Below are 57,671 nucleotides of genomic sequence, written 5' to 3' on the forward strand. Positions count from 1 at the left end.
GCGCTTACAATCGGGAACGCAGCAGGCGTTTATCAGAACCTCCAGCTTTTCTTTGTGCTGAACCTTCTCCAATAAATCCCATTTATTATTCAGGTTGTAATCAAGAACCACATATTTGTAGTCCTTTTCCATCTCTTTATTCAGTTCTTCAACATCACGGATTTCCTTACATGTGGTACTGTTGAAATGATATGAAGGATATTTTTCCCTGAGATATTTTTCCAGAACTTCAGAAAAAACAAGAACTTCATTCATTCCGTTATCAGCAACCTCCATACAGAAGTTGCAAAAAGGATCGTCCAGATCCTCTTCTGTTAACAGCGGATTGGTAAATGTGTATCTTATCGGTATTCCTTTTGCATTTATGCTTTTAACGACATTTTTAACAAAGCCTGCATCACATTGATCATTTCCTAAGAATCTTCCTCCATTCCACAGTGCAAGTGGGAATGCTCCGAAAAATGATGCGATTTCCACGCCTTCTCGAAAATATTCAGGGTGCTGCTCCATCAGACTTATCCAAAACATATTTAAAGGATAGTTGTAGCGAAGTCCCGGCAGATGAAATTTAACTTTGTTACTCATGGTACTTTACTCCTATTTATAAAAAAGATTCCTTAATTTGTGACTCCATGAACGTCTGAATGGACGCTCTGAAATGAGTGGCACATGATTTAGCTTTAAAAAACTGATTAAGCTTATAAAAGGGCGGCCTAAGGATAAGCCGCCCCTCAGATTCTCCACTTATCGAGTTAAGCAGATATTATTTATTTGCTTCGTCAACGTATGACTTCCATGTATCAGCGATAGCTTCTACCTGCTCAGATACAACACAACCAGGTGTGATGTTCCAGATGAAGTCTGCTCCGACATCCATGTTAGGAATCATGCCGTGGTAAGCAACTGTACCGTGCTCAGGCTGAGTCATCATTGTGATTGTCTCGTCTACAGATCTTGAATCGAAGATACCGTTACGTGCTGTAGAAATGTTTCCGTTGTAATCTTCGTAGCCTTCAGGCTGGTTTGTCCAAAGATCCCAAGCGAATGCAAGCTTCCAAGCCTTGTCTGCATCATAGCAAGCAGGAATTGCAACCGGGTTGTTAGACCAAACGTTGATATAATCCTTACCCTTAGGTCCCTTAGGGAACATTACGAAACCAACTTCATCCTTCATATCCTCAAGGAAGTTACCAGGGCATCCTGCGTACTCATCCTCGATCATGAATGCTGCCTGACCGTTAAGGAACTGCTCTTTGTAGTAATCCCACTCAGCACCCTCAGGGTTAGCAACTTCTGCGTCATACTTTGTGAACATATCAACTGTCCAGTTAAGAGCCTCAAGAGTCTCAGGATTCTCAAGGTCATATGTGTACTTACCGCTAGCATCCTTACCAACAAGGTCTCCACCGTTAGAGAAGATAGCCTGTGTTGTCATGTTACCTTCGTTAAGTGTCATACCATATACATCGATAACACCATCATTATCTGTATCTCTCTGAACCTTGGAAAGAAGTTCTTCGAACTTATCCCATGTCCATGAGCCATCTGCCTGCATATCATAAATTGTCTCAGGATCGATACCTGCATCTGTAAGAAGTCTCTTATTGAAGTATACACCTGTTCTGGGCTCTGAATAGCCGGCATACATAGCGTAAATCTTGCCATCCTTAGAGAACTGCTCGTGAAGAAGGTTTCTCTGGAACTTCTCCTTGCTGAAGTCAAGACAATCAAGTGTAGAAAGGTCATACATAAGGCCGTTAGACATAGCAGATGTGATAGCCGGATCAGCACGAAGGACCCAGATGTAGTTCTCGTCACCGCCTGTTGTAGCGTAATCTACGAAATCTGCAGGTGTTGAACCCCAGTCTGAAATAGCCTGCTGCTTGATTGTGAAGTTGTATGTTTCCTGAGCCCAATCTCTGTACTCCTGAAGAGCTTCCTCATAGTCGTTAGCGGGTTCAGTCGGGTCGCCTGACCACCAGTCACGGATAATGATTTCCATACCGCCGAGATCGATAGGGTTACCATCAGCATCTGTCTTTACTTCATAGAGATCTCCACCCTCAGAAGCTTCTTCAGCATCAGCTTCTTCAGTTTCCTCTGCATCAGCTTCCTCAGCGTCAGCTGTTTCTTCTGCTGCATCAGTTGTCTCTTCTGCTGCTGTTTCTTCTGTAGAAGCAGCTGTCTCTGTCTCAGTTGCTGTATTTGCGTCTGTTCCATTGGAAGCAGCGCCACAACCAACTGCGCTCATTGTCATTGCTGCAAGTGTAATAGCAGCTGTAACTTTTTTGGTTAATGCCCTTTTCATCTTTTTCCTCCTTATAATTGAGATTTATTATCTCTTGGATTGTTATATAGAAGCCATCTGCCCCGGCGCATTCCCGGGTGCTGCCAGAGCAAATGGGCATTCCCTGATAAGAAAATATATTTCTATACTCTTCCACAAATTGTTGTGCAAAGAGATTTTTTTACATCTTGATACCTGTATTAGCAATACTCTCTACGAATGCACGCTGTGCGAAGAGATACAGGATAATCAGTGGCATAATAATCATAAGTGTACCTGTAGCAAGGATACAGTTTGAATATGCAACTGAAACTGTTGTCTTAACTCCGTTAATACGCTGGATATAAGCACCGAGACTATCGATAATTCTTGAAAGGCTTGTGCTTACAAGCTTTGTATTACCAAGGAAAAGTCTTGAGTAAAATCCGTCTGTCCACTGCCATACAAATGCAAACAGGAAGCATGATGTAATAGGTGGCTTAGCCTGAGGAAGCATGATTCTTACGAAGGTCTTAAGCATTCCGCATCCATCAACATAAGCAGCTTCTTCAAGATCAACAGGAAGTCCTTTGAAGAACTGTCTGATAATGAAGATGTACAGACCATTCTTAAGTCCCATACAACCGGCACTCATCAGATAGTAAGGAATAGCTGATCCTCTAAGGTTTAATGTGGTACCTGTTGTAAGCTTTATCAATCCCAATATATCGAAGAATCTGAAATGCAAGTGAAGTGAACTTGCAATTGTCTGCGGAGGTATAAGAATTACCAGAATAACTGCCGCAAACCAAAGCTTTTTAAGCGGGAATTCAAATCTTGCAAAGCCATATCCTACAAGTGTACAAACTGTAATCTGCAGTATTGCTATTGTAAGTGCAATGATTATGGAATTAACAAGAGCCTGACTATAGCTCATAAGCTCTGCAGCAAGTTTGTAGTTAGCTGTAGTGAAATGCTCAGGTATTGCAATAACAATGGGATTGTACAGATCCTGCTCTGTCATAAAGCTGACAGATATTTTGTTTAATATAGGCTGCAGGATCATGAAGCACATTCCAAAAAGAAGAATGAATCTTGCTATGCTCACACCAACGTCCATTATACGCTTTCTTAAAAGATATCCACCGGAAAGTCTGTTTCTTTCCCAGAAATCTTTGTCTGCGTGGACATTCGATTTTATTTTGTTTTCTTTGGCACTCATTTTCTGTGCTAATGCCATATCAGTCATAGTAATAAACTCCCTTCGAGATAACAAGAGATGTAATTCCCACAAATGCAAGTACAACTACGAAATAGATCCAGGACATTGCTGAAGCATTACCATACTGCATCTGCTCAACCATGACCTTCTGTATTTTCTCAATAACGCCGTTGTCTGAACGCATACAGAAATCAACTACAGTGTAAAGCCAGTTAACAAGGAAAAGTGAACTGATCATAGGGAAGGTAATCTTCCAAAGACTCTCCCACTTTGTACATCCCTCAATATCGGCTGCTTCATACATACTTGAAGATATGCTCTGAAGACCTGACAAGAAAATGATGATCTGAATACCTGAAGCAATTGCTACATCATAGATGTTATCGATAACTTCAAATACCTTTTCATAAGCTCTGACACCGATACCTGCTGTACGAAGGATACTCTCCAGGGCAGCTGTTACGCTTACGCCCTGTGTTGACTGCTCAATTGTCTGTGCAAGAGATGCCATCAACTGGTTGTTTGACTCAAGTCCTACGATTACACCTGATGAAAGGATAACCGGCAGGAAGAATATTGCTCTTACCAGTGCACGTCCTTTGAACTTCTGATTCAATATCAAAGCTACAAAGAAACTGAATACGATGATTGCAAGTGAGTAAACTACCATTCTTGAGAGCTCTTCAACCAATAATCTGTTGAACTCTGGGTCTACTCTGAATGCATAAATGTAATTGGTAATTCCAACCCATGTCTCCTTAAAGTCTCCGGCTCCAAGTTCGACGCTGGAAAAACTCATATGCAGTGACTGCCACAGAGGCTTTATCATGAATACCAGAAATCCTATTATGAATGGTGCTATAAAAGCATATCCAGCTTTCGCTTTTCTCTTTTGCAGTCCTACTATTTTCTTCTTTTGCTTCTGCTTTTCCATAAAACCATTTCCTCTCATCTGACAACCAGATAATCTCTGGCAGGAACTGTCTTTCCGTCCGGTGTCTGCGCATCACTATATCCATAGTTAACGTAGACATTTGTTCCATCCGCATACTCTGTACGGGACAAATCTTCTGTTATGTTTTCGTGATCAACCATCTCCTGATTGAAGGTATGTCCGAGTTCTTTGTTATATCTTGTATAGATCTCGATCATCTTATCTTTCCAGGAATCATAGTTTGCACCGTAATATTCGGTGTAAAGTGTCTTCTGTGTTGCAAATGGTGTCTCATTCATGAAGGTGAAGTGTAAACCTGCACCATATTCAGCACTGTAGAGAACTTCATTTGCCTGATTGCCACCTATATTGATTGATTTTCCGGTATAGTCAACTCTACCGTGTACAGCTATCTGATAGAAAGGTACACACTGGTCAAGTATTGTATACTCACTTCCTCTAAGATCCATGTCTGTAACCATGCTTGCAAAAGGAACCGCATAGTCATTACCCATGTTGATCATTATCGGTGTGCCTTCACCCTGAACCTTTTTAAGCTCTTCCTCCTGAAGGCCCTTTACACTCTGTCTGCTCTGGATATTCTTTCTGTAAAAATCTGATGAAAGATCTTTTCCGATATCCTGATAAGATACGCCTGCTCCATAGGATGCAGCTGTACCTGCAAACTTATCTGCTATATCCATTGCCAGCTTTGTATGTAAGAGATAATACAGATGGTCTGAATTTTCTCGCTGAGCATAAGTAACGTGGCTGTATTCGTAGAGCTTAGCCTGATCCTTACTTATGAACTTAGCTGCATCTCTGTATGAGAAGAATCCATCAAGCAGATTAGAATCGTTAGCATACTGTGTTATTCCATCAAGGTATACCTTTGATCCTGTCTCTTCTCCGGTTTTTACCAGATCCTTCAAGTCTTTCTTACTTCCCAGGGCTCCGATGGGCTTTGCTGATTTGAGCAGTCTTTGGTCAACACCGCCGTTGCACCATCCGGTAAGCTTTACTGACATGTTCTCAACGCCATTAGCATTAAGATCTTTTACAATATCACTTGCTTCTTTATAGCTTGTAAGCTTAAGCGGTCTCTTTACAGGTAATCCAAGAATCTGCTTAACCTTATCGATAGCACCTACAACCTCAATTGCTACAGGAGCACTTGTATCCTGGTTCATTGCAAGTGAATCGCCGTATTTATTCTGAAGATATGAGCCGTACTCCTTAGCCATGTCTACATAGCTTCCTGAGTTGATGAAGCTGTATCTTCTTGTAAGAGTTTCATCCGGAAGTGAAGGTACATACTCATATACTTCACTGTTTGCAATATCACCTACATCATACTTTTCTCTCTGACATATGCTGTATACTGCATTTACATAATTATAGCTGTTATTTTTTCCACTTATGTCAGCCTGAATTGATGCATAAGGGCTTCCATCTTCAAGAACACAGATGAAGGAATCATTTCCTTCAGATACACCAAATACTCCGTAGTAAGCTCTGGTGTTATGTACTACCGCATCTCTGCTAAGGCACATATCCCAACCATATACATTGGTGTAGTAGCTGCTCTGTGATACTTTACCGTTGTTGAAGTTAATGGTAGCTCCGCCGCCCTCAGGAACGAACATGTAACCGTCCTGATCCTTATCTCCTGCTCCGAAGTACGGAAGTGGTGTGATTGTGTAGATCGGTGTATCCTTTTTGTATTTAAGATCCTGCATAGGTATCTCAACCACAAGATCATTGCCATCAAGCTTGTAAACAACACTCACATTGAATATAGGCTTGTCAGAATTGGAAACTGAAAGATCCTGAGCCTTATCTGCAAGATAGTTATCATAAGTATATCCTGCATCAGCAAAAGCTGTTTCCATCTTCTTTCTGACATTCTCTTTTGTCTTATCTCTAAGAACATAGATTACGTTATCTGCCAGAATAGGGTAGCTGGCAAGAAGCTCATCTTTGTTGTCTTTTTTGCCAAGCTTGTTGATGTCATACTTTTTGTAATACTGCTGGACAAAGTTAACTGAATCCTTATCCATCTTCTCAAACCAGGAATCAAGCTCATCTTTTGTAATAACAGGCGGTATTACATATTCCTTGATTACATCACCCAGTGAGTAGTCAACTCTTATGGAATCACCCTCTGTAGTAATGTTGTAAATCTGGTTCGCTGTACTGTATGCATATGTATTGTATGTTGTTTCAAGTCCTGTAACCACTGAATATGACATGATCAGAGGTGACTGAAGATTTGCTTTTTCCTCAGGTAATGCAATAGCATCATTTGCTGCATTATCGGGATTTGACTTCCACACCTTTCCGGTTTCCTTAACTGTTACGGAAAACTGAGTAGTAAGTGGATCCATCTCCAGTTTCAACTTGTCGTTTTCAATTACTACTGTATCTTCTCCGCCATCATAAGAATACGGTGCGATAGCTTCCTCTGTATCACTGGCATTTTTATGATTTATTATGAAAAGCACGGCAACCAGTATCAAAACACATATGATAACAGGTCCTATCAAGCTTTTTATTACCTGCCGTATTTTTTCGTTCTTCATATTTTTCATGTCTGCTCCCATCCGTAATTCCTATAGTCGGAACAATAATTCCTTACCCAGAGATATAAAATAGGAAACTCCCTGAGATATCATACTGAAGAAAATCATCAGTATGAAGATCATAACAAGCATTGCAAAAAGTGTTGCCACTGTGAATAAAAGGTTTTTTCCTGCTGCATATTCATGAATCTGTCCCATTGCTGCTATAACCAGAAGTGCTGCCCATACAAGCGATATGGCACTTACCATTGCATAGAATTCAGCTTCATCTACAGTAACGAAATTACTGAAAATCATCAGCGGGAACTGGATCAGCGGATATGGCGTAAGTGCATAGCAGGTTGCCATATATACTTGTCCAAGCCTTCCCTTTCCATCGAACAGTGTTGTAAGTCCCCAGTTTCCTAATACCCAAAGAGTTAAAGGGAACAGGATACTTGCTACATACAGGAAGATGTTCAGGTCTTCCCAATAAACTGTCATGAAAATAAAACTTGTATATCTTAGTTTAAGTATTCTTATAAGAACAGTTGCGATTAGTATTGTATTGGCTGCCGCATATGTTCCTCTCTTTTCATGGGTTAAATCCCAGAATCCGTCTAGCGGATGAGAGATGCAATATAATGCAAACTTCAGCGAGTCAATATAACGATCATATTTCTCTTTTGTGATAGCTGCCATTATTTTTCTCCGTCCTGTGTATTCATGAAAATATCTGCAGTGTCAATCTCATGTCTGATTTTCTTAACTCTTCCAATTGTCATTGGTATAAGGAATAGTGCAAGAAGAACCAAAACAATCACTACAATATGATCTTCAACCCATATCTTTCGATACTGCTTATAAGCTTTTGAGTAGTTATCCTCATCATACTTAAGCTCAAAATATCTCATTGCTTCCTTATACTGTTTCTGTCTAAGGAGTGCTCTTCCTATTCCAATATAAGCAAGATCATAGTTGCCGTTCTGCTTCATTACGCTTTCCCAGGATGCACCGGATTCTTCATACTGGCCTTCATCAAACTGATCAATAGCGTTAAATACTGTCTGTCCAAACTCTGTAGGAACATATACTGTAATGGAATTATCAAGGGCATCTACTACATAAAGGTCTTTACCAATGTGGTCAATGGCTGTAGGTCTTCTGAAATAACCGTTCATGTTACCGTTTCCACCAAAGCAGAATACGATATTTCCCTGATCGTCGTATCCGAAGCATCTTCCTCTGTTTCTGTCAAGGCAGACATAAATGTCGTTGTCCATGACAGTTACGTCAGTGAAGATTGAAGGACCTTCGTAACCACCGCCGGATCCCCAGTAGAGATCACCCATTACTCCCCATTCTCCGTTGTTGACGAGAATGTCATTACCTAAGAGGTTAAGCTTTCTTACTGCACAATCAGTATCGGATGCCTTATCCTCATTAAGAGCCATTGTTGCATATATGAAACCTTCATAATCCATGTAGATATTTTCATACTCTGTAGGAACGAAGGATTCCATCTTTGCTCTCTGTTCCTGAGAAGCGAACTTTTTCCAGATATAATCTGTCCAGTCGAATTTTACCTTGGTAGCTCCTACAAATCCTGAAAATGTTCCATCACTCTCATACTTTATAAGACCTTTGTTAATTCCTGTAGCTATGCAATACACACGCCCTGCGGTGTCGATTGCAAGCTTTTTAGGCTGAAATACAAGACTGGGATCCAAAGTATTGTCGACGGGCTTGTTAAACTCCATAACGTAATTTAAGTCCTTATCAAGCTTTAATACTCTTGCATTTCCCTGATCTGCAATGTAGAAATCCCCTTCTTCAGAAACTGCTACATCTGTGGGATTTGAAAATGTCTTTACATCTGTATTTCCCTCAAATGAATCAATTATTCTGACAACTTCAAGTTTCTCAGCAGAATCTCTCTTTAACTCCAGAATTCTGTTATTTCCACTGTCACAAAGATATATCAGGTCCCCGTATGTGAATATTCCATCAGGATTATTCAAATTTGTATCCAGTCCTAAATCTGAACCGGTAAACACCTTACAAACATTGTAGAAATCGGGACTTTCCTGAACATCTCCCCAGTAATCGTAATTATAGGTGTATCCATATTCACCTGCGTATGCCGTTAAAGGAGTGGCAGTAACTATCATCATTCCCGCAAATATTGCAGCAGCTCCTTTTACGATTTTTTTCATAGTATGCATAACTAACACCTTTCCAAATGTGGTATTTCATCAATCCTTAAGACCTGAACTAGCCATTGTCTCAAGAATCTGACTCTGAGAGAATACAAAGATGATAATCGGAACGATCATTACTACAACCAGTACGGCTGCACCCTGACCTGTTCTTGCAATACCACCACTCTGAATCTGCTGAAGTGCAAATACAAGTGTCTTTTTCTCTTCTGAATAGATAAAGGTTGCTGCTCTGTCATTCCAGAGTCTTTGTACCGAGAAGATGATAAGTGTCATCCATGCGGGTTTAACGTTCGGCATTACTATTCCCGCAAATACTTTCCATTCGTTTGCACCGTCGATCTTAGCTGCCTCAATAAGTGAAGTCGGAAGACCTTCCATGAACTGTTTCATAAGGAAAAGTCCCATAGGTGCTGCGAATGCCGGGATTATTATTGCCCAGTAGGTATCGATCCATCCCAGTTTATTTAATATGATATAGTTCGGGATTGCTGTAACATATCCCGTGAACATCATTGCCACCGTAACGATTTTGAAGAATGTCTGATTTCCCGGGAACTCATACTTAGCAAGTACGAATGCCGCCATAGAGGAAATGATCAGATGTCCAAAAGTTCCTACGAATGTGATAAATACTGTATTAAACAGATATCTTGAGAATGTTACCCATGATTTACCCATTGTTACAAACAAATCTGAGAAGTTATCCATTGTAGGATGCTTAGGGAAAATCGTAGGTGGGAACTTAAACAGTTCATCCAAAGGCTTCAAGGCACTACTTACTGCATACACAATCGGGAATGCCATGATAACAGCCACCAGGATCAGGAACAGATACAGGAAAAAGTCACCCCATATTGATCTGTTAGGTTTCCTCTTTTTAATCAGCTTCTTACGGTAAACCTGTTCTTTTTCTGCTTTTTCAATTTTTTTCTTGGTATTTTCTTTACTCATGTCAGGTTCCCACTCTCCTCAAGAGACTTTGTATTGCTTTGTTGCATAAAATCATCATCAGGAACAGGATAGTTGCTATTGCGCAAGCGTATCCCATTTCATATCTCATTGAACCGTAGTCAATAAGGTGTGCTACGATTGTTCTTGCTGCGTAATCCGTACTGGGGAATCCGCAAAGCTGCATTGTTACATCAGCTACGTTAAATGCCTGTGTTATTGACATAACAGCACCGAACATAAGCATCGGCTTCATGTTGGGAAGTGTTATGAACCACAGCTCCTGCCAGCGGTTCTTTACGCCATCCATGTATCCGGCTTCGAACTGTGATTTATCAACGCCCTGAAGACCGGCTACGAAGGAAAGGAATCCGGATCCAAGGCTCATCCATAAGATAACCAGCATACAAATAGGAAGCATATACTGAGGATTTATAAGCCAAAGGATAGGTGTATCAATTATTCCCCACTTCATTAAAAGTGCATTTACATGACCATATGCATCACCTCTGAACAGTACAGAGAAGATAACGAAGCAGTTTCCCGCGATTGACGGTGCATAAAACACCATGACCGCAATACTTCTGACCCATCTTGGTAATTCATTTATCAGCCAGGCAAAAAGGAAGGACATTATGTAACCAAGGGGTCCTGTTACTATCGCAATTATCAAAGTGTTTTTAACACCGACCAGGAAGATATCATCCTGCAGAATCAGGCTGATGTAATTCTGCAGTCCGATAAATCGCGGCGCTTCCAATACGTTGTAATACGTAAAACTAAAGTATATGGATGCCAAAACCGGAAAAATGTAAAACATGGTAAACAAAATCGCGTAGGGTGCAAGAAAGAGATAGCACATTTTTCGATTTTTAGCCTTTTTATATGCCACCTTCGCATTGTGTTTGCGCAAGGTGATATATTTCTGAAGATACTCTTTCATTTTTTTCTCCTAAAAAATTTCTCGTGATGCTGTGCCAATGCCTGCTGTTATTCAAGCGGCATTCCAAACTCTTTCCTCTTCTTCGTAATTTCTTCATCTATGAAGATTGAGTAATCGATGATTGCCTCTCGGGAATCAATCTTATCGTTTATAACCTTACGAATTGCGTTTGCAATATGGCGTCCGGTGAAGTATCCGCCGGGAACCTCTCTGATTCCAACTGTCTGATCCCATTGTGCATCAAGTACTTCTATATCATTTGTGCTCCATGACAGATTTCTGAATGCATCTCTGTTTGCTGTAGCATATCTTGCTGATGATCCAAGGAGAGCCTCGATCTCTCGACCGAATCTTACCTGTGTATCAGGTTCTGCCCACCACTTCATGAACTCCCATGCATTGTTTCGAAGTTCATCATTCTTTGTCCTTATCATCATTGTCGCACTACCTGTGATGAAGTCTGATCTGTCTATTGATCCGTCAGATTTCTCGGTTCCGGGTATCAGTGTGAAGTCCCATAATCCTCTGATCTCAGGAGCTGATACCATAAGTGTGTTGTATGTTGAATAAGGAGCAACTGCTATAGGCATCTCACCGGATCTGAATCTGCTTACTACATCGTAAATTGTAGGTAGATTGTAATCGTTAAAGTATCTTACATATTCATCAAATGCTTTAACACCGGCTTCTGTATTAACAGTTGTCTTTGTTCCGTTTTCGTTGTACATGTCACCGCCATTCTGATACAGAAGCGAGAAGTACATTGAAAGATCAGGAGCATTTGACATTATTGATGTTGAAGCTGTTGCAGCTCCGCTACTACCTGCTGCAGTAGGAATACCTACTGAAAGGTTGTGTCCCTGAATTGTAGGAAGCATCTCTATGAGTTCCTGCCATGTCTGCGGAGGCTCAAGTCCAAGTTCTTCAAGTACGTCCTTTCTATAGAACATAACATTAAAAGTCTGTGTCTCAGGTACACCATAGATATGTCCGTCAAGTCCATACTGTTCATAAGAACTCTTGGAGTAATGTGCCATAACATCTTCCCAGCCGGGGAACTGAGTAATATCCTCAGCTGCACCACGAAGTGCATAGTTTACAGGCTGGTCAGCGCCTACTGAAAGAACTACATTCGGTCCTCTTCCTGCAAGTACTGCATTAAGAAGTGCATCAGGTGCAACGATTTCTACGTTAACCTTAACTCCGGACTCAGGTGTGAAAGTATCATCAACCATTGACTTAAGGATTGTACCCTGATCACGACCTGTAAGTATCCAAACCTTTACGACCTGATCTTTACTGTTTGCATCATATACATCACCGACTGAGTTATAGTCTACAAAGAATGATGCTACGAAAGATTTGATCTCATGTGCTGACTTGGTAAAGAAATTAGCTTTATCTTTCTTAGGATTAACTCCTGTTCCGGATACTACCAGATAATCTATATCAAGCTTTGTATCACTCATATTAAGTGAAGCTGTACCAAGTGCTGTTATGTTATCCTTAAAGGATACAAACTCAGTAGTTATTTTCTGAGGTTTTTCTACGAATCTCTCAAGCTGCTGTGCTACTGTCTGTGCTGATGCAATCTGATCAGCTTTCTGACCTGTGTACTCGGTCATCTCATCAACTATCCTGTAAAGACGCTTTGATTCAAGATCCATAGCTTCCATAATTTCAGGATATGTCTTTTCAATATGATAATCTCTGTAAATATCAGGATTAACGCCTGTATAAACAAGGATTCTTCTGTAAATCTGGTTAAGTCTGAAGGTTGAATCCTCAAGTTCTTCAAGAATTCCACCGACACCACCAAGTGTAGCTTCAAGTCTTATTTTATGTGTTCCCTTGGTGAGGTAGATGTTGTAAGGTGTTCCATTATCATCTGCAAGTGTCAGACTGTTCCATTCATTCTCAAAGGGGAAGGATACTACACTCAGTTCCTGAAAAGGCACTTCTCCGTCAATCAGAACTTTTCTGCTTGATACTATTCCTCGTGAATAGTTCTGACGTCCCTTTATCATAATGTTGTAAAATCCATCCTCAGGTACATCGAAGTTCCATTCAATCCACTGTCCTGAGCTTCTCCAGGTATCTCCTCCTACATAGTTGAGAACCGTGTGTGTAACGCTATTTGGAACAGTTGTAGGTGATGATCTGTCATATTTTGCATAAAGTGAAGATTCTGATCTTAATGTTGAATCCTCGCCCTGAACTGTCTCTATAAATGTTTTAGCTGCGTCAGATTCTTCTTTTCCGGCATACTCTGCTGAGTACTCTTCGTAAGTTTTTATGGATTCTATTGCCTTAAGTTCGAGGCTTCCAATTAGCATTGGCTCATTTACTGCTTCTAAAGCAAGATCATTATCACCCTGTTCAAAATAGAAGCGATAAGGCTCTGTGATGAATCCCATATCATCTCTAAAATATGCTGTCTGCCAGTCAAAAACCTCTTTCTGGGTAGGTCTTATTTCATTGCCCTGGTTATCAACCTTTACATCTCCGCCATCTGCCCAGATTCTTGTGAAAGTGATGTTCTTTGCATCTTCAAAAGGTGTTTCTCCATTTATAAGTACTGATCTTTCAGCTGCAACTCCTCTTGATTCAGGAAGATAATAATTTAAATAGAGATTATAAAATCCAGCTTTTGGAACATTGACCTTCCAGGTCACTTTTGATCCTGTTCCGGTATAAAGAGCTTTATCAACATCTCCTTCAGGATTGCTCTCTTCATGAACATCTCCCTCTGCCTGATTATCAAAAACATCAACTTCTATTGACTCAGCCGGTATTTCGGCATCTGCATGGTCATCAAGGTAATTGGTATATGTTCCTGTCCTCTCCATGCCTTCAACGTCTTTTGTCAGGTCAGCACCTTCGTATTTATCATGGAAGGTTTCTATCCCTCTCATCGACAGTAGTACGCTTACCCCAACGATTACTGCCAGAACGACAACTACTAATAAAATTGTTTTGGTATTCTTTTTCATGTTATCCACCAATATCTCTTATTCCGCATTATTTTCTGCAAAAACCCAGAAACACGGTTTAGGCTCATATTTACTATCAAAAAGCAATGGACATTGTGCCTGTCCTGATTTATTACCTCCGCCAACGTTTGAACGGAACTGAAGCCATGAGTACTTATCTATCGTCCCCCAGAACGTCATGCCTGTAACTTTTGCCGCCCCGGAATTCTGCGCTGACTTAAGTGCATAATATAGAAGGTTATATTGCTTTCTTTCCTTTTCATACTCTGCTTCTACTGATTCAGGATCCGAGCTGTCATACTGATCACTTGCTGCCAAATCCCACTCTGTAATCTGTATGTTACCCACAACCTCGCCATAGGCTTTAATAGCATTTTCAAATTCTGTACTTGATGGTCCGGTCACGCTGTAGTGTCCCTGCATACCCATCGCTGTAATTCTTGTTCCCTCTCCTGGAGCACCTTCTTCTGCTTTAACAGCTTTCAGAAGTTCTATGATTCCGCCGCGCTTTTTCGCATCACACTCGTTGTAATCGTTGTAATACAGTTCCAAGCTCTCCGGCGCATACTTATTTGCATATTTAAAAGCATTTATAATGAAGCTTTCATTTTGATATACATGCCACCAGCTTGAGTTTCCTCCGTGAGTATCCTGTGAAAGTTCTTCATCAGGTCTCTCTGTATCCGTTCTGTAGGTTCCTGTGGAATCTGAAATCGCTTCATTAACCACATCCCATCCATAAAACAGATCTTTGTACTTGCTATCCTCTCCCACAAAGTGTTCAAGAACTGATTTTATGTACCACTCCTGTCGCTTATCCATAACTTCTGCGGTAACATATGGCTTTTCTTTGTCATAATCTTCATGAAAAAACCACTCAGGCGTCTGGGAATGCCATAAAAGCACATGTCCTCTGACTTGTAACGCTTGATCCGGATGTGTTTCATTCCATTTCAGGATTTTATCCAGGATTTTTTCAGGATTTTTGAAATTCAGCACCGGAACCGTTATTGTCTCTCCGTTTAATTCGGTTTCTTCGGTGCCGGGACAAACCGCATTGCTATAACCAAATAGTGAATCAGGTTTTAACTCATTTCCCAAGGTCACGCAGTTGAAATGCTTTGTTACTATATCCCACACACCTAAATCCCAAGGCTCCTGACCGGTGATCGCACACCCAAACCTGCAATTCATTGCTTTTTCTACACTGTCCTTTAGTGCAGGCACTTGATTCTCCTCGCTCTCTTCGGCATTTACATCAGATGCATCATCCGCTGTTTCCTCAGAAGCTTCTTCCACTTTTTGTGTTTCTTCTATATTAAGTGTGTCTTCATCCGAAGTATTGTCAGCAGCTTCTGTGTCATTGTCATTTGATTCATCAGATGTTGCGTTTAAATTTTCAATTACATTTGCTTGAGCAGTGCTTTTTGAAGTAGGTTGTCCGCAACCTGTACCTATAAGAGCCACTGTTGCCAGTACAATTGCTGTTCCTACCCCTCGGCGCTTAATAAGCTTATATTTCTTCATGAAATATTCCTCTCTACTACTCAGAATTTGCGAAAACTCTAAAAAGCTTTGCTGTTACTATAGCTTAGACTTTTATGGGCTTTTGTGCTTATCACATTTTGCTTTTCCATACGCGCTTATTGCTATATACTATCCAAATTAAAAAGGGGTATTTTATGCATTTTGCACAACTGTGAAATGTAGAGAAAAACTTTTATTAATAATTAATTAATAAAGGATACATATTTCATTTATAATAGCAAAATTTGAGAAGTTATTCTATAATTTTTTTCTTCCAAAATCTTGCTTTTTAATGCTCAGTTATTGCTATTATTAAGCCAAATTTTCGCGCAAAATATTGTATGCATTTCACAAAGTTAGGTTTTTACTGCATTTCCGTTTGATACATAAAGCAAGATGTGATAAATTCATAAATTATAAGATTGCTTTTAGCAATTATTGCACATTGGATAATAAAATTTGACTATCAGATATTGTTAATTTTATCGGGGGAATTATGAAGAACAAAAAAGAAAATCTAAACCTTGACTTCTATCACCAGAACACGGACTTTCGAAACAGAGTAATGGTTGCAGAGAAGGAAAACAGTATTTTTCCCAAGGATGCATCCGTAAGAATCTGGTATAACGTGCAAACAAGTGATTATCTTCCTCACTGGCATGATGCTATGGAAGTAATTATTCCGATTGAAAACTATTATGATGTAGAAATTGACAACAAACCTCATCATGTATTGCCAGGCGAAATCCTTATGATTTCCCCAAGAAAAATGCATCATCTTCACGCTCCTAAAAGCGGTGCCCGTTTTGTATGTCTTTTTAATGTAGATTTCTTCTCACAGGTAAAGGATTACACCGGTATGCTATTTGTAAAGGACAGCTGCATACATATTACACCTGAGACTTACGCTCCTGTTTACAGTGAGATTTACGATCTGTTTACACAGATATGGAATGAATACTTTCAAAATACAGAATTTTATGAATTCGCTATATATGCAAACCTTTTGCAGGCATTCACTCTTTTGGCAAGATGCCAGCTTAACCAGATACATCTGTTTACCGAGAGCAGTCCTAATAAGCGAAGAGATTATTTTGCCAGATTAAATGGTGTTTTGGAATATATTGACAATCATTACACTGAGGATTTAACACTTGATGAAGTAGCAGATTATAGTGGTTTCTCAAAATTCCATTTTACAAGATTATTCAAGGAATACATGAACAGCACTTTCTATGATTATTTAATTGGCCGTCGCATAAAAGCATCCGAAATACTACTTTCACAGAATGACCTTTCAATAACAGATGTTGCATTACAAGCAGGTTTTTCGAGCATTTCGACCTTTAATCGTACCTTTAAGGCTAAAAAAGGCTGTACTCCCGGAGAATATCGTGCTCTTTTCAGAAAAAACAAATATGGATCCCACGAAAATAACCTGGCTATTGAAGATCAGGTAGCTACAAGAATTATTTAACAGAGCATCAGAATAATCTGCGCATTAGTTTTATCTATATCGAAACGGTCTATAATTCAGGAAATCCAAGAGGTTTTCCTGAATTATAAAAAGAACGAGGTGTACATCAGTACACCTCGTATTTAAATTCGGAAAAAGCTGCTGTTCCGCCTGTTTTCTTTGTACTTAACATAAATAATGCAAATCTGCATCCCACAAAATGTGCCAGTGTAAACTGTAAACTTTTTGAGAACGGTAAAGGTCTGAATTCTTTTTCAGATAATCTTCTCCAAAATACTGTTGTATTTCCTACAGGAGCGAATGTATTAGCATCAATTCTAAATACAAAAGCCTTATCATTCCCAAGTGGTTCTCTTACTTTCACCACTTCTTCCCCATTTTCTTTAGATACAAGAAGTAGTACATTCTTACCATTCTGTTTTTCTATCGCAAGATAGCAATACTCTTCGCATAGCACGCCAAGTCCGGCTCTGTCACCATCTTTCAGTTTTTCAGTATTTACAATAACACTTGCTCTGCTTCTTGGAAGAGTCATTCGCTGTGTCAAAGTGTTTATAGCCTGATCAAATTTATCACAGATCCTGTCAGTGGAAATAAGCAGTTCTCTCTTTTTGGTATCCTGTTTAACCAAAGAAATCTCCGGCTGATGATTCCATTGCCAAAAACTCTTCATTCCAAAGCTGTCAAATTCTTCATCTTCGACGGTTCTGCCATCTTCGGAATTATTAAATGAGCCTTTTTTGCTAAAATCATCGCTTCCTGCAAGAGACATATATTCATGATCAGGTTTCGTATTACAGATTTCTATTTCTGAGGGCAGCTTTCCATTTTCTTCTATATAAGGTGTAGCTCCTCTCCAGCGAAGCGGAAGCAAAAATGGTGTTCTTCCAACTCCTCCTCTATCCTGGAAAAGCATTGTAAACCAATGTCCATCCGGGGTATCTACGATTCCCCCCTGAGCTACTCCCTGTCCAAAATATCCCATATCATCACAGAATAGCTCACCACCATGAAATTCTCCATCCAGCGAAGAAGCCATAAAATAGTTCTGAGTCCTCATCCATCTTGTCGGAAGTGAATGAATCAGGAAAAGATAATATTTTTCATTTATTTTATAAAAATGACATCCTTCATATGATAAAAAGTTATTATCCTCTTCCTTTACCAATGTTCTTTGAAGTCCGCCTTTTTTTGGCCCTTTAAGTTCACTATCGAGCTCTACCAGTTTTATTTCCCGATTGCCATAAGCAATAAAAACTCTGTCTTCATCAAATAAAATACTCGCATCATGATAAAAACCTTCAATATATTGCTTTTTCCACGGTCCATTTATGGATTCAGCCTTATATAAATATGTCTTATGAGTATCATTCGCGCAAAAGCTTAAGAAAAAACAATTGTTATGAAATCTCAAGCATGGAGCCCACATTCCTTTTCCATAAATATTCTGTCCATTTTTTAAGCATTGTCCTTCCGTATCATCCAGACGATCGTACACATAGGCCGCATGCTCCCAATGTAAAAGATCATATGACCTGAGTATCTCGCATCCCGGAAAAAAATGCATAGTAGTTGATGCCAAATAATATGTATCCCCCACCCGTATTACGTCCGGATCAGGATAATCCATAGGTATTACGGGATTTATTGTCCCCAAAGAAATCTTTTCTTTAATCATTTTATAAATCTCCATGCCATAACATCATAATCTGATCCCGCAAATGCAAAATAGATATCATGAACACCTTCCGGCACACTATCAAGTGTTACAAACACGTCTTCCATCTCGTTGTTGGTTTTTTCAACCGGTACATAAGCCAAAACCTGTCCGTCAATTGAGTCAAGGCTTATTCTGATGGCTCCGGTTCCACGACTTCTCAGCTTTACACAAATTTCGAACGGGTTGTCATATCCAAAATCAGCACCACTTATACTGCTCCAGCTTCCATCACTAATTCCGGAAAGGATCATATCACCTGAACCATGTTTAATGGCCTCATCTCCAAACTGAACAGTTGTAAGTCCGGCTGAATTCGACATTGTAACGGCTTTGACATCTTCATAAGGATCAAGATAAGCTACCTGTTTAACTCCTTGTCTTGTTCCTATTGAAACAGAAGGACCTCCATCCTTGATATCAAGAACATCAACATTTGTACTTCTGTATCCTCCATTCATTCCCATTGCTTTTTCAAGAATTCTTGAATGATATGTTATATACCACTGATTCTTGAACTCAAACATGCAATGATGGTTATTACCGCCAAGCCCAAAGAAGTGCTCAGGATTCTTAAGAATCGGTCTGTATGGTTCAAACGGTCCCATCGGGGAATCAGAAACAAGTGTTACTATTTCTCCCTGCTGATATCCGAGCTTTTCCTCCGCTTCAGGAGTCATACTGAAATTTGAGCAATATGAATAGTAATATTTATTTCCTATTTTATTTATTCCTGAATCTTCAAATAAGTAAGCAACATTTTCTATAGGCTGTGGATTGCCATCAAGGCTTATCATGTCTTTACCAAGCTTTACAACTCTTGCTGTGCCGGGGTTTGCCGCTTTATCCGGGCTCGGAACTCCGCCTCCAACATAAAGATATGAGCTTCCGTCATCATCCATAAGCACTGCCGGATCAAAAAGCCATGTTACTTCTGCACAATTAGGTGTTTCTCTTGAAATCAGCGGTCCGTCCAGAGGATCTGTAAATGGACCTACAGGGCTGTCTGCAGTAAGAACAGCTATCCCATTGCCATTATTAGCAAAATATAAGAAGAATTTGTCTTTACCGTCTATTTTCTTATACGCTGCCGCAGGAGCCCATGAATTTGCTCCCCACTTTGCTGCACCTGTACAGGAAGCCGCATAGATTGTGCCGTGATCTGTCCAGTTAACAAGATCACTTGATGAAACTACATTAATAGTATTTATGTTTCCATAAGTGTTTTCTTTTAATTCACCCTGCTCGTTATAAACAGGATCATCTCCTGTCATATATAAATAAACTCTGCCATCATAAACAATTGCATACGGATCTGCTCCAAATCGCTGTGTCATTACAGGATTGTGATCTCCCTGCGCCTTAGCCGCCTCACAGGGCTGAATCTGTTCAAAGATTTCTTCCATTGTCTGTTTCTCGATTACTTGCATTATAACCTCCCGAATCTTGCGAAATGTGCAAACTCCAATATTTATCCCAATCTAATGTAATTCTATTGATATTAATCACTTCTTTCCACAAACTAATTGCCAAGTTTTTTGCACAAATTGCGTAGTACATAGCAATCTTTAAAAACGAAATAGCAAGATTCGCATAGACCATGCAAAACACAAATCGTTAAAATTTAAGAAGAAATAGAGAATTATTAGGTTTTAATCTAACTTATGGAGGATAAAGCAAATGCTAAGAGAGACAAAAGTAGAAAACGGAGCCCTGCGCGGATTACCGGGCTCAGACCCTAGAATAACAGTATACAAGGGAATTCCCTTTGCAGCTCCGCCTGTTGGTCAAAACAGATGGAGAGCACCCCAGCCCTGTAAGGATTGGGATGGAGTATTAAATGCCTTTGAATATGGTCCTATATCAGTCCAGGATACTCCGGGACTTGGAACCGACATATATTGCAAAGAATGGCATGTTGACCCGGAAATACCCATGAATGAAGACTGTTTATACCTTAATGTATGGACACCGGCAAAGAAAACTGATGAAAAGCTCCCAGTTCTTGTGTGGTATTTTGGTGGCGGTTTTCAGTGGGGATATACAGCTGAAATGGAATTTGATGGTGAAAAGCTTGCAAGACGTGGCATAGTTGTTGTAAGCGTAAACTACAGATTAAATTTATTCGGTTTCCTTGCACATCCTGAAATTACCAAAGAAGCTCCTGATGCTCCCGGCAACTTTGGTCTGCTCGACCAAAAAGCAGGTCTTGAGTGGGTATATAAGAATATTGCTGCTTTCGGTGGTAATCCGGAACAGATTACTATAGCCGGACAATCAGCAGGTGGCGGCAGTACAATGCATCAACTTGCATGCGAAGATAATTTCAATAAAATAAAGGGTGCTGTAGTATTCAGCGGAATGATACATAACCCAAAGCAAACAGATGATATTTTTAGACCTCTCGACCTTGCCGGCGCTGAAAAGAAAGGAGAAGAATTCTTTGAATTTCTTGGAGTGAGCTCACTGGAAGAAGCAAGAAAAATTGACTCAGAAACCTTAAAAGCCAAATATGGAGAATATGCTGCTTCACATCCTCGTATGTTCCCTATTCAGGATGGTGTATTTTGTAAAAAAGATCCTGCTGTATTATTTATGGAAGGAAAAAATGCATCGGTGCCAGTAATATCCGGAAACACCTCAGATGAATTCCAGATTGACGGCGAGAGCAGTGTTGAGTTATCCGTCAAAACAGTATTTTTAAATGCTGAGAAAAATGGCAGAAACCAGAATCACTACTATTATAGATTCGATCCTGATATCCCCGGCGATGATACCCCCGGTACTTTCCATTCAGTAGACCTTTGGTTTTTCTTCGAATCACTGGGCAAATGCTGGAGACCTATGCAGGGCCGCCATTTTGCACTTGCAAGACAGATGTGCGATATGTTTGCTAATTTCATAAAAACCGGAGATCCAAACGGAAAAGGATGGGATAACAACGAATTACCTCGCTGGGAACCCTACACTGATAAAAACCGTGCCGAAATGATCTTTGATGGAAGAGGCGCTACCCTTCAGAAAGAAGGTGGAATCAGATTAGGTATCACAGGTAAGAAGCAGGCATTGAATCCGTATCTGCCTTCATGGGAATATATTCCGGATGGCGAACCATATGTATTTAATAACAGAGTATATGTTTATGGATCTCATGACATTTACAATGGAGAAACCTTCTGTCTTGGAGATTATGTTTGCTGGTCAGCTCCTATAGATAATCTCGGTGACTGGCACTATGAGGGAGTAATTTATCCGAAAACTGCTGATCCTCTCAACAAAGATGGTCGTATGTGCCTGTATGCACCTGATGTTACAGTTGGTCCAGACGGCAGATATTACCTGTATTATGTCCTTGATAAAGTATCAGTAGTTTCTGTTGCAGTATGTGATACTCCTGCAGGAAAATATGAATTCCTTGGTTATGTTCATTATCCTGATGGAACCAGACTTGGAGAAAAAGAAGGTGATGAACCACAGTTTGATCCCGGTGTTCTTACAGAAAACGGAAAAACATATCTTTTCACAGGTTTCTGTGGTCAGGGCGATAAGAGCAGATCCGGTGCAATGCTGACTGTCTTGGGTGAAGATATGCTCACAGTAGAAAAAGCTCCCAAAATAGTCGCTCCCGGCAGTTGTTATAGCCAGGGAACAGAATATGAAGGACACGCCTTCTTTGAAGCCCCTTCAATACGTAAAAAGGATGACAAATACTTCTTTATTTATTCATCCGAAGTTATGCATGAGCTTTGCTATGCTACTTCAGACTCACCGGAAGGTCCTTTTAAGTATGGTGGTGTAATAGTCAGTAACTGCGATCTGCACATCGATTCCTACAAAGATGCAGATATAGCCATGGCAGCCGGCGCAAATAATCATGGAAGTATGGTCCAGATTGGCGATTCCTGGTATATTTTCTATCACAGGCACACCAATAACACATGGTATTGCAGACAAGGTTGCGCAGAGAAATTGAACTTCAATGAAGATGGCAGCATTATTCAGGCAGAGATAACATCCTGTGGATTAAACGGAAAACCTTTATCTGATTATGGTGAATATCCATCATATATTGCATGTAATCTCTTTACAGATGAACATGCTGTTTATGTTGGTACAAACGGTCCCAGAATTGTACAGGACGGTGGTGATGGTGATCCTAACATCGGATATATCAGGCAGCTCTCCAATAACTCAACCGCAGGATTTAAGTACTTTGATATGAAAAATGTCAATGGTTTAAGAATACAGACCAGAGGCTATTTTAATGGAAAAGTTCAGGTTAAAACCGCTTGGAATGGAGAAGTTCTTGGTGAAATAGAAATAGAAAACCAAAATATCTGGACAGTGGGAGAATGCTCATTTGCTCCCATAACAGGTGTTAATGCGCTTTATCTGACATTTGTAGGAAACGGAAGCTGCTCTCTTAAGAGCTTCGAATTCTTACACTAAATAAAAGAAAACCTGTAAAATGCTCCGCTAGGGAAAAACACCATAGCGGAGCGCTTTTTATCTTTAGGAAATCAAACGGAATTTTCTAAAAGAAAAAAAGTCACGACATTGGGGAATGCCGTGACTTTTTAAGTAGATCACTTAGTGAGATTTTTTCTCTCCTATTTATTTCTACGCTTATTTTAAAAGAGTAAGTATTTAAAGATTCTTGAACACTTTTTCCTTATTGCGTTCAAGAAGTCATACTTCGTACATCAGCCCTTTACACCACCAAGTGTAACACCGCCAACGATGTATCTTGAAAGAAGAAGATATACTACAATAACCGGGAAGATTGAAAAAGCAATCATTATATAAACCTGTCCCATGTCAAACTTCAGCCAATCTGCAGCACGAAGCTGTGCAATCAAAATGGGAAGTGTCTTTTTTGTATCTGTGTGAAGTACAAGTGCAGGTGTAAAGTAATTATTCCAGCTGCTTACAAATGTGAAAATAGCCTGAACTGCAATAGCAGGTTTCATAAGCGGAAGCACAATACTGTTAAATGTTCTGAACTCACCCGATCCATCAATTCTCGCTGCCTCAATAAGTGAAAGAGGAAGTGTAGACTCCATGTACTGTTTCATATAAAAGAATACAGAAGGAGCTGCAATAGCAGGAATTGTAAGCGGAACAAATGAATCATCGAGCCCCATCTTGCCAATTAATTGCAGGAATCCAAGTGCAGTAACCTGTGCAGGAATCATCATAATCATAAGTATAAATGTGAACATGAAGTTCTTAAACTTGAAGTCATATGCATGTATTGCATATGCTGTCATTGTTGAGAAATATGTTGACAGTACAGATGTAACAACTGCTATGAAAAGTGAATTGAAAATACCATTAAATATCGGTAATGTACCATTTTTCAAATTTGTCCAGTTCTCTAAGATATGTGTGCTGGGTATTGCAGTAAATCCTGCACTTAATTCCTGATGCGATCTGGTTGAATTGATAAAAAGAATATAGAACCAGAATAAGCACAGAAATGATACCAATCCAAGTACAACATATGCAATTATTCTTCTGGCTTGTATAGAAGCTCCATTTTCCTTCTGACCCGCCACTAAGCTTGTATTCATTTCTAAAACGCCCATATTAGCTGACATATATTTTTCCTCTCTAAATCATTAAATAACAACAGTGATTTATGCCTTATTTTTGCTTCTCTTCTTTTCAACCTTATCGGAAGCAGTAAACTTAAATACTATAAGACTGAGAATTCCGGTAATGATGAACATAAATACTGAAAGTGCACCACCAAGTCCATAGTTCTTACTGAACAGATGCTTATTAAGATACATAATAAGTGTCATTGAAGAACGCATAGGATCTCCGGTTCCGTTTGTAAGAATCTGAGGAACATCGAACATCTGAAGTCCGCCAATAAGTGATGTAATCATAACAAAAACAAGAATAGGTCTAAGCAGCGGCAATGTAATTTTATAGAAAATCTGAGTAGCGGTTGCTCCGTCAACCTGAGCTGCTTCAAAGAGCGAGGGATCAATGCCCATCATACCAGCCATCAGCAGAATAGTCGTATTACCGAACCACATAACGCAGTTCATAAATGCTACAAGTGAACGAACCGACCATACATGAGACATAAACTGATATGCTTCCTTTATAACACCAAGCTGCAAGAGCAGGGAGTTTATCGGTCCTGTGTTTGCAAATAATGTAAAGAACAGCATTGAAAATGCAGATGCCATAATAAGGTTAGGCATATATATAACTGTCTTGAAAAATGCCTGTCCTTTAAGTCTAAGGGAAGGATCTGTGAACCATGCGCCAAGAAGCAGAGAAAGAATAATCTGCGGAACAAAGCCCATAACCCACATGATAAGTGTATTAACAAGATAAGTTGGCAGATCGCCATTAGTGATTATAGTAACGTAATTTTTAAGTCCTACAAAATTCGGTCCAATCTGAGTAAGACCTGAACGATAATTTTCGAAAAATGAATTATAAACTGTAGTTACCAAAGGTATCATTTGGAAAACAAGGTAAACAACTACAAAAGGAATCAGGAAAATATATCCCCATTTATTGTAGCTTACTACTTTACTCTTTTTTTTCATAAGCATCCTCTTTTCTATCTACACCTCAATAAATATGAGGGTTTTGGATAATAAATAATAAAATTTTTCATTATACAGGGCGCGTGGAGTTTTGTATTCCATGCGCCCTGCTATGTCCCCTAATAATCTAATCTTTCAGGCTTTTGCCTTATTTAGTTAAATCAGTCAACTGTTACTTCAGGATATTTCTCCATTACAGCCTTCTTAAACATATCAAGTGCTTCTTCAGGAGTTGCATTGCCTTCGAAGTAGTTCTTCTCTGCATTCTGGAACTCTTCATTACATCCCTGATCGTATGCAGAAAGGTTTGAAAGGTCGATCTTCTCTGCACCTTCAGCAAGCTGCTGGTAAGGGTTCTGTCCGCCAAGAAGTTCAAGGTTACCTGAATCGTCAGAAGCAAGCTCTGCAAGAACTGTCTTGCTGTTTACACAATCTGCATCCTTCTGTGCAATGTCCTTAAGTACAGCCTTATCTGTTGTCATTGTAAGAATGATATCCTTAACAAGTGAAGCATTGTCTGTACCTGTTGCTGCGCAGATCCATGTGCCACCCCAGAAGTATGACTGAGGTCCTACACAGTAGCCCCAACCACCCTGGTTAGCGATTGTGCCTTCCTGATCAGCATCAAGGCAGAAATTGAAGAACCAAGCAGGTCCAAAGTAGCAGAAAATCTTTCCATCGGGTGTCTTACCCTTTGCCCAGTCATCACCCCAAAGATCATAGGTGTTCTCAGCCTTAGCTTCAACAAGCTCCATAGAATCATTTACCCAGTTCATAAGGTTGTCATCAATTACAAGCTTGCCATCCTGTACCCACTTACCTGATACATTGTTTGAATACACACGATATGTATCGTTTACAGAGCACATTGTATAGCCGGCTTCTTGAACCTTCTTTGCTGTCTCAACATATTTAGACCAGTCAGATACAGCAGCCTGAACTTCATCAGGATCATCTGTTCCAAGAACTTCTTTAGCAGCCTCACGATTATAGATAAGACCAGCTGAGCAAGCCTGCCATGAAGATCCCTTAAGCTTACCGTTGCTATCTGTAACGATTGACTGTGTATATGGATACTGATCTGCAAGATCTGCATCTGTGATACCAAGATCAGCCATAGGCATTGTATAATCTGTATCTACATATTTAAGAGCGTAGTCTGCTTCAACAAGGAAAAGGTCAATCTTGTCATCTGCAGCTGCATCTGCCTGCTTAAGCAGTGTCTCATCAAGGTTGTTCTGATATGCATTGTCATCACTGGGAGTAATGTTCCAAACTACATCAACATCACCAATCTTACCATGTGTAGCATCTACCTCTTCATATCCGGGATAGTGATCTGTAAGTCTTGATTTAAACTCCTCGTTCCAAGCATATACATTAAGTACTTTACCCTCATCTGCAGCAACTTCTGTTGTCTCTTCTGCAGCAGCATCCTCTGAAGCTGTGTCCTCTGTTGTCTCTTCTGCAGCAGCATCCTCTGAAGCTGTGTCCTCTGTTGTCTCTTCTGCAGCTGTTTCCTCTGAAGCAGCTTCCTCTGTTGCAGGAGCCTCTGCAGCAGGTGCAGCACTGTTACCGCCACAGCCAGCGATCATACCAGCAACCATTGTTGTAGAAAGTAATACGCCAAGTATCTTTCTTTTCATTAAAGTGTACCTCCCTTTTCATTAAAAATGAAATGTTATTATATTCTTAAAACAGCTTATGCTGTCTTAATTCACCCTAAATCAGTTAATCTTCTTAACTGTTTCGCCTTCGTTTAGATGCCCGGGAACAATTACCTGTTCACTAAACGTTGTTCTTGGATTTTCTATGGAATCAATTAACTTTTCAGCCGCTTTCCTACCTAAGAGATCTGTATCCTGGACAATTGTAGTAAGCTGAGGACTGTATTTCATAGCGATATCAATTCCATCGTAACCTGCGATTGAAATATCATCCGGTACTCTTAATCCGCTTTGCTTAATAGCATTTATTCCGCCGAAAGTAGCAAAATCATCCGGATATAATATACATGTAGGTCTGTCACTAAGCTGTAACAACTTTTCTGTTGCTTTTTGTGCTCCTACTGTATCGCGATATTCAACCTCCAAAATATATTCATCAGGAATCTCCAGATTCAAATCCATAGCTGTTTTATAAAAGCTCTTAAGACGACTTTGTGTAACAGCTGAATCAGAACCGTGAATATAGGCTATTTTCCTATGTCCCTGATTATATATATATGTAAGCAGATCCTTTATTCCCATGACGTTATCTGAAATAATTGCAGATCTGTCATTGAACACATGGTCAATAGTAACAACTGGTATGTTTCCTCTTACAAGCTCTTCAACTTCAGGCTTATAAAAATCCACACAGGCTATTGCCACTCCATCGAAGTTTCTATATCTTGCATGTGCCAGATAAGACATATATCCAGCCGAACTTCTATTATTGCTTATAAAAGTCAGGTCATATCCTTTTTCCTCAATTTTCTTCTTAAAGCTCTCGATGACTCTTGCAAAGTAGTTATGTGTCAATCCACTTTGTGCATCATCCATAAATAAAAGACCTATATTATATGTGCGATTTGTTTTTAGTGCTTTTGCAGCAGCATTTGGGAAATATCCCATAGCCTCTGCAGTCTCACGAACAAAATCCTTTGTTTCCTGACCAATATCAGCCTGATCATTCAAAGCCTTCGATACTGTTGCGACAGATACCTTACACGCTGCTGCTATATCTTTTAATGAAACTCTTTTTCGTGTTGACATCTATACCCCTTATGTATTCCTCAAACGTTTTCGTAACTTGACTATACATCACATTTTCTATAAAAGCAATATATGTTTTTTATTTTCTTGTGCAATTTGTATCATTTTGTTGTTTTTTGACAAATTTTAACATGAAAAATTTAACATTTTCTCTAAATCATTATGTTAAGGCAGACTATTTCTTAACCTTTTCGAAAATATTCAAATCATATCATTATGTTATTTATTTTATTTTTACTTGAAATATGGGTATTTAACCTATATAATCGAGAATGACAATAGGCTTAATCGTTTAAGAATTTTTAGGAGGAATATCGATGAAATACGGGTTTTTCGACGATAAAAATCGCGAATACGTGATCACAACACCCAAGACTCCATTACCTTGGATCAACTACCTTGGTAATAAGGATTTCTTTTCTTTAATATCTAATACTTGTGGTGGCTATTCATTTTACAAAGATGCAAAGTTACTCAGACTTACCAGATACCGTTATAATAATGTCCCTTACGATAATAACGGTAAATATTTCTATATAAAGGATAATGATACTGTATGGAATCCCGGCTGGCAGCCTGTTAAGACTGAACTTGATTCCTACGAATGCCGCCATGGCATTGGTTATAGCAAATTCACTTCTGAGAAGAACTCTGTTAAGGCTTCAGTCCTGACATTTGTTCCTATGAATGATACCTGTGAAATTTCTCATGTTGAATTAACCAATAACAGCTCAGCTGAGAAAAACATCCAGTTATTCTCATATGTTGAATGGTGCCTTTGGAATGCTGACGATGATATGAAGAACTTCCAGCGTAACTTAAGCACAGGTGAAGTGGAAATCGTAGATTCTACTATTTTCCATAAGACAGAATATCGTGAGAGAAGAAATCATTACGCTGTTTATTCTGTAAATTCAAAAGTGGATGCAATTGATACCAGTCGTGATGCATTTCTTGGTGCATATAATGGTCCTGATCATCCTGACAGTGTATTTGCCGGACAGCTTACTAATTCTGTAGCAAGCGGATGGTCTCCCATTGCAGCTCATCAGATAAACATAACACTTGCTCCCGGTGAGACAAAGACCTTCAATTTCGTTTTAGGATATGTTGAAAACCCTGAAGATGAAAAATGGGAATCACACGGAATTATAAACAAAAAGCGTGCAAATGATCTCCTTGCAAAATATCAGTCCGATTCAGATGTTGAGAAGGCTCTCGAAGAACTGTGTTCATACTGGGATAACCTTCTTTCCATATATCACATTAAGTCCGGCAATGATAAGGTTGATCGCATGGTCAATATTTGGAACCAGTATCAGTGCATGGTAACCTTTAATATGTCACGTTCCGCTTCTTATTATGAGTCAGGAATCGGTCGTGGAATGGGCTTCCGTGATTCATGTCAGGATCTCCTGGGATTCGTTCATCTTATACCCGACAGAGCAAGAGAGCGTATCATAGATATAGCATCTACTCAGTTCCAGGACGGAAGTGCTTATCATCAGTATCAGCCCCTTACCAAAAAAGGAAACTCTGATATCGGTTCAGGCTTCAACGATGATCCGTTATGGCTGATCGCCGGCACAAGTGCTTACATCAGAGAAACTGGGGATACAACTATTCTTGATGAAATAGTTCCTTTCGACAATGATATGAGTGTTGCAACACCTCTCATGAACCATTTAAAGAGAAGCTTTGATTATATAGTCAATCACAAAGGTCCTCATGATCTTCCGCTTATAGGTCGTGCAGACTGGAATGATTGCCTTAATCTTAACTGTTTCTCTGCTCATCCCGGTGAATCATTCCAGACCTTTGGCCCCAGTGAGGGACCTGTTGCTGAATCTGTATTTATTGCAGGAATGTTCGTAAAATATGGTGAGGAATATGCTCAGCTGTGCGAACTTAAGGGTGATCAGACCGAAGCAGACAGAGCACGTCTCGAAGTTAAAAAAATGTATGATGCAGTTTGCACTGCAGGATGGGACGGAGAATGGTTTGTTCGTGCTTATGATGCATACTCCAATAAGGTAGGCTCACACGAGTGCAAAGAAGGTCAGATCTACATCGAGCCTCAGGGCTTCTGCGTACTTGCAGGAATTGGCGTAAAAGAAGGTCTTGCTGAGAAGGCTCTTAAGAGTGTAAAGGAGCGTCTTGATACAAAGTATGGTGTTATGATTCTTCAGCCTGCATACACAGAATATCATCTTGAACTTGGTGAGGTTAGCTCTTATCCTCCGGGATATAAAGAAAATGCAGGTATTTTCTGTCACAATAACCCATGGGTTTCAATCGCAGAGACTGTTTTAGGTCATGGCGACAGAGCCTTTGAGATTTATAAAAAGACTTGCCCTGCTTATGTTGAAGAGATAAGTGATATCCATTGCACAGAACCGTATGTATACTCTCAGATGGTTGCAGGAAAAGATGCTAAGTTTTTCGGTCAGGGCAAAAATAGCTGGCTGACAGGTACTGCTGCATGGACCTTTGTAAATATTTCACAGTATATTCTCGGAATTTACCCTACACACAAAGGATTATCCGTTGATCCTTGTGTTCCTTCTGATTTTGGTGATTTTGAGCTTACAAGAAAATACAGAGGATCTACTTATAACATTAGTGTTAAGACAAATGGTGCAGAAAAAGGCATTAAAAAGCTGATCGTTAATGGTAAAGAGATTGAGGGTAATGTTATACCTCATGATCCATCAGTAAAAGAGTACAATGTTGAAGCTATAATGGGCTGATACTTTACTTATCACTTCCTAAAAAGCTCCCACAGATTTAAGGTCTGTGGGAGCTTTTTTCATTTGAGCAAAGATCTTAACTGATTTGCAATCTTTCTAATCATGTGTGATACAGTAAATCAGGTTATTCACGAACCTGATGGAGACTGTTGTTTATTATTTGCCTTTAAAATAAACGCTTTAATAGTCTCCATCGTGCTTCTTAGCTGATATTTTATTAAAAACGATGCGTCATTATATTCCGAATACTCATATTTCAATTTCTCAAGTATAGGGTATACATATTCCTGGGTTTCTTCGACATACTCTATCATCTTTTCAGTTGAAAAAGCCAAGGCCATGAGACTAACATTATTACACCTATCCAGTGCTTTCACGATTGATGCAATACTGTTAGAAGCTATACCTTTGTAGTATAGCCTGACTTTATCCTTCGATTTTGCACATCCTACAGGCTTTGTAAGTAACATAACAGCTGTTTTTACTGCGTCAGAAAACGGCAAATCCTCAGGTTTTACATTACAATCCTCACAAACATCATGCAGCAGTATTGTTGCAAGAACCCTATCATCTTTTATCCCCATGGCATGCGCATGACATGCCATCATTAATGGGTGGATTATATACGGAATATGCTCCTGGGTAAATGGACTTTTCTTTCTTGTTTGTCCGGAATGTTTTTCTCTAGCATAATACAGTGCCTGATATGTTTCTGTCAGATTTTCTTCAATAGCATATCCAAGGATTCTGGTAAACATATGATCTTCTGAAAAAATCTTGTCCGTGAGTATCCAAGTTGGTGCTTCTGTATCCATATTGCTCTCCCATAATTGATATAATCAACTATCGCCGTGCATAAAAATCGTAACACAGAAAACCGGATTTGTTTATACGTGAATTCATAAAAGTTTTATTACTTATGACTTCTTGATTGCAAAGATAAAAATACGTTCAAGCATCCTGCCTCTGGCAGGACACGCCTTCACTTCACGAGAACCTGGTCCAATACTAATATCGAATTTCTAAGGAAATTCAATATTAGTATTGGATTCAAAATTGCTGAGAAATTCAATATTATATAGAGTTCAGAATTTCTAAGAAATTATATACTCTATACCTACTCATGCTTTCTTTACGATATTCTTTACCCAGACACCTTTATTTACCAAAATAAAGCCTATCGTACACTTAATAAATTCAAGAGAACATACGCACAAATAAACTGTTTGTACCGGCATCGTGGTATATCCTGCAAGAATTCTTGCCGCAGTAACACTAACAAGCCATGAAAAACAGCTATCAAATAAAAAGGTAATCATGGTTTTACCACCGGAACGCAATATGAAATACGAAACATTAGCAAATGCATTTAACGGCATTACTAAAGCTACAACTCTGATAAATTCAGTTGCCAAAGCTTTTATCTCAGGTTCAGTATTATATACCTGAGGAATAACGGGCGCTACCAAATTAAGCAATGTTCCCATGATAATACAACTTGCAACACTTAAACTAGCCATTCTCCACGCATATTTTCTGGCATCTAAATAGTGTTCTGCCCCCAGCTCCTGACCAACAATAATTGAAGATGAGTTACCAAGAGACAGGAAAACTTCATTAAATATCTGTGCAATGGTATTAGCTATATTCATAGCCGCAATTACTTCTATACCTCTTATAGAATAGCTTTGAAGCAAAGTTGCTTGTGCAAGACTCCATAAAAACTCATTAGCAAGAAGTGGAAGTGATTTTGTCATTATCGGCCATACAAGGCTTACCGGTACATGAAAATTACTATATAAGCCTTCTAAAAAGGAATAATCCACATGATTAATATGACCCTTTATACAAACTATAGCGCACTCAACAAATCTAGAAATAACAGTCGCTATTGCAGCTCCGATTACACCAAGCTTAGGAAAGCCCAAATATCCAAAGATAAGAAGCAAATTAAATATAAAATTGATAACCATTGCTGACATACTGGCTATCATTGGTAATGTTGTTTTTCCTGATTCTCTGATCGTTCCTGCATATACCTGTGTAATTCCAAACGGAATTATTCCGATAAGCATAATAAGCAGATACTCCCTGGCTAGTTTTAATGTCTGTTCAGCATCCGCCAAGGGTGTATCCTTCGCAATGTAGAGATTTATAAGTCCTTCCCCTGCAACTAAAAAGATCATCATAGCTAAAAATGTTATAACCAAAGCTACAATCATCTTAAACCGCATGGTAAACCTTACACCTTCAAAATCCCGCTTACCAAAATACTGCGTTCCAAATATGCCTGCACCTGCTAACGCTCCCCATACACAAAGCATATAAACAAACATCAGCTGATTAACTATAGCTACAGCGGACATGGCAAGTGTGCCAACCTGGCCCACCATAACGTTATCCAGTAATCCGACCACATTAGATAATGTGTTCTGAATAATCATTGGTATAACAACAAGAGCCACTTTTTTGTAAAAATGTGGCTCTCCAATCAGGCATTCTCTAAGTGGAAGCTTAACTTTTATCGCTTCCGATATTGTCACTTCAGCTTTACTCATATATTATTTTGAAACTCCATCTATCTTTTTAAGAGCATCCTCAGAATACTTCTCTAATATTCCTGTAAGCTCAGAATAATCTTCTTCCGTAAGCTTCTCTTTAGCATAATCTTTTAATCCGTTTACATCCTTGTTTGATATATAGGATTCCACATCCGGAATATCTTCAATAGAAATATTATCAATCATTATATCTGTAACTCTATCCTTGTCCTCTTCAGATACAGAGTCAAGTATCTCCTTAACTTCTGAGCTGGCGTTGCCTGCATACTGATCAACTGCCTTATCAACAATGGTTTTTGCAACACTTTTTAATACTTCCTTTTTTGCATCCTGAATAGCACCTGTTACTCCACTTTTGGCTCCATTCTCACTAGAATTAATAGCCTTTTCTGAGCTGTCGCTACCAAACAATGTATCCTTACTATAAAGGAAAATACCACCTATGGCTAATACAACAACAAATGTAATGATAAAAGATTGAAATATTTTTTTCATAATAAACCCTCGTAAAATATATGTTTAACAAACTCCACTAACTAAGTGGACTTGCATGGCTCAGAATAACTCTTTAAGAACCTGCCCAAATGATTCTCTAAATAAAAACCCCCGGAATACATCTGTACTCCGGGGGATAAAGAATATATCTTTAATTATTTCTTGTTAACAAGATCCTTTAAAGCCTTACCTGGCTTAAATTTCGGAGCAATAGAAGCAGGAATCTTGATTGTGTCACCTGTCTGAGGATTCTTACCGGTTCTTGCTGCTCTCTTTGATGTCTCAAATGTACCAAAACCAACAAGCTGAACCTTATCTTTCTTCTTAAGTGTCTTTGAAACAACATCGATAAATGCTTTAACCGCTTTCTCTGAATCCTTCTTAGAAAGGCCTGTTTCCTTTGCAATTGCTTCTACAAGTTCTGTTTTATTCATTTTTAATTCCCCCTTTTGATTTTTTAGAAACTAAAGCAATTCTACCACTACCTATCAGTTAAAGCAACGCATTTATACGTTTTTTCGCATAAAAAAATCTATAGTCTGTATTATTTATCTCATTAGTGATATTATTTTATTAGAGGTAACCGTAATCATTTTAGATTCAATTTTTTATTGGAGTAGTGATATGGCTGCAAAAACAAAAGATCAAAAACAGGAATCCTTGCCTGACATCCCTAATAAATCTGAAGAAACAGTTAAACAAAAAAAACTCAGAGCCGCTCCGGATGAAGTTTTAGCAAAAGCCATCCATGAAATGCTTATGAAAGATCAGGGGCTTGAATAGTGCGTATTATAAACATCAAAACATCATGATGTCATGATGTTTTGATGTATTTTTTCTTATAGTGAATTTTTAATTCTACACTCCTTATAGACTGTTCTGACAGCATTTCTATACTCTGATACATTTTTTGATGTTCTGATTTTGTGAATGTAAGTATCTGCTTCTGTTCCATCCTTTTTTTCCAAAAGATTCCCTACATAAAACCATATTTCTTTCATTTTATGCATGATTGAATCATCAGAAAAAATCTCATCCTTATATCTCACCTGAAGCTCATCCATAAATTCCTTAATTTCTTCTATGTTTATTTCTTTTCCTGTCAATATCTCCCTGGCCAATGCCGGATTTGAAACCAGTCCTCTGCCAATCATTATCTCTTCTAAATCAGGAAATTCTTCCACAATTTTTTTATAATCGTCTACTGTAAAAATATTTCCATTATATCCAACCGGATTTTTGCTGTTTTCATACGCCCATCGAAATACTTCCATATCAGGCGTCCCCTTATACATTTGAGTTCTCACCCTTGGATGTATTATAACTTCATCAAATGGAAACTTATTTAAAACCGGCAATATATTCTCAAATTCATGCGGATCACTTAATCCTAATCGAGTTTTTACTGTAAATTTCACCTGCTCTGTGATCTCATCCTCAAACACTTCAGAGAATATCTCGTATAACCTATCCGGTTCCCTTAGCATACCTGATCCTTTGTCTTTGCTGACAACCGTACCTACAGGACACCCCATATTGAGATTAATCTCATCATATCCAAGAGATTTAAGCTCCCTGAGTGCCCATATTATCTCATCTGCCTTATTCGTCATAATCTGGGGTATAATCTTAACACCTTTTTCCAGATTATTTTCCTTAAGAATTTCACGCATATCACGCTTTTTAATAGCGTGATGCTTATAAACCGATAAAAATGGAGTGTAATAATAATCAATACCTTCACCAAAAATCTTATGATGGGCATTCCTATAGCAATAAATTGTTATCCCCTCCATCGGTGCAAATGTTGTTCTCATGTTTTAATGTCTCCATAAATTCTTTGACATCAGTATCTCATCGTGATACTTGCCATCCATCATTTTAAAAGCTTGCGGAATCTGACCACATTCTATAAATCCCTTCTTTTTATATAATCTGATTGCACGTGAATTATCTGCGAAAACACTAAGTTCAAGTCTCTCATATCCACAATTTCCTGCCATCTCGATAGCCATATCCAAAAGAAAAGATCCAAGACCAAGGTTCCAATAATTTTTCCTGACTACGAGTTCAGCAGAAGCCCTATGTCTTGTCTTAAATGTCAACCCGATCGGACTTACTGATGTTATCGCAACTATATTATCATCGTCAAATATCCCCAGCATCCCCAAATGCTCTGCTCTGGAATAATTGCCTATTATCTCTCGTTCTTTTTCGATAGAATTCTCTATTTCATAAGGGTATCTGGTAAGAAAAATAGTTTCTCCGGCAACCTCTCTCCTGAAAGAAAGCACCTTTTCAGCATCCTCTTTGCCAGGAGTTCGCAGTTTAAGCTCTTTTCCTCCCTTAATTGTCACTTTCCTCTCACCAATTTTCATCTAATTACATCCCCCAAAACTACTAAATTAACCATATCATGTGATATTTAGTAATTGTTAAGTTGACTAATATAGTCAAATAATACAATACCACTCTCTATATATTATGCAATAAAAAATCCACAAAGTCGATAACTTCGTGGATTTTTCAGTAGTTAAATTATATTATAACAATACGACTCTCAAGCTAAATGAACACATACATAGTCATCAACTTCCTGCCTTTCAGCAGTGAGATCAATTCCCTGTAATATATCTGCCATCTTCGCTGCAAATTCCTGATGACCTTGAGCTGAAAGATGTACTCCATCAAAAGACATATCAAGGTCCCACTCACTTGCATCAGCAAAAAAAATACCAAATTCCTGCGCAATTATATCCAGTTCAGATGAAAATCTCTTTCTCTGAGCTTCTGCTTCTTCCAAATTTTCATCCATATGTGGAAGAATTCTTGGAGGAGATATTAGTAAAAATCCGGTTCTATTGTCTATAAATTCTGTTCTATTCAGTTGTCTTTCTATAAAATCTCTCATTTTTGATGAAACAGCTTCAGCGTCAGGAACCGACATATTTATAAGATCATTGGTTCCGAGCATTACTGCAAATAAATCTAAAGGACTATACTCCAGTACAGATTTATCTAAAGAAAGTAATGAATATGGATTGTCCGGTATCACTCTTCCATTCATACCATCTGAAAAAATCCGCCACTCACCATACATTTTACTTGCCAGTATTTCTGTCCACCTCTCTGATTCCGGAAAGCGACCACCCATCATTCCACGAGGATCAAACCCGTAGGTATTGGAATCACCATAAAATAAAACCTTTTTCATTAGCGTCACCTGGCCCTTTCTTAAGTTTCTCTTTTTACATATTCAATATATCATAAGAAGTGTGAATAATCTGTGATTTAATAGTTTTTTTATGGAATTAACCGTTTTTTTCGCAATTATTCGCAATTTACACACATTTTGACGCAATAATGTATGGTCATGTATCGATATATTGTATTTATTTTTTCATTGCATACTACATATAGATATTGAAAATAAAATTTAATTATGCTATCGTTATGACTGTATTTTTTTTACAAATACAAATATTTATAGGGGGATGCGTGATAAGCACGCGATAAAAATTATGACAAAAGATATCAAAATCAATCTCGAAAACGAAAATCAGATCATTAAGTTTGTGCAGATGAATTCAAAATCGTCCTGCCAGGTCGATGTACGTAGTGGTCATAGCTACATCGACGGAAAATCCATTATTGGACTTCTTTCGCTTAACTTACTTAAACCTTTATATGTATCTGTTATTGGAGACTCAAACAAAATAACAGATTTGATTGATGGTTATCAGGAATATAACTTAGTTGCAGGTTGAAAAAACGAGCTCAGATGAGCTCGTTTTTTATTAAAAATTATCCAGCAATACAGACTCCATATCATTATATGAAAAACTACTCTGAACATATTCTCCTTCAACAGCCTTTGAAAATGATCCTGAAGGCTTAGTATAGTTATTCTTAATGGCGGATATCATCCAGCCTACAAAATTATCCACATGACTACTTTGAGATGTGTAAACTTCATAAGCATTTTTAATTCTTTCTATATCATAATCAGCTGCTTTAAGAATCGATCTTATCTCTGATACTTTAACTTTTTCATCAATAATGTCCTGAACCTGATCCATATATTCAAGCTCTTCTACAGGACTTACCTCTTTTTCTTTCGGTGTGTATTGATTACAGATGTTATTGTTACTCTTAACTCTTGGATTAACATCTATTTTAAATCTTATACTTACTACTCTTCCACCACGTCCTGCTTTCACCGGCTCATAATCAAACCAGATACTCGTTGTTTCATTAAGTTCCTTCTGCGCTTTATCTAATGCGAACTTTTTAAAATTACCGAAAGTTTTTAGTTTTCCTGCACCATCCAGTTTATCAGCCTGTCTTTCTATTGCATCATAATCGGGATTACCCTTTTTCAATGCACTTATTATTGCCGGATCAGCCTGAGAATCTATAATTCCTAAGCGTAATTTAAGATCCGTAAGGTGATATTGTATATAGTACGGTCCCTCTTTCTTAGTAATTGCTCTTTGTTTATCCATCTCTGCTTTTAATATTTCATAAAGTCTGAATGAATACACACTATTTAGTTGAACAGCTTCAGCTAAACTAAGCACGGTATAATTATTCTGCAAATTTGCTAAAAACGGAGTAATCTTACTATTATATCTGACATTCAATACTCCATTTTTAAAGGAAGCATCAGTTATAACATTAATTGCTTCAATTTCTTTAGTATCATCATTGGAATAAATAATGCGCCAGTCCAGAATAGACGGCTTTGATTTTGCCGGCTCTATAGCAGCCTTAATATGTTCATAAAAAGACCCGCCTTTAACTCCAAAGATTTTCTTAAGATCTGTTCCATATATATTTGCTTCTAAAGTGTTATCATCATGATTAAGTTCAGCTTTTGCTATACTTACAGCAAATAATTTTTGAACAAGTAGAGTGGATCTTCCTTTAGAATTTATCAATGTATTAGCCTTTTTATAATGCTGATTTGATAAAAAACTTTCGATAGCAGTTGTTTCTTCTTCTATCTGCTTTTTGGATTTTCTCCCCAAAACAACCTCCTTAAACCCAATTGGTCTCTTTTCATACCTTTTTAATACTATCTAATTATAAGGCTATTTTAATCTACTGTAAATATATATACTCAATTTTATTCATCTTTTCCCTAATTACATACAAAATATCCCCCAAAACAACTAAGTATCGTTATATCAATCAAAAGTAATACGTAATTACAATTTTGTATTGACTCTTTAAGTCAATCGTTTTATTGACCGAACCAGTATTTTATAATTTATCTACCTATTTACTACTAACTATGTATAAAACATACCTTTTTTCTACTAAATAATTGATTATATGTTCCTTATTTCTACTAAGTAACCATTTATAATCCCTAAAAACTACTATGTAACTCATAATTAATTCATTTTCAGTCAATGGATAATAGCTTAAAAATGCCTTTTTGTTCGCGGAGTGCATTGATTTGATATTTATGTCCCTTTTTTCTACTATGTTTGATGATCAATATACCTATTTTCTACTAAGTAAGTCATTCATCTCCCTTTTTTCTACTCGAAATACAATTTATAACCCCAAAATCTACTAATAAACACACTTTTTTTATCAGATTTTATATATCCCTTATAACTACCAGAAAAAAATCCCAAAAAACTACCTTATAAAACCCTTTTTCTTACATACTTACCTTAAAACTACTAATAAAATCCGGGAAATATTCCTATTAACTACCACCTTATACTTATTTTCAACATTTTAACGCAATTTTATGAACCTTTATTCTATCAGCTTTATCCTATACTAATTGATTCATTAACCCTTTATATACTACAGTTATACCCTATATCTATAATAAAAAGTCCTGAAAACTGCTTATTTATCAGCTTTTCAGGACTTCTAATTAATAAGAAATTTGTTGTTAATTAATTTATTGTTAACAACAATGTTGTTTTACATATTTAATTGTTCCATAAAAGACTTATATTTAAGATATAAATCTTTATTTTTTTCAAAGTCTTGTTCTATAAGATTACTAATATACTGCTGATAAGACATTTTTGTTGATTGTGTCATAAAATCAACATAAGATCTTAACTCACCTAATCTTATATGAAGTACTCCACTACTTTTTTCGTCAGGAACCAATGGTATAGATTTCTTGCTTCCGGATTTAGTATTAACAGACTTAGTAGTCTGAACTTCTTGTACAGATCTATTTATGGGCTGAGCCGCATAATTTTGATACATAACAGGCGATACCATTTGCTCTGTATTATATAAAGGTAGAGGTTGCTGTGTTGGTAATGGCTGTGATTGAATAGGTGGCTGGTAATACTGAATCTGCGGTACAGGCTCTGGAATAATTGGTTGAGCTGGTTGTACCGGTTGTTGCATTATAGGCTGAGAAACGTTTTGAGTTGGAACCTGATTAACAGGTTGAACAGGTTGAGCTGCAACTTGTTGAGTCGATACCTGTACAGGTTCTTCCGGTTCAGAAGGAACTGGTTTATTGTCTTTTGATTCGGCTTCTTCTTCAGCTACAGAAACCTCATTACTAATTTCTTCTTCTACTTCTGCAATTTCTTCCTGAATCTTCTGCTTTTTCTCAACTTTTTTTTCATCATTAATAGTAGAATTCTTTTCTGAAGTGTCTTGTGTAGGCTGTTCATTTACCATTTTCTGGAAATTCTTTGCCATTGCATTTTGTAAATTCTTTCTCATTTAGACTCTCCCTTCAAAAATTCCTTAACAAATGCTGCATAGTCTTTTGTTGCTCTTGCTGTAGGAGCATATTCAAAAAGAGATTGATTTAATGTCTGAGATTCTTCCACAGCTACATTTTGATGTATTTTTGTGTCATATACTTTAATTTCATACTCTTTTGCAAGCATTTCGATACCTTCGAGCCAAATACTTGCATTATTTGTATTTCTACAATTTGTGACCAAAATACCTGCAACATCAAGATTTGGATTATTTAATCGTTCTGACATTACTGAGATCCATGAAAACAGCATATTAGCACCATTAGTAGCAAATGCTTCTGGTGTCATCGGAACAACGATTTTGTCTGTTATAGCCAGCACATTCTGTGTAATTAAAGCCAATGTAGGGCTGCAATCGATAATACAGAAGTCATATTCCTTATTTAGCTTCGCTAATGCTCTTTTCAGCATAAATTCTCTTGAAGTAACACCAGAATAGTCTAGATCAGCAGAAGTAAACTCAATTCCCCCAATTATAAGATCCAGATTTTTACTAATAGGAATTAAAGTATCATTTATATCTGCACCGGATTCACCTTTTTCTGTTCTAAAGACATCAGATAAGGTTGCCGCAGGTATATTGTATAAGTCAATTCCTGCAGCCTGGCTTAGATTTTCCTGTGGATCTGAATCTATCATAAGTACTTTATAACCTTTTTTCGCAAGTCCTGACGCTAATGCATATGTTGATGTGGTTTTTGCTACACCACCCTTTTGGTTACAAAATGATATAGTTTTCATTTTTTCCTCCCTTATAAAGCAACAATACTATATTAATATATCATTGATGACTAGATGTGTAAAGATTAAAGTACATTGATATATGTATTAATTGATATAGATGGATAGAAATATATATATCAAAATATAATAAATATTCATTATGAAATGATACACATATTTAAAAGTACATATATATAAATATAATAAACTAAAAAAATACATAGATTATAAAATATAAAAATCAATATATATCATATAATAAAAATATAAATATAACATAATAAAATAATATCAAATTACTAATATATAAGTATAATAATATAAATACATAAAAAGATATTTATAATAATAGATATAAATATATATACACATATACATATAAATACAACAATGTAACATCAATAATATGAGACTATGAAGTGATGAAGATATGATGTCATGATATATAGCAATACATCATGATGTATATACATAAGAATATAGTTATATGAAAATACACAGGTGTCAGGACAGCGAAAAATGATAGAATTACATAATGATGTACTGATGTAAATCTACAAAACGCAAAATATAACACTAATTGAATATATAATGATATATGTATTTATAATTATAACTGGAAATAGAATCTATAATTTTGCTATTGTATAAAAAACATATTTTCATGACATCAAAACATCATGATATATACAATATATAGAAAGAATATAAATAACAATACTATATATTGAATTCTATATATAAACTTGATGATGTGATATAAAAACATAATGACATCAAAATAGTATAATTGAACATTCGAAATCCTGAGAAAATGTTCCGGCTAGAACATTGTATTACGAGATTAGAACTTCGAAATATATTAACATCATGATGTATAAGTATCCAAATATAACTTTATAAGTATAGATCTCAGCGTATATATTATTACAAATGTATATAGATTTATTTATATATAAGTACAAAGAATTCATGATACACAAAATTCATATTATAATAATATAAGTACATCAAAACATCATTATGTATGATAATAATATAAATACATCAAGATACAAATGTATTATAATACATATATAATCATATAAATGAGTATAATGGTTAAATGATGAAAAGATATTTGAATACAATAATTATATGATGACATATTACTAAAATATAAATATAATATATGAGTATGATATAAAGTTAATATTATGATATGATATAAAAATGATAATATAAAATTAGAATTTATAATTGAGTTATATTATTATTTGTATAACTTAATATCAAAATGTATTATGATTTATATATCAATATGAATTAATTTAATTATGTGAAATGAACAAAATTTATTGATAATATATAATAATGATGATATAATATATTTATATATATACATAAATATACTAAATTAGTATGATGTAGTTTTTACACAAAATAACGGAAAAAAATCCAGGAATAAATCCTGAAAAAAATCCAGGATTTTATCGTGAAATAAATGGGCAATTTAGCAACGAAAGATAAATAAAATCAATTGAATAAATGCCAGGAAAAAATCCAGGAGTTTTTCCTGGATAATAATAAAAAAGAAACACAAAGCATATGGATTTATACAGAATGAATATGCTATCTGGATTAGAAAATTTTACTCACTAAAACGAGAAAATAGAGGATGAAGTAGATTGTATATATAAGTTAAATTTAAATGTGATATTGGAAATATTTAATAGGTAGAAAAATATAAAAAAATCCTAGAAAAAAGTCCTAGAAAAAATCCTTACAATTTGGCCAGGATCTGGAAAAATAAATGAGCTAATCGTAGGAAAAATAGTGACAAAATAAATATACTGAATATTCTGTATATTTATTTATATACGGAAAAATGACGATCAAAAGAAACAATATAAGCATAAATTAAAATATAGCATATGTTATGCAATAAAAATATATTGTATTTAGTGAAATGATTTAACTTGTGAAATTCAAAAATGATAAAATATATAATCAATGACTGTAATAGTCAATAGTATAAAATAACTATTGATTTCTATTATCATATACAGAATAAATGTGAGATCATAGGATTACATATGCTATCATTATTTAAATTAAACTAAAAATAGATTAGTAAAATGACTATAGAAGTCAATATACAATATAAGATATTGTATATACAGTAAGGGGAGAATTATTTAATTTGCATGAATTAAGTTATATTATAGATATTGTAAATACAGTTCTTGACGAGACGAAAAATAGAAGCATTAAGAAAGTTAAAAAGATAGAAGTTGACGTTGGAGAAATGAGTGGAGTAATACCTTATTATCTTCATAAATATTATCCGGAAGTTGTTGCTGGCACAGAACTGAATGATACAGTATTAGTTACAAATGAAATCGAAGTGAAAATTAAATGCGAAGAATGTGGAAATATATACCATCCTGAAAAAGAGTTCAAGTACAGATGCCCCAAATGTAATAATAGGAGTGGTAATCTGGTAAGTGGTAAAGGCATACAGATCAAAAGTATTGAAATAGAAGAATAGATTTTGATGATATGATGTACTTATGTATATAGACAATGATGGCAAAATATTATTATACATTATTATAATGATGTACGAGTATATTATTATTTTAGAAATTATTTCGAAACGGTACGAAATTTTATCATTTTTTAATTGTTTGAGCGACGATTTAGGGTTTTTTTTATGGATTTTATGATAAAATAGTATATGAATTCGAGAGATATACCGGAGCGCAAATGAAGTCCGGAATAGAAAATATGGAGGTTCATAATGGCTAAGAGAGTACTTATTACAGATGATGCCGCTTTTATGCGCATGATGTTGAAAGACATTCTGACAAAGGGTGGATATGAGATTGCCGGCGAGGCCGAAAATGGTAAGATAGCAATCGACAAGTATAACGAACTTAAGCCTGATCTTGTAACTCTTGATATTACCATGCCGGAGCTTGATGGTATTGGTGCTCTAAAGGGTATAAAGGCTGCAGATCCAAATGCTTGTTGCATTATGTGCTCAGCCATGGGTCAGCAGGCGATGGTTATTGAATCTATACAGGCAGGCGCAAAAGACTTTATTGTTAAACCTTTCCAGGCAGATCGTGTATTAGAGGCAGTAAAAAAAGCAATTGGATAAATAATAAAATAAATCAATAAATTTGCACTAATTTTTTTTTACAGATGCACCGATATATTTATTAGCAACGGAAAGCAACCTGTTTCCATGGAAGGGAAACGACATGGAAACAGGTTTTTTATGCCCTTTTTTGGGCACGTTGCAGTGATCAATGGATGGATCGCAAGCTTGATAACCATATAGAAAACTGCCAGGCTGCCCCCTGGCAGTTTTCATGTGTTATAATACATGAAATGAAAAAAGGAGGAGAGCAAAATGGGAAGTGTAAGAAAGCTATACAATGAAGGAAAACAAGTATTGTCTTGTGAAATATATCCACCTAAAAAGGAAGACGAATTTGTAAATATTTATTCAAAATTAGATAGTTTAGCAAGTCTTAATCTTGATTTTGTCAGTGTAACTTATGGTGCAGGGGGATCAAATGCAGGAAAAGCCGTAGAAATAGCAGATTATGCAAAAAACAAGGCTGGGCTGGAAGTTGTATCTCATATTACAAGCGTAGGATTTACCAAGGAAAAGCTGGAAGAAGGTCTTGATAAGTTCAAAGCAATTGGAATAGATAATATACTAGTACTTAGGGGAGACAGACCTAAGATAATGACCGATGATGAATTTAATTCCAGAGATTTTATTCATGCGAGTGATATGGCGAAATTCATAAAGGATAAAGGTATGGATTTTACTCTTCTTGGAGCATGTTATCCGCATAAACATCCTGAAGCAATTTCTGAAGAAGATGATGTACGTAATACAAAAATAAAAGTAGAGAATGGCTGTGAGGTGCTCATTTCACAATTATTTTTTGATAATGAATATTTTAGACGATTAAGAGAAAAACTTTTAAAAATTGGGGTTACAGTGCCAATTTCAGCAGGAATAATGCCAATTACCAGCGCAAAACAATTGGGTACGACAGTTACATTATCAGGCACAACTGTGCCTGAAGAATTATCAGAGATTATTGCGAAATATGGGGACAAACCGGAAGAAATGAAGAAATATGGGATAGATTACGCAATAAGACAGGCTCTGGAATTAAAGCAGGAAGGTGTAGACGGGCTTCATTTTTACATTATGAATAAACCAGATCTTGCAGAAGCTATGATAAATGCAGTTAGGTAATCATAGCATTTAATTTGAAGGACACAAGCGGCACTAATACTTATATGTAACAGCTGTTATGATGATTTTTAACAGGCGTAATACCAGATTATTATACAATAGTTAAGCGTATATATAATATTTGAATGAAAATCGTGATAATTAATCTTAATTATAGATAACATACGCTATATTTAAATATCAGAATATGCTTGATTCCAGGTTTTAATGTGATACATCTGATTATTTATGCGCTTTATTTTTTATATTAATTGATGCTTAAATAATTATTCAATTTCTCAAATTTAAATCAGAGATTTTATATAACTAGCCTTCCGCTTTGCGAAAGGCTAGTGTCTTGTCTGAATGACAATTTGATAAATTACTTGTCTAATTCTCAATACGCTTCGTCATCTTCAATCGCCGTAGCCACCGCTACGACTCATTCAGATTCCTAGCCTATTGAGAATGATACTTCGTAATTAAATCAAAAGTCACCCAGACAAAACACTAGTGTGTTGTCTCGCTCATAATTAACCAAACTGTTTGTACATGATTTTATCTACTTCATCTGAAAATCTTGATGATGTCATTGTACACATTCGATTTTCTTCCTCACATATAAAACTATATAATACACATTTTGGCTAAAGATGAGCAAGACAGTACACAAGTCTGGTTTTTCAAAGAACATCATTTGGCTTTTCAGTTGGCAAAGAAGCTCGTTTTTGTATGCATAGTTGATCAAAATGAGAATGCTGTCGAAATAATCGAGTTAAATAATTTGAATAAACTAATTGAATTTATAATTGTGTAGAAAAACATGAATATAGTGAAATATGTTGAATATAAATTATTCATGAATATATAAAATATATACTAAAATTGAAATATAATAATTGTTGTCAGTTAATATTTGAAGTAAATACATCAAGTTATATGTATAGACATTTATCACGACATCATGTTATATAAATTTAGGTTATAAAAATTTTATAAACAATTTGATTTTTCTAAAGAAAAAAGTAAAATAAATGATGATATTAACAAGGTTTCGTGCAAAGTTATGTAAGTAACGAAATATTTGTTTTAATAAATACTAGTAGAAAGATGAGGAAATATATATGAAATTTTCTGAAATGCCATATAAACACATCGAGATTGATGATGTAAAAGCTTTTTTTGAAAAGCTTATTGATGATAGTAAAAAGGCAAGCAGTGGAGAAGAGCAATTTGAGTTACATAAGAAATATTATGATTATTTAAGTGAATTGCAGACCATGATACGAATTGCAGGATTCCGTCATGATGTAAATACTACTGAAGAGTTTTATGCCAAAGAAAAGGACTATATCGATGAGATAGATCCAATAATTTCCCAATACAAGAATGAATATCAAAAGGTATTGTATAAATCCCCTTATAGAGCGTATCTGGAAGAAAAAATCGGTAAAGTTGCTTTTAAAAATATGGAGCTTAACTTTGCTTCTATTGACGAAAAAATACTTCCACTGATGCAAGAAGAAAATGCTCTGATCAATAAATATGACAAAATTATCGCTTCAGCAAAGATTCCATTTAATGGAGAGGAATATAATATTTCTTTGCTTAGAAAACACCTGACTGGAAATGACAGGGAAACAAGAAAACAGGCGTGGAAGGCCCTTTCAGACTATTTTATGAGTGTTACTGATGATATAGACAATATTTATGATAAGCTTGTGAAAAATCGTACAGAACAGGCTAAAATGCTAGGGTATGATAATTATATTGAGCTTGGATATAATCGTATGATGCGAAATTCATACAGAAGAGAGCAGGTAGAAAGCTTTAGAAGCCAGGTTAAACAATCATTTGTGCCTCTTGTTACCAAAATACAGGAAAAACGTAAGCAGGAATTAGGGCTGTCAGATCTTAAATATTTCGATAACGAGGTTTATTTTAAAAACGGTAATCCTGAGCCTATCGGGACACCTGAGGAAATCATGAAAGCCGGACAGGAAATGTACAGAGAACTGTCACCTGAAACTGCAGAATTTATTGATGTAATGATTGAGAATGAGCTTTTTGATGTTCTTGGTAGAAAGAACAAGAAGCAGGGTGGATATATGGACTATCTGCCGTTATATAAAGTTCCTTTCATTTTTGCTAATTTTAATGGAACAAGCGGTGATATCGATGTTGTGACACATGAATGCGGACATGCATTTCAGGGTTATATAACAAGGAATGATGAGATAATTGAGCATAATGATATAACAATGGAGACAGCCGAGATTCATTCAATGTCCATGGAATATTTTACATATAAATGGATGGATAAGTTCTTTGGTGACAGAGCAGATGATTATTATAAGATGCATCTGGAGGATTCTATAACATTTATTCCGTATGGATGTATGGTAGATGAATTCCAGCATATAGTATATGAGAAGCCTGAAATGACACCTGCTGAACGTAAAGAGGTGTGGAAAAATCTTGAGAAAACATATAGACCATGGCTTGATTTTGATGGAGATGCTTTCTTTGATGAAGGCGGTTTCTGGCAAAAGCAGGGACACATCTTCTGGAGCCCGTTCTATTATATAGATTATGTTCTTGCCAGTGTAATAGCAATGCAGTTCAAAGTCTGGATGGATAATGATTTTTCTGATGCATGGGAACATTATTTAAAGCTTTGCAAAATATCTGCAAGCGAGTTTTATGAGGAAATGCTTAGTGATGTGGGATTAAAGAGCCCATTTAAGCAAGGAACGATAAAAGAACTGGCTGATAATATGGCAAAAAAAGTTGATATAGAATAATCAATAAAAGCTCCACAAGGTTTGTAACATTCTAATTGCTATTTAAAATAACAAATGCACCAGATCGTTTAAATACGAATCTGGTGCATTATTTACATAATATAAAATCGCGAATTATTTTTTAGAGGCTAATAGTGCATCTAATTTGTCTTTATTGATCTGACCATTTGCAACTGTATTTGCAACCCATATCTTAAGAGATTCCACAGTTTGATCTATCATTGAAAGCTGCTTCTGAATGTTGACAAAATCAGGCAATTCATCATCTGAAATTATACCGTCTGCAGTAATATCGATTAATCTGTTACGCTGCTCGTCAAGAGAATTAAGGGATGAGAGCATAGCAAGAACTATCTCAGATAAAGTTGATTCCTTTGCGACAGGAACTGAATCCTGACCAATTCTACATTCATGTGTGCAGTAGTAATTACATAAATCAGGTCTTTTATAGGCCTCTGCCATAGCAACAACATCTTCAGGTTGAATAGAAGTTTTCTCTGATTCAATTTTTTCAAGTCGACTTTCGCTTATGAAACCGATTTTTTCACTGGCCTGTGCTCGTGTTAAACCGGCAATCTCCCTGCTTTCGAAGTAAATATTCTTGTTTTCTTTAATAGACTTTTTCCCCATTTTTTCCTCCAAATATTTCTCATGACATAGTAACATACATTTTATCAGCTGTTAATGATTATCAGAAGATTCCTTCATTGTTTTTTTTCATTTTATACATTTGTTGGTCAGCTAAAACGATTATCTGATCCAGGTTTAAATCTTTTGTAAGAATGGTAGTATACGTACCAATGCTGACAGATACGTTATATCCCAATTTTCTACTTTCTTCTTTTAAAGTATTTTGAATATTGTGGATGATTTCAGCATTATTGCTTAGTCCGGATATTAAGGCAAGCATTTCATCTCCACCAAATCTGACCAATAATGTGTTTTCCGGACAGGCATCTTTTAATGCTCTGGCAGCTGTAGAAATCGCTTTGTCACCCTCTGTGTGACCATAGGAATCATTTATTATTTTTAGTTTGTCCAAATCCTGCATTATAATCGTAAGTGGCTTTCCTACAGCACCCGGAATGGATTTTAATTCATCAAATGCAGATTGAAACGCAAGCCGGTTAAAAAAGCCTGTTAATGCATCATTTTTATACATTTCCTGGACCTTATTCATTAGGAAATGCTGATACTGTAAGTTTACATATCCACCTATTCCCATGCTTATAGCATCTGTAATGCTGGGTGTTTTGGTGTATTCAACTATGTCATATTTCTCGAATGAATAACAAATAAAACCGATTGGCTTATTCATGTAGTCCATGCAATTAAATATAAGTGGATAGCCTTTATTCAATATTTCATCCAGGTTTGGTATGATTTTAGAATTATCGTAAGGCGTGATTTTATCTTCTTCAGAATAAGAATTATATACAATACTAAAGTTGGTATCGTTTATATCGTCAAGGAAGAAGTTTTTATCATGAGAAAAACATGCATTATTTATTATACAGCACATATTTTGCGTAAGAGAAGTTCTTATTGACGAAACGCATAATTCCTCAGCTTTTGCTGAAAATAATTTTGTTGTAATATCATGTAATACACGAATATCATCCTGATACCTGTAAAAACGATCATTTAATTTGGTTACTATGCTATTCTTATATGTTATGTTTTTGGGACATCCACATGATTCGTTTTGTATGAATTTAGGAGTAACATAGTAGTTTTTGGGGTCGGTATTGTTTTCAAGATATCGTAGGGCTTTGCATACTGTCTCAGACAAATCCACATTGTCACATGATGCCGTAGTGATACCTGGATGAAAAATAAATGCTTCTTCTAAACCATCAAAGCCAGAAACTATCACGTCATCCGGAACACTAAGTCCTGATGATATTAGAACATCACATACATTAATAGCCATTATATCGTTTGCACATATAATAGCATCTGGTATTGTTTCTCTTTTTAGCAATTCGCGTGTTGCCTGACGGCTGGGATCAGCCCAGAAGTCTCCATAGCTTATCATACTGTCATTAAAAGTTCTGCCGTTCTCATGTAGAACCTTTTTAAATACCTCAATTCTTTCATCTGAAAACTTATTATCCTTATATCCGGCCATAAAATGAGGATTTTTAACTTTATGGTGTTCAATAATATGTCGTACGACTTTTTCGAAACCTTCTGAATAAGCAAAGTGAATTTGTGTCGTACCTTCGTAGGAACCATCTATTATTATTGCAGGAACAGAATGCTTTTGGGCATTTGCGATTATTCGCTTAGCTACGTCGGTACTCTTGATTTTCTCATCCATAATTATTACTGCTTCGATTTTGTCATATGGAATAAGATCAAATACATAAGTTTCATTATGAACATCGTTATCAACCCAATATAAATCACTATTGAGAGCGTAGATGAATAATCTGTAATTGATCGATTTTAATGCCTTTCCAAGAGATTCTATAAAACCGAAATTCTGCGTATCATAAATTCTTGAAGTGCATAAAGCTATTATTTTTTTACCATTGATCATATTTTAGTTCCTTCAAATTAAATAAGCAGGCATTACAAAAGGATTTTGCTAGCTTAAATTGATTTATCAGCCTTACATATAATGATAGCACTTAAAGAGATCTTTGTGTTGTCATAATTATTGCCTTAATTGTGGATATATTTAAATTTAAATTTATAAACTCTGGCTACAAAAAAGGACCCCGGAATGAAGTCCGAAGTCCTTACGGGTTAACTGATATTTATGATATTTGGGAAACTGTTAAATCTTAGTATAGTTTGCTTCAGCTAGCCATTCTTTTATGTTAGAAACGCCAGCATAAGCTTGATATTCATTATTATCTGCAACAACCAATGTAGGTGCTTGCATGATACCATATTTTTCAACTAATAAAGCATTTTCATCTGCATCCAGTTGAGTATAAGCTATACCTGCTTTATTGAGTATTGAGCTGGCAATTTTGCAATTCGGACAAGTTTTTGTCTTAAAAAGAAGAACTGTATATCGATTATCCGATTTTGTTTTAATTAGGTTTTTTTGCAGCTCCGAAGCAGTTTTTACTGTTGTTTCCATTGCCGGTGACTGAATAGAGTTGTGTAAAGTATCATTGTGATTTGATTTATCATGCTGCATAGATGAAAGCTTTATGTTGTAAACCTGTCTATCCTTATATTCTTGAGCTTTTCCATCGTTCCAGTTTGCAACCGGACGATAATATCCGGTTATTCTGCTATATACTTCAGTTTTCTTTCCACAATGAGGACATGTAATCTGTTCTCCGGATAAATAACCATGTTCCTTACAAACTGAATAGGTCGGAGACATTGTATAATAAGGTAATTTATAGTTTTCTGCAATTTTACGTACCAAATTAGCGGCAGCTTTCCAATCAGGTAGTTTTTCTCCAAGAAATGCATGGAAAACCGTTCCTGAAGTGTAAAGAGTCTGAAGCTCATCCTGAATATCCAAAGCTGAGAATATGTCATCTGTATAACCAACCGGAAGATGAGAGGAATTGGTATAGTAAGGAGTTCCATTCATATTGGCAGTTATTATATCTGGATAAAGTTCTTTATCATGTTTGGCAAAACGATATGTTGTTGACTCTGCGGGAGTTGCCTCCAGGTTATAAAGATCACCATATTTTTCCTGATAATCAGATAAACGGTCTCTCATGTGAGTTAATACTTCTTTTGTGAAGTTTTGGACTGTAATATCTGTCATATCAGCCCTAAGCCACTTTGCATTCAGACCAACCTCATTCATACCTATAAGACCTATAGTTGAAAAATGATTGTCAAATGAACCAAGATAGCGCTTTGTGTAAGGATATAATCCCTGATCCAAAAGTTTACTTATGACCTGACGCTTGGTATTGAGACTTCTTGCAGCAATATCCATTAAATGATCAAGCTTACTGTAGAAATCTTTTTCATCTTCAGCAAGATATGCAATACGTGGCATATTTATAGTTACAACACCTATAGACCCTGTGGATTCGCCTGAACCAAAGAATCCGCCTGATTTTTTTCTAAGCTCACGGAGATCCAGACGCAATCTGCAGCACATTGATCGTACGTCACTGGGTTCCATATCTGAGTTAATATAATTTGAAAAGTAAGGGGTACCGTACTTTGCTGTCATTTCGAAAAGTAACTTATTATTTTCGGTCTCGTCCCAATTAAAATCGCTGGTTATTGAATATGTTGGAATAGGATATTGGAAACCTCTTCCATTTGCATCACCTTCAATCATGATTTCTATGAATGCTTTGTTTACCATATCCATTTCATGCTGACATTCACCATATGTAAAATCAAGTTCCTTACCGCCTACAATGGCGTTGAGATTCTTGAGATCCGCAGGAACTGTCCAATCAAGGGTAATATTGGAGAAAGGTGCCTGAGTTCCCCATCTGCTTGGCGTATTGACACCATAAACGAATGATTGGATGCACTGTTTTACCTCATCCTGTGAAAGGTTATCTACTTTGACAAATGGAGCAAGGTATGTATCAAAGGATGAAAATGCCTGTGCTCCTGCCCATTCATTTTGCATAATGCCGAGGAAATTAACCATCTGGTTACATAATGTAGAGAGATGATTAGCCGGTGCAGATGTGATTTTTCCGGGTATTCCGCCTAAGCCTTCCTGTATGAGCTGTTTCAGGCTCCAACCTGCGCAATAACCTGAAAGCATAGCAAGATCATGGATATGTATAGCAGCACTTCTGTGAGCCTTGGCAATTTCATCATCATATACCTCTGAAAGCCAGTAATTGGCTGTTATAGCGCCGGAATTTGAAAGAATAAGCCCACCTATAGAATATGTTACGGTTGAGTTTTCTTTAACACGCCAGTCATTGATTTTTAGGTAATCATTTACCAGATCTTTGTAGTTCAGCAAAGCAGAATTTACGTTACGTACCTTTTCACGCTGTTTTCTGTACAGAATATAAGTTTTTGCAACATCAGAATAGCCCGACTCCGATAATACTTTTTCTACGCTATCCTGAATCTGCTCGACTGTTATTTTATTATTTGAGATTTTTGCTTCGAAATCTGAAGCTACTCGAAGAGATACAAGGTCAATTACACTTGTATGATAAGGTTTTTCAAGAGCCTCGAAGGCCTTGATAATTGCAGCAGAGATCTTAGAAATGTCAAATTTCGCAATACTTCCATCACGTTTTACAACTTCATACATAGAAATACCCCCCAAAAAACGTTGTTTCACCCATAACAATAAATTAGCACAGATGAATATTTATTTCAATATATAGACAACAAATGTTTTTTAAATACTATATATTGTATGCCGGCTATCTGTATAAATAACCATAATAGAGCAATATGTAGAGAGAATAAGGAATATTCTTATTATAAAATAAGTTCTAAGTCAGTAGTTTTGGAGGAAAAATGATGAATGAGTTTAGTCTGATAGCAGATAATAGTAATGTAAATATTTTGATAGAAGATAGTAGTTTTGAGGGAGTTAAACTTATTGGAGATACCATTAGCAAGGATATAGTCGAAGTTACGGATATAATGCCTGCTATTATATCTGATCTTGAAAATTGTGAAGGAAAAAGTGTAGTTATAATAGCGACTATCGGCAGAAGCAGAATTCTTTCAGATTTGGAACAATCAGGTAAGCTTTCTCTGAAAGACATTGAAAAAAAGCGTGAAGTATTCATGCTTCAGATTGTAGATAAACCCTTTGATGGAAAATATGCTGCTATTGAAAAAGCCCTGGTTATTGCAGGAAGCGATAAACGAGGAACAATATATGGAATGTTCCATTTTACGGAACTTCTGGGAGTATCCCCGCTAATCTACTTTGGCGACGTTAAGCCAAAAAAGGATACCAATCCTGTTATCAAACTTGATGGAGTTTATATTTCAAAAGAGCCTTCAGTGGAGTATAGAGGCTTTTTTATAAATGATGAGTGGCCTGCGTTTGGAAACTGGGCAACTGAGCAGTTTGGAGGAATTAACTCCCAAGCGTATCGGAAAATATTTGAGCTTCTGCTCAGGCTTAAAGGAAACTATATGTGGCCGGCTATGTGGAATTCATCATTTTCAGAGGATGGTCCGGATCTTTCCAATGCAGTTTTAGCGGATAAACTCGGTGTAATCATGGGTACTTCACATCATGAACCCTTATGCCGGGCCGGCATTGAATGGCAAAATAAATATAGGGAATATGGTAATGATTCTACCTGGAGTTTTATTTCGAATGAAAAAGCAATAACAAAATTTTGGGAAGATGGATTAAACAGGAATAAAGATTTTGAAAATATAATAACGATTGGTATGAGAGGAGAGGCTGATTCTAAGCTTCTTCCAGAAGATTCAACACTTAAGGATAATATAGATGTTCTTAAAAGAGTTATCAAAGTACAGAATCAGATAATTGATAAGTATATGGAAGGTGGTACTGATAATTCTCCCAGGATGCTCGCTATATATAAAGAGGTAGAGGATTATTACTACGGGGATTCTACCTGTGAAGGACTTAAGGATTGGGATGAACTTTCAGATGTTATTTTTTTGTTAAGTGATGATAATCATGGCAATCTCAGAAATCTTCCGACAGATGAGGAGCGTGATCATCCGGGTGGATATGGAATGTATTACCATTTTGACTATCACGGTGCACCAATCAGTTACGAGTGGACAAATTGTAACAGGCTCACTAAGACTTGGGAACAAATGTCATTTGCGTACGAATCCGGTGTAAGAAAAATGTGGATTGTAAATGTAGGTGATTTGAAAGAGATGGAATATCCTCTTAGCTATTTCATGGAGCTCGCCTATGACTATGAGAAATGGGGAGCAAAGGCACCGAATAAAACGGATTTGTTCTTAAAACTTTGGATAGAAAAGCAATTTGGTAATTATACTACCGATGAACAAAGAGAGAAAATTTTCAAGGTCATTGAAGGTTATACAAAGTGGAATGCTGCCAGAACTCCGGAGACGATGAATGAGAATATTTATCATCCCATAAACTACAGGGAATGTGACAGGGTGATGGAAAGTGCCGCTAAAATATTGCAACTGGCTGACGAATTAAAGGATGAATTGAGGGATGAAGCCTTGCTGGCATATAAGAGCATGATTTATTATCCGGCTGCGGCATCACTTAATCTTGTGATTGCCTGGTGTGAAACAGCAATAAATCATGAATATGCTAAAAGGGGTTATATATACGCCAATACTCTGGCAGAAGATATAAAGCGAAGGATTGAAGCAGATAAGATATATGTAAAGGAATTTCACAACTTTAATAATAAAAAATGGAACCATTGCTTAAGTTCAGCGCATACTGGATTCAAAACCTGGGATGACAGAGACTGGTCATATCCTGTTGTATATACTGTTTCACCTATCTCAGCAGCCAAGGCAGCTGTAAGCTTTAGAGGAAGTAAACGGGTTCATTTGGGTGCATATTGGCAGGATATGGCAGCTCTAGTAAATGATGAATTATTAAATTCTGACTGTTCTGAAATATTGCTTGATATAGACAGTAAGGGAGATACAAGCTTTAATTATAAAATAACATGCGATCTAAAATGGCTTATTTTCAGCTCTAAAGAGGGAAGAGTTGATGTAACTGATACAGGGCGCAAAACTATTAAAATCAGTATTGATAGAAATCTGATAGAAGGCATAGAAAAGGCAAATGCAAGAGTGGATATATCTTTTGAGAATGGACAGACAACATACGTAGATCTGGAGATTAGTGCAACAGGTAAATTCGCTAAAGCTACGGATTCTAAAGAATTTAGTGAAAGAAATGGCTTTATATGTATAAGTGCAAAGGACTTTGCAGAAAAGAATGAAATGGAAGATAGTAGTTTTGAGGTAATAAATTATCTTGGAAGGGAAAACTCTGCTTTAAGGGTATTGCCTTTTGGAAAAAGATTTACAAGTCCGGATAGAGCACCATATTTAAAATATAATGTATCTGTAATGGAAGAAGGCCAACACACACTTATTTTATACCTGCTTACAAGAAATCCCTGCAATAGAGGCGGACAGATCAAATTTTTCATCAGAACAGATAAATCTGAGCCAGTCGAAGTAAGCTCTGTTTCGGACAAATATTACACCGAATGGCAGGATGAAGACTGGGCTCAAGGGGTTTTAACCGGTGGAAGGACAGTTAATTTGGATATTAATTTGAATAAAGGAGATAATTGCATTTATATATATGCTTCGGATCCGGAATTTATATTAGAAAAACTTGTTTTAATAAAAAAAGGAACTGAACTAAAAAAGAGCTATTTCGGTCCTGCTCCTTTTGGAATATAATATAATTTGATGCTTTTTGATTCATTAAGAGGAATAGGATATTGAAACAGTTAAACTACGAACTTACAGCTATATCAGATGTTCATGATGCTTTAAACGAAGTATACGTGTATACTAATAAAAATCCATATAAGTCTCTTTTGTTTCATCTTTATACCATAAAATTTACAAAAGATGAGATTGCAAAAGTTCAGGAAGAGATACTAGAAATGTATTCTGATGCAAAAGTCGCCGGGACAAGTTCCAACGGTGATATTTGTGATGGACATCTGGCTGAATATGGTCTGGTTATGTCTGTTTCAATATTTGAGAGTACTGATATTAGTGTTTATTTTTATGAATGTGCTTCAGGCGAAGAGGAGCAGATAGGGCTAAGCATTTGCAATACGATAAATGAAACAGATAAAATCAAAGCAGCAGAAATACTTTTAACATTAAAAACCATTAATAGTACAAAGGTTTTATCTGAAGTAGAGAAATGCAAAAGAAATGTTAAAATTTTTGGTGGCGGCAGTGCAGGGGCTAATATTGAAGAGACAAGAACAAGCGTAATCAGTGAGAGAAAGATTAGTCACTCAGGCGTTATACTGATTACATATTCCGGAGACGATATTCATGTTGACATACATCATGCAATAGGTTGGAAGTCTCTTGGGAAGGAATTGGTAGTTACAAAGATTGAAGATAAAAGATTATATGAGCTTGATAATGTTCCTGCAGGAAAAATCTATAGTAAATATCTTGATATACAGGCTGATGATGATTTCTTCGCCAATATGCTTGAATTCCCGTTGATATCAAAGCAGCATGGGTATGAGGTACTACGTCTTCCTTTTTCATGTGACAC

The 57,671-nt window shown here is 36.7% G+C and carries 41 protein-coding genes (2 of these 41 cut by a window edge); 11 read left to right on the plus strand and 30 right to left on the minus strand.

Features of this window, described 5'->3' with window-relative positions:
• The 11 genes from T501_RS09395 to T501_RS09445 all read right to left on the minus strand — a co-directional run.
• Positions 1-585 carry the 5' portion of a hypothetical protein gene (locus T501_RS09395; protein WP_026510660.1) on the minus strand. Its footprint begins 372 nt before the window's first position, so only the first 585 of its 957 coding nucleotides appear in the window; the start codon lies at positions 583-585; its stop codon lies off the left edge, out of view.
• 178 nt (positions 586-763) lie between these two features.
• Positions 764-2,308, minus strand: coding sequence for an ABC transporter substrate-binding protein (locus T501_RS09400; protein WP_044914504.1), 1,545 nt, complete (start codon positions 2,306-2,308; stop codon positions 764-766).
• 160 nt (positions 2,309-2,468) lie between these two features.
• Positions 2,469-3,515: a carbohydrate ABC transporter permease gene (locus T501_RS09405; RefSeq protein WP_242845512.1), complete on the minus strand. Its 1,047-nt coding sequence runs from the start codon at positions 3,513-3,515 to the stop codon at positions 2,469-2,471.
• The gene (locus T501_RS09410; protein WP_026510657.1) at positions 3,508-4,422 is read right to left on the minus strand and encodes a carbohydrate ABC transporter permease; all 915 of its coding nucleotides are present in this window, start codon (positions 4,420-4,422) and stop codon (positions 3,508-3,510) included. Before T501_RS09410 ends, T501_RS09405 begins: the two co-directional genes overlap by 8 nt.
• A 14-nt stretch (positions 4,423-4,436) precedes the next feature.
• Positions 4,437-7,004, minus strand: a complete 2,568-nt coding sequence (locus tag T501_RS09415; protein WP_155994826.1) for a DUF5696 domain-containing protein — start codon at positions 7,002-7,004, stop codon at positions 4,437-4,439.
• A 30-nt stretch (positions 7,005-7,034) separates the two neighbouring features.
• Positions 7,035-7,685: a YIP1 family protein gene (locus tag T501_RS09420; protein ID WP_044914507.1), complete on the minus strand. Its 651-nt coding sequence runs from the start codon at positions 7,683-7,685 to the stop codon at positions 7,035-7,037.
• A complete protein-coding gene (locus T501_RS09425; RefSeq protein WP_196814201.1) occupies positions 7,685-9,199 on the minus strand; it encodes a hypothetical protein in 1,515 nt (504 codons plus the stop codon). Before T501_RS09425 ends, T501_RS09420 begins: the two co-directional genes overlap by 1 nt.
• Positions 9,200-9,238: 39 nt before the next feature.
• Positions 9,239-10,156, minus strand: a complete 918-nt coding sequence (locus T501_RS09430) for a carbohydrate ABC transporter permease (protein ID WP_081675264.1) — start codon at positions 10,154-10,156, stop codon at positions 9,239-9,241.
• 1 nt (position 10,157) lies between these two features.
• Positions 10,158-11,096, minus strand: coding sequence for a carbohydrate ABC transporter permease (locus T501_RS09435; RefSeq protein WP_044914509.1), 939 nt, complete (start codon positions 11,094-11,096; stop codon positions 10,158-10,160).
• A gap of 47 nt (positions 11,097-11,143) precedes the next feature.
• Positions 11,144-14,089, minus strand: a complete 2,946-nt coding sequence (locus T501_RS09440; RefSeq protein WP_050008233.1) for an extracellular solute-binding protein — start codon at positions 14,087-14,089, stop codon at positions 11,144-11,146.
• A gap of 18 nt (positions 14,090-14,107) precedes the next feature.
• Positions 14,108-15,616, minus strand: a complete 1,509-nt coding sequence (locus T501_RS09445) for an endo-1,4-beta-xylanase (RefSeq protein ID WP_044914511.1) — start codon at positions 15,614-15,616, stop codon at positions 14,108-14,110.
• Between the two features lie 496 nt (positions 15,617-16,112).
• On the opposite strand from T501_RS09445, the gene T501_RS09450 reads away from it, so the two are divergent.
• Positions 16,113-17,093 carry a helix-turn-helix domain-containing protein gene (locus T501_RS09450; protein ID WP_050008234.1) on the plus strand — a complete coding sequence of 327 codons (981 nt, stop codon included), beginning with the start codon at positions 16,113-16,115 and terminating at the stop codon, positions 17,091-17,093.
• Between the two features lie 106 nt (positions 17,094-17,199).
• On the opposite strand, the gene T501_RS09455 is transcribed toward T501_RS09450, so the two are convergent.
• Both T501_RS09455 and T501_RS09460 read right to left on the minus strand, forming a co-directional pair.
• Positions 17,200-18,771 carry a glycoside hydrolase family 43 protein gene (locus tag T501_RS09455; protein ID WP_044914513.1) on the minus strand — a complete coding sequence of 524 codons (1,572 nt, stop codon included), beginning with the start codon at positions 18,769-18,771 and terminating at the stop codon, positions 17,200-17,202.
• The gene (locus tag T501_RS09460; protein ID WP_081843103.1) at positions 18,768-20,240 is read right to left on the minus strand and encodes a glycoside hydrolase family 43 protein; all 1,473 of its coding nucleotides are present in this window, start codon (positions 20,238-20,240) and stop codon (positions 18,768-18,770) included. The genes T501_RS09455 and T501_RS09460 overlap by 4 nt, the downstream gene beginning before the upstream one ends.
• 250 nt (positions 20,241-20,490) lie before the next feature.
• Between T501_RS09460 and T501_RS22550 the strand changes: the two genes are divergently transcribed.
• Complete coding sequence (locus tag T501_RS22550) at positions 20,491-23,259, plus strand: carboxylesterase family protein (protein WP_330377034.1); 2,769 nt, start codon at positions 20,491-20,493, stop codon at positions 23,257-23,259.
• 254 nt (positions 23,260-23,513) lie between these two features.
• Here the strand turns inward: T501_RS22550 and T501_RS09470 are convergent, their stop codons facing one another.
• The 4 genes from T501_RS09470 to T501_RS09485 all read right to left on the minus strand — a co-directional run bounded on the left by T501_RS09470 (position 23,514) and on the right by T501_RS09485 (position 28,138).
• Positions 23,514-24,383: a carbohydrate ABC transporter permease gene (locus T501_RS09470; RefSeq protein ID WP_044914549.1), complete on the minus strand. Its 870-nt coding sequence runs from the start codon at positions 24,381-24,383 to the stop codon at positions 23,514-23,516.
• Positions 24,384-24,449: 66 nt separating this feature from the next.
• On the minus strand, positions 24,450-25,382 hold the full coding sequence (locus T501_RS09475) for a carbohydrate ABC transporter permease (RefSeq protein ID WP_026510646.1): 933 nt from the start codon (positions 25,380-25,382) through the stop codon (positions 24,450-24,452).
• Between the two features lie 161 nt (positions 25,383-25,543).
• A complete protein-coding gene (locus T501_RS09480) occupies positions 25,544-27,028 on the minus strand; it encodes a type 2 periplasmic-binding domain-containing protein (RefSeq protein ID WP_044914514.1) in 1,485 nt (494 codons plus the stop codon).
• 81 nt (positions 27,029-27,109) lie between these two features.
• Positions 27,110-28,138 carry a LacI family DNA-binding transcriptional regulator gene (locus T501_RS09485; protein WP_026510644.1) on the minus strand — a complete coding sequence of 343 codons (1,029 nt, stop codon included), beginning with the start codon at positions 28,136-28,138 and terminating at the stop codon, positions 27,110-27,112.
• Between the two features lie 317 nt (positions 28,139-28,455).
• Here T501_RS09485 and T501_RS09490 point away from each other — a divergent pair, with 317 nt between their 5' ends.
• Positions 28,456-30,888, plus strand: a complete 2,433-nt coding sequence (locus tag T501_RS09490; RefSeq protein ID WP_026510643.1) for a glycoside hydrolase family 94 protein — start codon at positions 28,456-28,458, stop codon at positions 30,886-30,888.
• Positions 30,889-31,016: 128 nt separating this feature from the next.
• On the opposite strand, the gene T501_RS09495 is transcribed toward T501_RS09490, so the two are convergent.
• The 4 genes from T501_RS09495 to T501_RS09510 all read right to left on the minus strand — a co-directional run bounded on the left by T501_RS09495 (position 31,017) and on the right by T501_RS09510 (position 34,378).
• Positions 31,017-31,703, minus strand: coding sequence for a nucleotidyltransferase family protein (locus T501_RS09495; RefSeq protein ID WP_026510642.1), 687 nt, complete (start codon positions 31,701-31,703; stop codon positions 31,017-31,019).
• 306 nt (positions 31,704-32,009) lie between these two features.
• Positions 32,010-33,446 (minus strand): MATE family efflux transporter, encoded by a 1,437-nt coding sequence (locus T501_RS09500; protein ID WP_050008235.1) that lies wholly within the window; start codon positions 33,444-33,446, stop codon positions 32,010-32,012.
• Between the two features lie 3 nt (positions 33,447-33,449).
• Positions 33,450-33,944, minus strand: coding sequence for a hypothetical protein (locus T501_RS09505; protein ID WP_044914516.1), 495 nt, complete (start codon positions 33,942-33,944; stop codon positions 33,450-33,452).
• Between the two features lie 155 nt (positions 33,945-34,099).
• A complete protein-coding gene (locus T501_RS09510; RefSeq protein WP_026510639.1) occupies positions 34,100-34,378 on the minus strand; it encodes an HU family DNA-binding protein in 279 nt (92 codons plus the stop codon).
• A 190-nt stretch (positions 34,379-34,568) separates the two neighbouring features.
• On the opposite strand from T501_RS09510, the gene T501_RS21280 reads away from it, so the two are divergent.
• Positions 34,569-34,727, plus strand: coding sequence for a hypothetical protein (locus T501_RS21280; protein WP_155831455.1), 159 nt, complete (start codon positions 34,569-34,571; stop codon positions 34,725-34,727).
• A gap of 56 nt (positions 34,728-34,783) precedes the next feature.
• On the opposite strand, the gene T501_RS09515 is transcribed toward T501_RS21280, so the two are convergent.
• The 3 genes from T501_RS09515 to T501_RS09525 form a co-directional block, all read right to left on the minus strand.
• Positions 34,784-35,761, minus strand: coding sequence for a tRNA dihydrouridine synthase (locus T501_RS09515; protein WP_044914518.1), 978 nt, complete (start codon positions 35,759-35,761; stop codon positions 34,784-34,786).
• A 3-nt stretch (positions 35,762-35,764) separates the two neighbouring features.
• Positions 35,765-36,322, minus strand: coding sequence for a GNAT family N-acetyltransferase (locus tag T501_RS09520; RefSeq protein WP_026510637.1), 558 nt, complete (start codon positions 36,320-36,322; stop codon positions 35,765-35,767).
• Positions 36,323-36,504: 182 nt separating this feature from the next.
• On the minus strand, positions 36,505-37,158 hold the full coding sequence (locus tag T501_RS09525) for a GDSL-type esterase/lipase family protein (RefSeq protein WP_044914520.1): 654 nt from the start codon (positions 37,156-37,158) through the stop codon (positions 36,505-36,507).
• Between the two features lie 280 nt (positions 37,159-37,438).
• Here T501_RS09525 and T501_RS09530 point away from each other — a divergent pair, with 280 nt between their 5' ends.
• On the plus strand, positions 37,439-37,711 hold the full coding sequence (locus T501_RS09530; protein ID WP_155994828.1) for a hypothetical protein: 273 nt from the start codon (positions 37,439-37,441) through the stop codon (positions 37,709-37,711).
• A gap of 30 nt (positions 37,712-37,741) precedes the next feature.
• Here the strand turns inward: T501_RS09530 and T501_RS09535 are convergent, their stop codons facing one another.
• From T501_RS09535 to T501_RS09545, 3 genes are all read right to left on the minus strand, one after another.
• The gene (locus tag T501_RS09535) at positions 37,742-38,974 is read right to left on the minus strand and encodes a replication initiation protein (protein WP_044914522.1); all 1,233 of its coding nucleotides are present in this window, start codon (positions 38,972-38,974) and stop codon (positions 37,742-37,744) included.
• A 919-nt stretch (positions 38,975-39,893) separates the two neighbouring features.
• Positions 39,894-40,664 carry a hypothetical protein gene (locus T501_RS09540; protein WP_026510634.1) on the minus strand — a complete coding sequence of 257 codons (771 nt, stop codon included), beginning with the start codon at positions 40,662-40,664 and terminating at the stop codon, positions 39,894-39,896.
• Positions 40,661-41,449: a ParA family protein gene (locus tag T501_RS09545; RefSeq protein WP_026510633.1), complete on the minus strand. Its 789-nt coding sequence runs from the start codon at positions 41,447-41,449 to the stop codon at positions 40,661-40,663. The genes T501_RS09540 and T501_RS09545 overlap by 4 nt, the downstream gene beginning before the upstream one ends.
• Before the next feature lie 2,164 nt (positions 41,450-43,613).
• Here T501_RS09545 and T501_RS09550 point away from each other — a divergent pair.
• The 4 genes from T501_RS09550 (at position 43,614) to T501_RS09565 (ending at position 48,481) form a co-directional block, all read left to right on the plus strand.
• Complete coding sequence (locus T501_RS09550; protein ID WP_026510632.1) at positions 43,614-43,961, plus strand: hydrogenase maturation nickel metallochaperone HypA/HybF; 348 nt, start codon at positions 43,614-43,616, stop codon at positions 43,959-43,961.
• Between the two features lie 252 nt (positions 43,962-44,213).
• The gene (locus T501_RS09555; protein ID WP_022761203.1) at positions 44,214-44,576 is read left to right on the plus strand and encodes a response regulator; all 363 of its coding nucleotides are present in this window, start codon (positions 44,214-44,216) and stop codon (positions 44,574-44,576) included.
• Positions 44,577-44,831: 255 nt separating this feature from the next.
• Entirely contained in the window at positions 44,832-45,698 is an 867-nt protein-coding gene (locus tag T501_RS09560; RefSeq protein WP_044914523.1) for a methylenetetrahydrofolate reductase, read from the plus strand.
• A gap of 1,103 nt (positions 45,699-46,801) precedes the next feature.
• On the plus strand, positions 46,802-48,481 hold the full coding sequence (locus tag T501_RS09565; protein ID WP_044914524.1) for a M3 family oligoendopeptidase: 1,680 nt from the start codon (positions 46,802-46,804) through the stop codon (positions 48,479-48,481).
• Positions 48,482-48,595: 114 nt separating this feature from the next.
• Here the strand turns inward: T501_RS09565 and T501_RS09570 are convergent, their stop codons facing one another.
• The 3 genes from T501_RS09570 to T501_RS09580 all read right to left on the minus strand — a co-directional run bounded on the left by T501_RS09570 (position 48,596) and on the right by T501_RS09580 (position 53,711).
• Positions 48,596-49,111 (minus strand): helix-turn-helix domain-containing protein, encoded by a 516-nt coding sequence (locus T501_RS09570; RefSeq protein ID WP_026511840.1) that lies wholly within the window; start codon positions 49,109-49,111, stop codon positions 48,596-48,598.
• A 61-nt stretch (positions 49,112-49,172) separates the two neighbouring features.
• A complete protein-coding gene (locus T501_RS09575; RefSeq protein ID WP_044914525.1) occupies positions 49,173-51,026 on the minus strand; it encodes a substrate-binding and GGDEF domain-containing protein in 1,854 nt (617 codons plus the stop codon).
• Positions 51,027-51,266: 240 nt separating this feature from the next.
• Complete coding sequence (locus T501_RS09580) at positions 51,267-53,711, minus strand: ribonucleoside triphosphate reductase (protein WP_044914526.1); 2,445 nt, start codon at positions 53,709-53,711, stop codon at positions 51,267-51,269.
• A 212-nt stretch (positions 53,712-53,923) separates the two neighbouring features.
• Here T501_RS09580 and T501_RS09585 point away from each other — a divergent pair, with 212 nt between their 5' ends.
• The gene (locus tag T501_RS09585; protein WP_044914527.1) at positions 53,924-56,824 is read left to right on the plus strand and encodes a glycosyl hydrolase 115 family protein; all 2,901 of its coding nucleotides are present in this window, start codon (positions 53,924-53,926) and stop codon (positions 56,822-56,824) included.
• Positions 56,825-56,865: 41 nt separating this feature from the next.
• On the plus strand, positions 56,866-57,671 hold the 5' portion of the coding sequence (locus T501_RS09590; RefSeq protein WP_044914529.1) for a sensor domain-containing diguanylate cyclase. It continues 964 nt past the right edge of the window; only the first 806 of its 1,770 coding nucleotides appear in the window; its start codon is at positions 56,866-56,868; its stop codon lies beyond the right edge, outside the window.

This window comes from Butyrivibrio sp. WCE2006, assembly GCF_000701985.1.
Classification (GTDB): domain Bacteria; phylum Bacillota; class Clostridia; order Lachnospirales; family Lachnospiraceae; genus Butyrivibrio.

Bases quoted from the DNA above. Each gene is read 5' to 3' on its own strand.
- T501_RS09575 (WP_044914525.1), bottom strand. From the start codon at position 51,026: ATGATCAATGGTAAAAAAATAATAGCTTTATGCACTTCAAGAATTTAT.
- T501_RS09565 (WP_044914524.1), top strand. From the start codon at position 46,802: ATGAAATTTTCTGAAATGCCATATAAACACATCGAGATTGATGATGTA.
- T501_RS09435 (WP_044914509.1), bottom strand. From the start codon at position 11,096: ATGAAAGAGTATCTTCAGAAATATATCACCTTGCGCAAACACAATGCG.
- T501_RS09455 (WP_044914513.1), bottom strand. From the start codon at position 18,771: ATGATTAAAGAAAAGATTTCTTTGGGGACAATAAATCCCGTAATACCT.
- T501_RS09510 (WP_026510639.1), bottom strand. From the start codon at position 34,378: ATGAATAAAACAGAACTTGTAGAAGCAATTGCAAAGGAAACAGGCCTT.
- T501_RS09555 (WP_022761203.1), top strand. From the start codon at position 44,214: ATGGCTAAGAGAGTACTTATTACAGATGATGCCGCTTTTATGCGCATG.
- T501_RS09520 (WP_026510637.1), bottom strand. From the start codon at position 36,322: ATGAAAATTGGTGAGAGGAAAGTGACAATTAAGGGAGGAAAAGAGCTT.
- T501_RS09515 (WP_044914518.1), bottom strand. From the start codon at position 35,761: ATGAGAACAACATTTGCACCGATGGAGGGGATAACAATTTATTGCTAT.
- T501_RS09440 (WP_050008233.1), bottom strand. From the start codon at position 14,089: ATGAAAAAGAATACCAAAACAATTTTATTAGTAGTTGTCGTTCTGGCA.
- T501_RS09425 (WP_196814201.1), bottom strand. From the start codon at position 9,199: ATGAAAAAAATCGTAAAAGGAGCTGCTGCAATATTTGCGGGAATGATG.
- T501_RS09410 (WP_026510657.1), bottom strand. From the start codon at position 4,422: ATGGAAAAGCAGAAGCAAAAGAAGAAAATAGTAGGACTGCAAAAGAGA.
- T501_RS09450 (WP_050008234.1), top strand. From the start codon at position 16,113: ATGAAGAACAAAAAAGAAAATCTAAACCTTGACTTCTATCACCAGAAC.
- T501_RS09540 (WP_026510634.1), bottom strand. From the start codon at position 40,664: ATGAGAAAGAATTTACAAAATGCAATGGCAAAGAATTTCCAGAAAATG.
- T501_RS09475 (WP_026510646.1), bottom strand. From the start codon at position 25,382: ATGAAAAAAAAGAGTAAAGTAGTAAGCTACAATAAATGGGGATATATT.
- T501_RS09560 (WP_044914523.1), top strand. From the start codon at position 44,832: ATGGGAAGTGTAAGAAAGCTATACAATGAAGGAAAACAAGTATTGTCT.
- T501_RS09585 (WP_044914527.1), top strand. From the start codon at position 53,924: ATGATGAATGAGTTTAGTCTGATAGCAGATAATAGTAATGTAAATATT.
- T501_RS09470 (WP_044914549.1), bottom strand. From the start codon at position 24,383: ATGAATACAAGCTTAGTGGCGGGTCAGAAGGAAAATGGAGCTTCTATA.
- T501_RS22550 (WP_330377034.1), top strand. From the start codon at position 20,491: ATGCTAAGAGAGACAAAAGTAGAAAACGGAGCCCTGCGCGGATTACCG.
- T501_RS09490 (WP_026510643.1), top strand. From the start codon at position 28,456: ATGAAATACGGGTTTTTCGACGATAAAAATCGCGAATACGTGATCACA.
- T501_RS21280 (WP_155831455.1), top strand. From the start codon at position 34,569: ATGGCTGCAAAAACAAAAGATCAAAAACAGGAATCCTTGCCTGACATC.
- T501_RS09495 (WP_026510642.1), bottom strand. From the start codon at position 31,703: ATGGATACAGAAGCACCAACTTGGATACTCACGGACAAGATTTTTTCA.
- T501_RS09430 (WP_081675264.1), bottom strand. From the start codon at position 10,156: ATGAGTAAAGAAAATACCAAGAAAAAAATTGAAAAAGCAGAAAAAGAA.
- T501_RS09405 (WP_242845512.1), bottom strand. From the start codon at position 3,515: ATGACTGATATGGCATTAGCACAGAAAATGAGTGCCAAAGAAAACAAA.
- T501_RS09400 (WP_044914504.1), bottom strand. From the start codon at position 2,308: ATGAAAAGGGCATTAACCAAAAAAGTTACAGCTGCTATTACACTTGCA.
- T501_RS09505 (WP_044914516.1), bottom strand. From the start codon at position 33,944: ATGAAAAAAATATTTCAATCTTTTATCATTACATTTGTTGTTGTATTA.
- T501_RS09420 (WP_044914507.1), bottom strand. From the start codon at position 7,685: ATGGCAGCTATCACAAAAGAGAAATATGATCGTTATATTGACTCGCTG.
- T501_RS09500 (WP_050008235.1), bottom strand. From the start codon at position 33,446: ATGAGTAAAGCTGAAGTGACAATATCGGAAGCGATAAAAGTTAAGCTT.
- T501_RS09480 (WP_044914514.1), bottom strand. From the start codon at position 27,028: ATGAAAAGAAAGATACTTGGCGTATTACTTTCTACAACAATGGTTGCT.
- T501_RS09460 (WP_081843103.1), bottom strand. From the start codon at position 20,240: ATGCAAGTAATCGAGAAACAGACAATGGAAGAAATCTTTGAACAGATT.
- T501_RS09530 (WP_155994828.1), top strand. From the start codon at position 37,439: ATGCGTGATAAGCACGCGATAAAAATTATGACAAAAGATATCAAAATC.
- T501_RS09545 (WP_026510633.1), bottom strand. From the start codon at position 41,449: ATGAAAACTATATCATTTTGTAACCAAAAGGGTGGTGTAGCAAAAACC.
- T501_RS09570 (WP_026511840.1), bottom strand. From the start codon at position 49,111: ATGGGGAAAAAGTCTATTAAAGAAAACAAGAATATTTACTTCGAAAGC.
- T501_RS09445 (WP_044914511.1), bottom strand. From the start codon at position 15,616: ATGAAGAAATATAAGCTTATTAAGCGCCGAGGGGTAGGAACAGCAATT.
- T501_RS09415 (WP_155994826.1), bottom strand. From the start codon at position 7,004: ATGAAGAACGAAAAAATACGGCAGGTAATAAAAAGCTTGATAGGACCT.
- T501_RS09525 (WP_044914520.1), bottom strand. From the start codon at position 37,158: ATGAAAAAGGTTTTATTTTATGGTGATTCCAATACCTACGGGTTTGAT.
- T501_RS09580 (WP_044914526.1), bottom strand. From the start codon at position 53,711: ATGTATGAAGTTGTAAAACGTGATGGAAGTATTGCGAAATTTGACATT.
- T501_RS09485 (WP_026510644.1), bottom strand. From the start codon at position 28,138: ATGTCAACACGAAAAAGAGTTTCATTAAAAGATATAGCAGCAGCGTGT.